Annotated in this window: 42 protein-coding genes and 3 pseudogenes (1 of these 45 only partly in view); 28 read left to right on the forward strand and 17 right to left on the reverse strand. The window is 63.7% G+C overall.

The annotated features are described in order from the left end of the window. From NCS67_RS23885 to NCS67_RS23930, 10 genes are all read left to right on the forward strand, one after another. Nucleotides 1–412: the 3' portion of a septal ring lytic transglycosylase RlpA family protein gene (locus tag NCS67_RS23885; protein ID WP_372492540.1), read on the forward strand. 113 nt of this gene lie to the left of the window's left edge; only the last 412 of its 525 coding nucleotides appear in the window; its start codon lies off the left edge, out of view; its stop codon occupies nucleotides 410–412. A 104-nt stretch (nucleotides 413–516) separates the two neighbouring features. Then, entirely contained in the window at nucleotides 517–741 is a 225-nt protein-coding gene (locus tag NCS67_RS23890; RefSeq protein ID WP_008349097.1) for a hypothetical protein, read from the forward strand. Nucleotides 742–1109: 368 nt separating this feature from the next. After that, complete coding sequence (cyoA, locus tag NCS67_RS23895) at nucleotides 1110–1994, forward strand: ubiquinol oxidase subunit II (RefSeq protein ID WP_008349099.1); 885 nt, start codon at nucleotides 1110–1112, stop codon at nucleotides 1992–1994. Nucleotides 1995–1997: 3 nt separating this feature from the next. Further along, on the forward strand, nucleotides 1998–4007 hold the full coding sequence (cyoB, locus tag NCS67_RS23900) for a cytochrome o ubiquinol oxidase subunit I (RefSeq protein ID WP_250436899.1): 2010 nt from the start codon (nucleotides 1998–2000) through the stop codon (nucleotides 4005–4007). Beyond that, nucleotides 4007–4615 (forward strand): cytochrome o ubiquinol oxidase subunit III, encoded by a 609-nt coding sequence (cyoC, locus tag NCS67_RS23905; RefSeq protein WP_008349103.1) that lies wholly within the window; start codon nucleotides 4007–4009, stop codon nucleotides 4613–4615. Before cyoB ends, cyoC begins: the two co-directional genes overlap by 1 nt. After that, a complete protein-coding gene (cyoD, locus tag NCS67_RS23910) occupies nucleotides 4615–4947 on the forward strand; it encodes a cytochrome o ubiquinol oxidase subunit IV (RefSeq protein ID WP_008349105.1) in 333 nt (110 codons plus the stop codon). The genes cyoC and cyoD overlap by 1 nt, the downstream gene beginning before the upstream one ends. A gap of 182 nt (nucleotides 4948–5129) precedes the next feature. Continuing rightward, nucleotides 5130–5657 carry a 2,4'-dihydroxyacetophenone dioxygenase family protein gene (locus NCS67_RS23915; protein WP_008349107.1) on the forward strand — a complete coding sequence of 176 codons (528 nt, stop codon included), beginning with the start codon at nucleotides 5130–5132 and terminating at the stop codon, nucleotides 5655–5657. Between the two features lie 56 nt (nucleotides 5658–5713). Beyond that, nucleotides 5714–7015 (forward strand): MFS transporter, encoded by a 1302-nt coding sequence (locus tag NCS67_RS23920; protein ID WP_008349109.1) that lies wholly within the window; start codon nucleotides 5714–5716, stop codon nucleotides 7013–7015. 11 nt (nucleotides 7016–7026) lie between these two features. Then, nucleotides 7027–7737, forward strand: a complete 711-nt coding sequence (locus NCS67_RS23925) for an SDR family NAD(P)-dependent oxidoreductase (RefSeq protein ID WP_033536512.1) — start codon at nucleotides 7027–7029, stop codon at nucleotides 7735–7737. Nucleotides 7738–7747: 10 nt separating this feature from the next. Beyond that, nucleotides 7748–8545: an IclR family transcriptional regulator gene (locus NCS67_RS23930; RefSeq protein ID WP_175982662.1), complete on the forward strand. Its 798-nt coding sequence runs from the start codon at nucleotides 7748–7750 to the stop codon at nucleotides 8543–8545. A gap of 39 nt (nucleotides 8546–8584) precedes the next feature. Here NCS67_RS23930 and NCS67_RS23935 read toward each other — a convergent pair whose 3' ends face one another. Further along, a complete protein-coding gene (locus tag NCS67_RS23935; protein WP_250436900.1) occupies nucleotides 8585–10021 on the reverse strand; it encodes an AarF/UbiB family protein in 1437 nt (478 codons plus the stop codon). A gap of 151 nt (nucleotides 10022–10172) precedes the next feature. On the opposite strand from NCS67_RS23935, the gene NCS67_RS23940 reads away from it, so the two are divergent. Further along, nucleotides 10173–11087 carry a serine hydrolase domain-containing protein gene (locus NCS67_RS23940; RefSeq protein ID WP_250436901.1) on the forward strand — a complete coding sequence of 305 codons (915 nt, stop codon included), beginning with the start codon at nucleotides 10173–10175 and terminating at the stop codon, nucleotides 11085–11087. A 156-nt stretch (nucleotides 11088–11243) separates the two neighbouring features. Continuing rightward, the gene (locus NCS67_RS23945) at nucleotides 11244–11654 is read left to right on the forward strand and encodes a hypothetical protein (RefSeq protein ID WP_008349118.1); all 411 of its coding nucleotides are present in this window, start codon (nucleotides 11244–11246) and stop codon (nucleotides 11652–11654) included. Here NCS67_RS23945 and NCS67_RS23950 read toward each other — a convergent pair. Then, entirely contained in the window at nucleotides 11630–12097 is a 468-nt protein-coding gene (locus NCS67_RS23950; RefSeq protein ID WP_175982666.1) for a response regulator, read from the reverse strand. The genes NCS67_RS23945 and NCS67_RS23950 overlap by 25 nt on opposite strands. Nucleotides 12098–12316: 219 nt before the next feature. Between NCS67_RS23950 and NCS67_RS23955 the strand changes: the two genes are divergently transcribed. Continuing rightward, a complete protein-coding gene (locus NCS67_RS23955) occupies nucleotides 12317–12556 on the forward strand; it encodes a hypothetical protein (RefSeq protein WP_175982667.1) in 240 nt (79 codons plus the stop codon). Here the strand turns inward: NCS67_RS23955 and NCS67_RS23960 are convergent. From NCS67_RS23960 to NCS67_RS23970, 3 genes are read right to left on the reverse strand one after another with little or no spacing between them, the layout of a single operon-like run. Next, on the reverse strand, nucleotides 12553–14100 hold the full coding sequence (locus NCS67_RS23960; RefSeq protein WP_250436903.1) for an efflux transporter outer membrane subunit: 1548 nt from the start codon (nucleotides 14098–14100) through the stop codon (nucleotides 12553–12555). The genes NCS67_RS23955 and NCS67_RS23960 overlap by 4 nt on opposite strands. A 1-nt stretch (nucleotide 14101) precedes the next feature. After that, complete coding sequence (locus tag NCS67_RS23965) at nucleotides 14102–15688, reverse strand: DHA2 family efflux MFS transporter permease subunit (RefSeq protein ID WP_008349125.1); 1587 nt, start codon at nucleotides 15686–15688, stop codon at nucleotides 14102–14104. Between the two features lie 4 nt (nucleotides 15689–15692). Next, the gene (locus NCS67_RS23970; RefSeq protein ID WP_250436904.1) at nucleotides 15693–16832 is read right to left on the reverse strand and encodes an HlyD family secretion protein; all 1140 of its coding nucleotides are present in this window, start codon (nucleotides 16830–16832) and stop codon (nucleotides 15693–15695) included. Between the two features lie 272 nt (nucleotides 16833–17104). Here NCS67_RS23970 and NCS67_RS23975 point away from each other — a divergent pair, with 272 nt between their 5' ends. Then, entirely contained in the window at nucleotides 17105–17647 is a 543-nt protein-coding gene (locus NCS67_RS23975; protein WP_250436905.1) for a universal stress protein, read from the forward strand. On the opposite strand, the gene NCS67_RS23980 is transcribed toward NCS67_RS23975, so the two are convergent. Next, nucleotides 17626–18372: an IclR family transcriptional regulator gene (locus NCS67_RS23980; RefSeq protein ID WP_008349131.1), complete on the reverse strand. Its 747-nt coding sequence runs from the start codon at nucleotides 18370–18372 to the stop codon at nucleotides 17626–17628. The two genes, NCS67_RS23975 and NCS67_RS23980, sit on opposite strands and share 22 nt — an antisense overlap. Nucleotides 18373–18473: 101 nt before the next feature. Between NCS67_RS23980 and NCS67_RS23985 the strand changes: the two genes are divergently transcribed. Further along, the gene (locus NCS67_RS23985; protein WP_008349133.1) at nucleotides 18474–19646 is read left to right on the forward strand and encodes a fumarylacetoacetate hydrolase family protein; all 1173 of its coding nucleotides are present in this window, start codon (nucleotides 18474–18476) and stop codon (nucleotides 19644–19646) included. 6 nt (nucleotides 19647–19652) lie between these two features. Here NCS67_RS23985 and NCS67_RS23990 read toward each other — a convergent pair whose 3' ends face one another. Both NCS67_RS23990 and msrC read right to left on the reverse strand, forming a co-directional pair. Continuing rightward, the gene (locus NCS67_RS23990; protein WP_033536490.1) at nucleotides 19653–20636 is read right to left on the reverse strand and encodes a substrate-binding domain-containing protein; all 984 of its coding nucleotides are present in this window, start codon (nucleotides 20634–20636) and stop codon (nucleotides 19653–19655) included. A gap of 126 nt (nucleotides 20637–20762) precedes the next feature. Next, on the reverse strand, nucleotides 20763–21257 hold the full coding sequence (gene msrC, locus NCS67_RS23995; RefSeq protein ID WP_250436906.1) for a free L-methionine (R)-S-oxide reductase MsrC: 495 nt from the start codon (nucleotides 21255–21257) through the stop codon (nucleotides 20763–20765). A gap of 311 nt (nucleotides 21258–21568) precedes the next feature. Between msrC and NCS67_RS24000 the strand changes: the two genes are divergently transcribed. From NCS67_RS24000 to NCS67_RS24015, 4 genes and pseudogenes are all read left to right on the forward strand, one after another. After that, nucleotides 21569–22810, forward strand: a complete 1242-nt coding sequence (locus NCS67_RS24000) for an ROK family transcriptional regulator (RefSeq protein WP_175982673.1) — start codon at nucleotides 21569–21571, stop codon at nucleotides 22808–22810. Next, on the forward strand, nucleotides 22800–24344 hold the full coding sequence (locus NCS67_RS24005; RefSeq protein WP_175982674.1) for a sugar ABC transporter ATP-binding protein: 1545 nt from the start codon (nucleotides 22800–22802) through the stop codon (nucleotides 24342–24344). The genes NCS67_RS24000 and NCS67_RS24005 overlap by 11 nt, the downstream gene beginning before the upstream one ends. A gap of 100 nt (nucleotides 24345–24444) precedes the next feature. Continuing rightward, nucleotides 24445–25395, forward strand: a pseudogene (locus NCS67_RS24010) (ABC transporter permease subunit); the annotation flags it as partial. Nucleotides 25396–25523: 128 nt separating this feature from the next. After that, entirely contained in the window at nucleotides 25524–26417 is an 894-nt protein-coding gene (locus tag NCS67_RS24015) for an ABC transporter substrate-binding protein (RefSeq protein WP_404989962.1), read from the forward strand. 12 nt (nucleotides 26418–26429) lie between these two features. On the opposite strand, the gene NCS67_RS24020 is transcribed toward NCS67_RS24015, so the two are convergent. The 3 genes from NCS67_RS24020 to NCS67_RS24030 all read right to left on the reverse strand — a co-directional run bounded on the left by NCS67_RS24020 (nucleotide 26430) and on the right by NCS67_RS24030 (nucleotide 29613). After that, nucleotides 26430–27344 (reverse strand): NHL repeat-containing protein, encoded by a 915-nt coding sequence (locus tag NCS67_RS24020; protein WP_250436907.1) that lies wholly within the window; start codon nucleotides 27342–27344, stop codon nucleotides 26430–26432. A 73-nt stretch (nucleotides 27345–27417) separates the two neighbouring features. Beyond that, on the reverse strand, nucleotides 27418–28656 hold the full coding sequence (locus NCS67_RS24025) for an MFS transporter (protein WP_033536488.1): 1239 nt from the start codon (nucleotides 28654–28656) through the stop codon (nucleotides 27418–27420). A 120-nt stretch (nucleotides 28657–28776) separates the two neighbouring features. Next, nucleotides 28777–29613, reverse strand: a complete 837-nt coding sequence (locus tag NCS67_RS24030; protein WP_250436908.1) for an alpha/beta fold hydrolase — start codon at nucleotides 29611–29613, stop codon at nucleotides 28777–28779. Between the two features lie 223 nt (nucleotides 29614–29836). Between NCS67_RS24030 and NCS67_RS24035 the strand changes: the two genes are divergently transcribed. The 3 genes and pseudogenes from NCS67_RS24035 to NCS67_RS24045 all read left to right on the forward strand — a co-directional run bounded on the left by NCS67_RS24035 (nucleotide 29837) and on the right by NCS67_RS24045 (nucleotide 33606). Further along, nucleotides 29837–30322 carry a molybdopterin-dependent oxidoreductase gene (locus NCS67_RS24035; RefSeq protein WP_250436909.1) on the forward strand — a complete coding sequence of 162 codons (486 nt, stop codon included), beginning with the start codon at nucleotides 29837–29839 and terminating at the stop codon, nucleotides 30320–30322. 363 nt (nucleotides 30323–30685) lie between these two features. Next, a pseudogene (locus NCS67_RS24040) lies at nucleotides 30686–33237 on the forward strand (two-partner secretion domain-containing protein); the annotation flags it as partial. Between the two features lie 27 nt (nucleotides 33238–33264). Further along, the gene (locus tag NCS67_RS24045; protein WP_250436931.1) at nucleotides 33265–33606 is read left to right on the forward strand and encodes a polymorphic toxin type 22 domain-containing protein; all 342 of its coding nucleotides are present in this window, start codon (nucleotides 33265–33267) and stop codon (nucleotides 33604–33606) included. A 189-nt stretch (nucleotides 33607–33795) separates the two neighbouring features. On the opposite strand, the gene NCS67_RS24050 is transcribed toward NCS67_RS24045, so the two are convergent. Together NCS67_RS24050 and NCS67_RS24055 are read right to left on the reverse strand one after the other, a co-directional pair. Continuing rightward, complete coding sequence (locus NCS67_RS24050; RefSeq protein WP_250436910.1) at nucleotides 33796–34032, reverse strand: SymE family type I addiction module toxin; 237 nt, start codon at nucleotides 34030–34032, stop codon at nucleotides 33796–33798. 95 nt (nucleotides 34033–34127) lie between these two features. Next, nucleotides 34128–34448, reverse strand: coding sequence for a helix-turn-helix domain-containing protein (locus NCS67_RS24055; RefSeq protein ID WP_250436911.1), 321 nt, complete (start codon nucleotides 34446–34448; stop codon nucleotides 34128–34130). 732 nt (nucleotides 34449–35180) lie between these two features. Here NCS67_RS24055 and NCS67_RS24060 point away from each other — a divergent pair. Further along, nucleotides 35181–35582: a winged helix-turn-helix domain-containing protein gene (locus tag NCS67_RS24060; protein WP_008349149.1), complete on the forward strand. Its 402-nt coding sequence runs from the start codon at nucleotides 35181–35183 to the stop codon at nucleotides 35580–35582. Here the strand turns inward: NCS67_RS24060 and NCS67_RS24065 are convergent. Next, entirely contained in the window at nucleotides 35579–36889 is a 1311-nt protein-coding gene (locus NCS67_RS24065) for a DUF2325 domain-containing protein (protein WP_250436913.1), read from the reverse strand. The two genes, NCS67_RS24060 and NCS67_RS24065, sit on opposite strands and share 4 nt — an antisense overlap. 221 nt (nucleotides 36890–37110) lie before the next feature. On the opposite strand from NCS67_RS24065, the gene lpdA reads away from it, so the two are divergent. After that, entirely contained in the window at nucleotides 37111–38871 is a 1761-nt protein-coding gene (lpdA, locus tag NCS67_RS24070) for a dihydrolipoyl dehydrogenase (RefSeq protein WP_250436915.1), read from the forward strand. Here the strand turns inward: lpdA and NCS67_RS24075 are convergent. After that, complete coding sequence (locus NCS67_RS24075; protein WP_250436917.1) at nucleotides 38868–42308, reverse strand: response regulator; 3441 nt, start codon at nucleotides 42306–42308, stop codon at nucleotides 38868–38870. The genes lpdA and NCS67_RS24075 overlap by 4 nt on opposite strands. A gap of 401 nt (nucleotides 42309–42709) precedes the next feature. Here NCS67_RS24075 and NCS67_RS24080 point away from each other — a divergent pair, with 401 nt between their 5' ends. Together NCS67_RS24080 and NCS67_RS24085 are read left to right on the forward strand one after the other, a co-directional pair. Continuing rightward, complete coding sequence (locus NCS67_RS24080; protein ID WP_008349153.1) at nucleotides 42710–44119, forward strand: aromatic acid/H+ symport family MFS transporter; 1410 nt, start codon at nucleotides 42710–42712, stop codon at nucleotides 44117–44119. Between the two features lie 62 nt (nucleotides 44120–44181). After that, nucleotides 44182–44409, forward strand: coding sequence for a hypothetical protein (locus NCS67_RS24085; RefSeq protein WP_033536506.1), 228 nt, complete (start codon nucleotides 44182–44184; stop codon nucleotides 44407–44409). Between the two features lie 9 nt (nucleotides 44410–44418). Here the strand turns inward: NCS67_RS24085 and NCS67_RS24090 are convergent, their stop codons facing one another. Further along, a complete protein-coding gene (locus NCS67_RS24090; protein ID WP_250436920.1) occupies nucleotides 44419–45177 on the reverse strand; it encodes a TetR/AcrR family transcriptional regulator in 759 nt (252 codons plus the stop codon). 140 nt (nucleotides 45178–45317) lie between these two features. Further along, the gene (locus NCS67_RS24095) at nucleotides 45318–46532 is read right to left on the reverse strand and encodes a trypsin-like serine peptidase (RefSeq protein ID WP_250436922.1); all 1215 of its coding nucleotides are present in this window, start codon (nucleotides 46530–46532) and stop codon (nucleotides 45318–45320) included. A gap of 1195 nt (nucleotides 46533–47727) precedes the next feature. Here NCS67_RS24095 and NCS67_RS24100 point away from each other — a divergent pair. Continuing rightward, nucleotides 47728–47973 (forward strand): hypothetical protein, encoded by a 246-nt coding sequence (locus NCS67_RS24100; protein ID WP_250436933.1) that lies wholly within the window; start codon nucleotides 47728–47730, stop codon nucleotides 47971–47973. Between the two features lie 3 nt (nucleotides 47974–47976). Further along, a pseudogene (locus tag NCS67_RS31945) lies at nucleotides 47977–48423 on the forward strand (hypothetical protein); the annotation flags it as partial.

Genomic DNA, 48423 nt, shown 5'->3' on the forward strand with positions numbered 1-48423 from the left:
GGCGAGCGCGTCGAGCCTTCCGGTTCAATCCGCAAACGACGATTGCGTTTCGACCGAAATCACTTCATCCGACCGGCCGGACGAGACACCGACCGCGCGCGCGTACCATCAAGCCGGGATTGCATCCTGGTACGGGCGAACGTTTCACGGTCGACGCACCGCCAGCGGCGAGCGCTTCGACATGTATGCCATGACAGCGGCACATCGCACGCTACCGCTCGGATCGTGGATCCGCGTCACGCTTCCGGGAGGGAGCCCGTCCGTCCTCGTCCGAATCAACGATCGCGGTCCGGTTTCACGCAACAGAATCATCGATCTGTCATACGGGGCAGCCGCTGCGCTGGGCATTGTCCGGCGTGGTTCGGCCCAAGTCGAACTATCGACCGATTCCGGTTTCCATACTCCGTCGTAGACTGCCGCTCCCATGTCTCGACTCTCACACAAGCGGGCACCGTCCCCCCGCCTCCCGCTCACCAAGGCAATGCTCCTGCCATTGCCGCCTGTGCACCGCAACTCATGACGCGCCGGTCCTGCATCTTCCTGTTCGTGCTGACCTACCTTCTGGGTTGCGTCCTGGCCGCGATGGACACCAAGGGGAGTCCGATCGACGTGATGCAGGCGACCATGTCCGCATGGAGCGCTTCGAACCGCGAAGCCGTTGCCGATGCGAGCCAGCGACGGCGCGATGAAATCGAGCGATCGAATGCCATTCGGGAATCCCGGCCTCTCGCCGGGCTTTAGCGAGAAGAACCGAAGAAGGCGCCTGGGCCGTGGCTTCACCCGGGCACGCGGCTCGGCTTCACCACGTGAGACGATCGAACCCGGCGAAGTTATCGCGGCGATCCATCGCGCGCGGCTCGAACACGCTTTGACGTCGCTTTATCACACTCGCAATTCCATCCCTTCGTTGTAGACTCGCCTGCTCCTTTCGGAGTAGGCAAAAAGTTCCGCCTTCGCGCGACACTCCGTCGCATCAACTTGATCTGAAACAAAATTTCAACCATTCGCGTCATCGCGAAAAATCGCGCGTGGCATGATCTTGACGCGGCGCAAAGCCGTGCAACGGCGTTCTTCCCGGGACGCTTCGATCATCGAAACCAGCGAATGCAATGAATGAAAATACCCAACGTTTAGCAGTGCCATTGTTATCGGGGTTGATAGCCAGTCTTTGTCTTTCGGGATGCAAGCTGGAGGTGTTGGACTCGAAAGGCGTGATTGGCGCAGCGGAATCGTCGCTGATCGCCACCGCGACTTACGCCATGCTTCTCGTCGTAGTCCCGGTGATCCTGCTCACCCTGTTCATCGCATGGCGCTATCGCGCGTCCAACACGAAGGCCACGTATGCGCCGAAATGGGCGCATTCCACGGCCATCGAAGTCGTGGTCTGGGCGATTCCCGCAGCCATCATCCTGTACCTCGGCATCCTCACGTGGAAAACCACGCACGAGCTCGATCCGTACAAGCCGCTGCAATCCGAAGTCAAGCCGATCAACGTCGAAGTCGTGGCGCTCGACTGGAAGTGGCTGTTCATCTATCCGGATCTTGGCGTCGCGTCGGTGAACCAGCTCGCGTTCCCGGTCGGCACGCCGGTGAACTTCCGCATCACGTCCGATTCGGTGATGAATTCGTTCTTCATCCCGCAACTCGGCAGCCAGATCTACGCGATGGCGGGCATGCAGACGAAGCTGCACCTGATGGCCGATCACGCAGGCGACTACGCAGGCATCTCGGCGAACTACAGCGGCAAGGGCTTCTCCGACATGAAGTTCCGTGCACTGGCCATGTCCAACGAAGACTTCGACGCGTGGCTGAAGCAGGTCAAGAACGCGCCCGAGAATCTGAGCATGGACGTCTACGCCGGCGTCGCGCGTCCGAGCGAAAAGGTCGCGGTGCGCTACTTCTCGACCGTCGATCCGAAGCTCTTCAACAACATCGTCGCGAAGTACAACTACGGCAACTCGGTCGTAGGCGCAAATTGTGTAACCAAGGGGTAAGCCATGTTCGGCAAACTAACGCTTGAGGCGATCCCGTACCACGAGCCAATCATCATGGGGGCGACCGTCTTCATGGCGGTCCTCGCGCTCGGTACGGTCGGCCTTATCACTAAACTCGGCAAATGGGGCTGGCTCTGGCGCGAGTATCTGACTTCGGTCGATCACAAGCGCATCGGCGTCATGTATCTGGTCGTCGCCGGGCTGATGCTCGTGCGCGGCTTCGCCGACGCCGTCATGATGCGCGTGCAACAGGCCATCGCGCTCGATGGGCCCGGCTATCTGCCGCCGCATCACTTCGACCAGATCTTCACGGCCCACGGCACGATCATGATCTTCTTCATGGCCATGGCGCTGCTGGTCGCGTTCTTCAACCTCGTCGTGCCCTTGCAGATCGGCGCGCGTGACGTGGCGTTCCCGTTCATCAACTCGCTGTCGTTCTGGATGACGGCCGTCGCCGCCATTCTGATCAACCTGTCGCTGTTCATCGGCGAGTTCTCGACGACGGGCTGGCTCGCGTATCCGCCGCTCTCCGAGACGCAGTTCAATCCGGGCGTCGGGGTCGACTACTACATCTGGGCGTTGCAGTTGTCCGGCGTCGGCACGCTGCTCACCGCGGTGAACTTCTTCGTGACGATCGTGAAGATGCGCGCGCCCGGCATGACGTGGATGAAGATGCCGGTCTTCACGTGGACGGCGTTCTGCTCGAACGTGCTGATCATGGCGACGTTCCCGATCCTGACCGTCGCGCTCGCGCTGCTTGCGCTGGACCGTTACCTCGGCATGCACTTCTTCACGAACGACGGCGGCGGCAACCCGATGGTCTACCTGAACCTGATCTGGGCCTGGGGTCATCCTGAGGTCTACATCCTGGTTCTGCCCGCCTTCGGCATTTACTCGGAAGTGGTCGCGACGTTCTCGAAAAAGCCGTTGTTCGGCTACAAGACGATGGTCTGGGCCACGTGCTGCATCATGGTGCTGTCGTTCCTCGTGTGGCTGCACCACTTCTTCACGATGGGCTCGGGCGCTAACGTCAATGCCTTCTTCGGCATTATGACGATGGTCATTTCCATCCCGACCGGCGTGAAGATCTTCAACTGGCTCTTCACGATGTACCGAGGCCGCGTGCAGATGACTTCGCAAATCCTCTGGACCATCGGCTTCGTCATCACCTTCACGCTGGGCGGCATGACGGGCGTGATGCTCGCGATTCCCGGCGCCGACTTCGTGCTTCACAACAGCCTGTTCCTGATCGCGCACTTCCATAACGCGATCATCGGCGGCGTGGTGTTCGGTTACTTCGCCGGCATTTCGTACTGGTGGCCGAAGGTGTTCGGCTTCAAGCTCGATGAAAGGCTCGGCAAGAGTGCGTTCGTGTGCTGGTTCGTCGGCTTCTTCGTCGCGTTCGTGCCGATCTACATCCTCGGCTTCATGGGTGCGACGCGCCGCCTGAATCACTACGACGACCCGTCGTGGCAGCCGTTCTTCATCGCCGCTGCCGTGGGCGTGGGCATCATCGCGCTGGGTGTCGTGTTCCAGGTCGCGCAGATCGTGGTCAGTATCATCCGCCGCAATCAGCCTGCGTATCGCGATGTCACCGGCGATCCGTGGGGTGCGCGCACGCTCGAGTGGTCCATCAGCTCGCCGCCGCCGGTCTATAACTTCGCGAATATTCCCGCTGTGCGCGAACTCGACGACTTCGCCGATGCCAAGGAACACGGCCGCATCGATACGCGTCCGTACCGCGACATCCACATGCCGTCGAATACGAGCGCGGGTCTGGTCATCGGCCTGTTCGCGCTGGCCTTCGGTTTCGCGGCTATCTGGCACATCTGGTGGCTCGCGGCTGCAAGCATGGTCGGCATCTTCGCGACGGCTATCGGTTACAGCTTCCGCGATAACGCCGGCTTCATCATCCCGGCCGCGACCGTGAAGTCGACCGAAGAGCGCAATCGTCCGCCGAAGACGCCTGCGAAGGCCGGATCGGCTCGCGAACTCGAACTGGAGGCAATGTAATGTCGCAATCGACGCTATCCGCGCAACACGCGCATGGCCATGAGCACGAGCACCAGTCGCATTCGGTGTTCGGCTTCTGGGCCTATCTGATGACCGACTGCGTGCTGTTCGCGTCGCTCTTTGCAACCTTCGCGATGTTCGCGATGCAGACCGCAGGCGGCCCGACGCCCAAGGATCTCTTCAACCTGAAGGACGTCGCGTACGAAACGGGCCTGCTTCTCACGAGCAGCCTGACCTTCGGTCTCGCGATGATCTCGGCGACGCGCCGCAAGTCGGGCGCTGTGCTCGCGTGGCTGTTCGTCACGTTCCTGCTGGGTGCGGGCTTCCTGTTTCTGGAAATGCAGGAGTTCGCGCATCTGATCGCTGAAGGCGCGGGTCCGCAACGCAGCGCGTTCTGGTCGGCGTTCTTCACGCTCGTCGGCACGCACGGTTTGCACGTGTCCATCGGCATGATCTGGCTGGTCGTGTTGGCCGTGCAGATCGCACGCAATCCGCAAATGAACGAACGGGAATTGCGCCGTCTCGCTTGCCTGAGCCTCTTCTGGCACTTCCTCGACATCGTCTGGATTTGCGTGTTTTCCTTCGTCTACCTTGGGAGCGTCGTCTGATGGCACATGCTCATACCGAAACAAGCGATTTCCCGCACGTCACCGTGCGCGGTTATCTCATCGGCTTCGTGCTGGCTGTCGTGCTAACTGTGGCGTCGTTCTGGGCCGCGACCTCGGGCGCGTTCAAGGGCGAAAGCGCGATCGTCGCGCTCGCCGTGCTGGCCGCGGTGCAGGTGATCGTGCATGTGGTGTTCTTCCTGCACGTCAACTCGTCGAAGGGACAGCGCTGGCATGCGATCTCGTTTGCCTACACCATTCTCATGTCGCTGATTCTTATCGTCGGCACGGTTTGGGTGATGCATAACGTGCACATGCTGATGATGGCGCGCTAATCGCTCGGCTTCATCGCGTAATCTAAGGCGGACCTGCCGGTCCGCCTTTTTTTTCGTCCGTCGAAAAGGCGGTATCTGCACGAATTCATCATCCGTTGAAGAATCTTGACAATTCGCGGAACGAGGAAGAATATCTGTCCATAATTTGATTCACGAATCCACAATATGGACAAGGAGACGCGATGACCGCGCCGAAACCCGCGGCGGATGCCATGACGCCGTATCAACTTCCCTTCCCTAAAGAAGCGCAAAAGGAAATCGTCGTGCCGAGCGCGATTCCCGCCGACGAGCGCGAATGGGTGCCGCAGGCCGAAAACGTCTGGTTCCGTCCACTGTGTCTGAACGTGTCGACCGGCTACTGGATGAACCTCCTGCGCGTGCGCAAATCCGGCGTGCTGTCGCGTCATCGTCATCCGCAGGCGGTCCACGGCATGGTGCTCAAAGGCCGCTGGCGCTATCTCGAACATGACTGGGAAGCGACCGAAGGCAGCTATGTCTTCGAGCCGCCCGGCGAAACGCACACGCTCTATGTTCCCGAAGACGTCGAGGAAATGATCACGTACTTCCAGGTGAACGGCGTGATGTTCTATTGCGACCCGTACGGCAACTACACCGGCTACGAAGACGTCTTCACCAAAGTCGACATGTGCCGCAAGCATTACGAATCGGTCGGACTCGGTGCCGACTTCGTCGATCAATTCATTCGCTAGCATCCACCCAAACTCAACCCTCTAACAGACTCGACAGAGCATTCGGAGGAGACAACATGCTGGAAAAATCACCGCGCCTGAAGCGCATTCAGTGGGTCGCGCTCACTTTTCTGACGCTCGCGGGCATCGTGAATTATCTCGATCGCAGCACGCTCTCGATCGCGAATCACTCCGTCACGCAGGAGCTCGGCCTCTCCGCCTCGCAGATGGGCCTGCTGCTCTCCGCGTTCTCGTTCGCGTACGCGTTCTCGCAGTTGCCCATCGGCGTGATGCTCGACCGCTTTGGCGCGCGCATCATGCTCGGCCTCGGCATGTTCGTGTGGTCGGTCGCGCAGTTGTTCGGCGGGCTCGTCACGAATCTGCATCAGTTTCTCGCGGCGCGCATCGCGCTCGGCATCGGCGAGGCGCCGCAATTTCCGGCGGGCGCAAAGGTCGTGTCCGAATGGTTCGCGCAACGCGAACGCGGCAAGCCGACGGGCATCTTCGTCACGTCATCGACCATCGGACCCGCGCTCGCGCCGCCCATCCTCACCGTGCTCCTGCTGTCCTTCGGCTGGCGCAACATGTTCATCATCATGGGCGCGCTCGGGATTGCGGTGTCGATCGGCTGGTACATCGTCTATCGCAACCGGAAGGACGTGAAGCTCGAATCGCAAGAACTCGCGCATCTGACCGAGGGCGAACCGGCGCAGCGCAAGGAACGCAACATGACGTTCGCGGAATGGCGCGGCCTTTTCGGCAAGGCGACGACGTGGGGCATGATCTTCGGCTTCATGGGCGTGATCTACATGGTGTGGCTGTATCTCACGTGGCTGCCCGCGTATCTCGAACACGAGCGTCATCTGACGATCGCGAAGACCGGCTGGGTCGTGACGATTCCGTATCTCGCGGGCACGCTCGGGATGCTGTCCTCGGGCTTCATCGCCGATGGTTTGATGGCGCGCGGCGTCGCCCCGATCCGCAGCCGCAAGTGGCCGATCTGCTCGGGACTCATCGGCGCGGCGCTGTTCACCGTGCCCGCCGCGTTCACGCCGAACCTGACGCTCGCGATCGCCTATCTGTCGGCCGCGATGTTCTTCGTCAACATGGCGAGCGGCGCCGCGTGGGCGCTCGTTTCCGTTGCCGCGCCGCGCCACATGGTCGCGTCGCTCGGCAGTATCCAGAACTTCGGCGGCTACTTCGGCGGCTCGTTTGCGCCGTTCATCACGGGCCTCGTCGTCGACAAGACGCATTCGTTCGTGAACGCGTTTCTGATCAGCGCGGGCGTCGCGTTCGCTGCTGCGCTCGTCTACATGTTCGTCGTGCGCGCGCCGATCGAGGACGCGGAGCGCCAGACCGAACCCGTTCCCGCCGTATGAATCGCACCGATATGACTTTTCAAGCTGATCTCTTCAAGGGCAAGACCGTCGTCGTGACCGGCGGCACGCAGGGCATCGGCGCGGGCATCGCGCAGCAATTCGCGGCGCTCGGCGCGCGCGTGATCGCCGCCGGCCTAGCGCCGACCGACGCGCCCGGCATCGAAGTCGTCGAACTCGATGTCGCCGATGCCGCCAGCGTCGCCGCGCTCTTTGCGCGTATCGATTCGCTCGACGTGCTCGTCAACTGCGCGGGCATGATCCGGCGCGGCGACGAGCACGACATCGAAACATTCGAGCGCGTGATCGCGGTGAATCTCAACGGCACGATGCGCATGTGCGCCGCCGCGCGTCCACTGCTCGCGCGCAGCAAGGGTTCGATCATCAACACGGCGTCGATGCTGACGTTCTTCGGCGGCGGACTCGTGCCCGCGTACAGCGCGAGCAAGGGCGGCGTCGCGCAACTGACGAAATCGCTGGCGATCGCCTATGCCGCCGAGGGCATCCGCGTGAACGCCGTTGCGCCCGGCTGGATCGCGACGCCGCTCACGCAAGCGCTGCAGAACGACGACGGCCGCTCGCAGGCGATCCTCGACCGCACGCCGATGAAGCGCTGGGGCTTGCCGGAAGACGTCGCGCGCGTGACGGCGTTTCTCGCGTCACCGGCGGCGTCGTTCATGACGGGCGCGATCGTACCCGTCGATGGCGGCTATCTCGTGGCATGATTCCCGCATCATGCCCTCAGACACCGCTTCCCTCGACGCCGCCAAGGCCACCGGCACCGCCGCCTTCTCGAAGTTCATGGCGGTGCTGCAACTCATTGCCGATGCCGGCGAACCGCCGACCATCGCGCGTCTCACCACGGCGAGCGGTTATCCGCGTCCGACGGTCTATCGCATCGTCGGCGCGCTAATCGCGGAAGGCCTGGTCGTCGAAAGCGTGCGCGGCGGATGTTACGCGCCCGGCCCGCGGCTGATGTCGCTCGCGAGCCGCAGTTGGGAGCGCTCCGATTTGCGCATCGCGGCCACCGACGCGTTGCAGGCGCTGCGCGACGCGACGCAGGAGACGGTGCATCTGGCAGTGCGCAGCGGCTCGGAGATGGTGTACATCGAGAAGCTCGAAAGCCCGCATGCGGTTCGCATGGCGTCGCGCATCGGCACGCGCGTGACGCTGTATTCGAGTTCCGTCGGCAAGGCGTATCTGTCGACGCAATCGCCCGCCGAACGCGATGCATTGCTGCATGGCCTGAAGTTCGAACGCTTCACACCGAACACGATCACCGATCGCGCCGCGCTCGACGCCGAACTCGATGCAACTCACGCGCGCGGCTATTCGGAAGACCGCGAGGAAAACGAGGCGCAGATTTTCTGCTACGGCAGCGCGATCGTCGGCGCGAATGGCGTGACGCTCGGCTGCGTGAGCATCAGCATTCCGCTGTTCAGAAAGAGCGCGACGCCGCTCGAAACCTACGTCGAGCCGCTGAAGGACGCGTCGCGCGCGATCGCGGAGCGTATGTCGCCGGGTACGCGTTGACGCGCTAATGCCCGCGCCTTGGCTCGGAACCAGCGCCCCTCAGTCCCGCCGAAACGCGCCCGTCGCATCCGCCCGCTGTGCGATGAGCCGCGGAAGACGCGGCAGTGTGTGCGGCCAGTGCGTCGCTTCGTGCGCAAAGCGCGCCGCCATGCTTCTGAAGCCGATCTGATCCGCCGCGAGCCGCACGATGACCCTGCGCGCGATCTTCCATACGTCGACGTCCGGCGCGATGTCCTCCGCGATGCGCTCGATGCGTTCCGCCGAACGCGCGAGCAGCACCGCGCGCGACGCGATGCGCCCGTGCGACGCGCTGAACATATGTTCGGCGGGCGCCTTGCCGATCGCGCCGAACAGATGCGCGACACCGACCTTGCTGCGTGCGTGCGGCGAAGCAAAGCGCTCGGCTTCGCGCCGATACGTCGCTTCGACGCGCACTTCGTGATGCGTCGCATGCGTCTCGGGCCGGCCGTGCTCGAGATGTGCGCGCGCGGCCGCCTTGTGATCGCCCTCCATCAGCGCATGCGATACGCCGACGATGAAGTCGCGCTCGTGCGCCGCGAAGAACATCATCGGATTGTCGGCTTCCAGCACGATCTGGCCGCGCGTCTCGCCTTCGATGCCCACGCGCGCGCCCGCCGCGTCCAGTCCCGCGTGATACAGCCCGACGCCCAGCGCCATTTCGAAGAACGCTTCGATGAGCGTCGCGAGGACATCGGCCTGATCGAGCCCGCATGACGCGAGCGCTTGCGCATCCGACAGTGCGGCCGTTTCGATCGCGCGTGTCGTCAGCACCGAGTCGTTGCAATAGTCCCAGAGCACTTCAGGCACGGCGAGACGCGCGTCGTCGCGCAGGCGAAAGCGCAAGTAGCTCTGATCGGCGGCGCGCTGGCGCAAGTCGATCATCGCATCGACGCTCTCGCGTGAACGGCGCACCCATTCCACCGGATGCATCTCGCGCGCCTTCGCCGAACGGCGTTCCGCGAAACGCGCAGCCGCGAGCGCGAGGTCGAGATCGTCAGCGAGTTCGGCATGCGCGTCGGCGCGCAATAGCGTGACGCGCACCGCCATATCGCGGAGGCGCGCACGATGCGTCTGCTCCGCGATGCCCGAGCGCAACGGCACCGCGCTCAGCTCGGTGAGCTCGAAGGAAAGCGCGGGCGGGAATGCGGCTCTGCAAGCGTCGCGAAAGCGCGTTGCGTCGTACGGCGTGAAGAGCCCGTCGAGTTCGGACAGCGCGACGCGCACCGCCGTTTCGGCAAGCGCCGGATGACTCGCGAGCGCGCCGGACGCGTTCTCCAGCACGCGCGAAAGTTGCGAGAGCGCGGGCACGCCGGCTGCCAGCGGCGCGGCGCGCGCGCCATGCGTGGCGAAGAAGCGCGCGACGCGCGTCATCGCTGCGCCGTCGCCGGTCAGATGGCTTTCGCGGACGAACGCCCGGCCAAGACGCCAGAACGTCGCGAGTCGTCGGACTGACAAATTCGGGCTCGCTGAAAGTGAGTTGAAACAGCTGAAAGGCTGCGATGCCGCCGTGCGTGGCATTTGGATTGCTGACTGTGTAACACGATTCGTTCCTGCATGCACGCGGACGAAACGAAGCCTTCCTCATTTACTTCGTGATCCTTTTTAAATGACGACTTCTTCCTTACGCGAAGCGCTGACGAACGAATCCGGCGTGCGAAGCTTCATCGTCGCGCACGACGATGCGATCGCGTTCGAACATTATCGTGAGGACGTGACGCCGGAATCGCTCGAAAACATCAACTCGGTCACGAAGACCATCGTCGCGCTTGCCGTCGGCGCGGCGCTTCGCGAAGGCGCGCTTCCGCCGCTCGATACCCCCGCCGCGCGCCTTGTGCCGCCCATGTGCGACACGGCGCTCGATCATCGCGTGCAGCGCATCACGCTCAGGCATCTGCTCACGATGACATCGGGATTCGAATGGGACCAGCGCACCATCGACGACTGCGTGCTCGGCAGTTGCGAGCGCTTCTCGGACGATGAAAGCCGGCTGCGCTTCATTCTCTCGCGGCCCTTCGCGAGCGAGCCGGGCACGCGCTTTCAATACGATTCGCACGCGGTCCAGTTGCTGTCGCTGGCGCTCGAATCCGCGACGGGGCGCACGCTCGCCGATTACGCGCGCGACACGCTGTTCGCGCCGCTCGGCATCGAAGCGAGCGAATGGATCAGCGACGAGGACGGTCACACGTTCGGCGGGCGCGGTCTCCTGCTGCGCGCACGCGACATGATTTCGCTCGGCGTTCTGATGATGCATCGCGGCGCATGGCGTGGCGCGCGCATCGTCGACGAAGCGTTCATCGACGATGCCATGTCGGTGCAAAGCGACGGCGGCCCGCCGATGGACGCGCAATACGGCTATCTCTGCTGGATCGATTCGCGTTATGTCTTCGCGGCGGGACACGGCGGCCAGTTCATCTTCATCGCGCAACGAGAGCGGATCGTCGCGGCCACGACGTGCGACAGCGGCGATGCACATCGCAACATGCGCGACCTGTTCGAGCGCCATGTGCTCGACATGGCGTGAAAGAGACGGCGCGACTGTATCTTTTTGTCGACGCACATTTCGGATTAATCTCAATACGGTATCTTATAAATGCGTCGCCTGGACGCATTCACATCAAGATCGAGAAAACTTCGAGCGCCGTGCACGAAGACTCATAACGATAAAAAGAGAGGCGCCATGCAACACCATTCCGAACCGCCGATGGCGAAAGCGATGTACATCCTTGGGCAGATCGGCGCGATCATCTGTCACGAACGCGGGCCGCGCCCGCAGACCGCGGTGCTGACGAAAATGGCATCGCGCCCCGCCGAGGGTTTCTCGATAGCTGTTGCGAGCATGAACGAAATGTGCCCGCCGCGGCGCGGAGAGCGCCGCGCGCTGCTGCAATGGAAGCACAAGGAGATCGGACGCCTGCGCCGCATGCTGCCCGATCCGCTGCCGACGGCTGCATCCGCGCATACGCAGATGCCGTTCTGGGCCGGCTATTGTCAGTACTGGGAAGACATGTTGAAAGCGGACGCAGAGCGCGATGTCGAACCATTCGCGCCGAAGCTCGAACTCGTTCAGCGCAAGCGCACCGATGCATGATCGCCCTCGCCTTGACGCGCCGAGAAATAATCGCGCAGCACCGCGATCATGCCGTCGAGTTCGGTCGGCTTGACAAAGTAGCCGTTGAAGCCGGTGCGCTGCGCGCGCGACAGATCCTGCGGATCCGTGCAACTCGTATGCGCGAGCAGCAACATCGACAGATCGATGGCGCGGATCGCTTCGGCCGCTTCCCAGCCATCGCCGAGCGGCATCATCAGATCGAGCAGTACGACGCCCGGCCGCCACTTGCGCGCGAGCGACACGGCGTCGAGGCCCGTGTGCACCGCGCGCACGGTGAAGTCGGCGTCTTCGAGCGCGAGACAGATCGCGCGCGTCGCGTCCATGTCGTCATCGGCGATGAGCACGCGCGGCTCGTCGCAGCACGTCGCGCGCGGCGGAATCTGCCACAGCGCTCGCGTGGAAACACGTTCGTGTCGTTGCATCGTTCGGGCCTCGGAATGAACGGAGATGAGAGCAACGATCATTCCCTCGCGGGCCCGCAAAAGCGTGGCGTCAGGCGGCATGCGGCGCGCCGACGTTACACTTCGGGATTACCCGGTGGCTGTCGCGGCGCGTCGATGCACGCGCGCCGTGCAGGATTTGCATCGTCGTCGCATGAGCGTCGACGATGGTGCATTCATCTCCAAACGAGAGGCTAATCGATGTTCGTCGTGTATTGGCTTGGCGACAACCCTGACGCCGAAGGCGCGGCACGCTACAAGCGCTTCGATGCGAACGCGCTCGCCGATGCGCTGCGCTTCGCTGAAGACCTGCGCCGCCGTCAAGCCGCTGGCGAGAACATCGGCTTCGTCACGCTATGCAGTGAAAACCCGCATTCGGTCGGCAAGCCCGGCGTCGCCGATCCGCCCGCCGACTACGACTGGAAAAAGCGCAGACGTTAGTTTTGCGCGGTCGCGGATGCGTCGTCCTGCCATCCGCCGCCGAGCGACTTGTACACGGCGATGAGATCGGTCGTTACGTTGACGGTCGATTGCGCGAGCTGCTCGCGCGTCTGCGCAAGCTGACGTTCGGCATCGAGCACGGTCACGAAAGGCGTGAGTCCTTTGCGATAACTGTCCGTCGCGAGTTGCAGGCTGACGCGATTCGCCTCGACCGTGCGCGTGAGCGCCGCGCGCCGGTCCTGTTCGGTCCGATACGAAACCAGCGCGTTATCTACTTCCTGCAACGCGTTGAGCACCGTCTGCCGATACTGCAACGCCGCTTGCCCCGCCTGCGCCTTCGCCACGCGCACGTTCGCGCGCAACGCGCCGCCTTCGAAAATCGGCAGCGAAATGCTCGGCCCGACCGACCAGAACAGGCTCGACCAATGCGCGAGATAGCGCGCCTTCGTTGCACGCGTGCCGACCTGCCCAGTTAGTGAGATATCCGGATACATCTGCGCCACCGCGACGCCGACTTCAGCGGTCGCGGAATGCAGTTGCGCCTCCGCGCGGCGAATGTCTGGACGACGGCGCGCGAGCGTCGACGGCAAGCCGATCGGCACGACCGGCGGCACCGGCGGCAACGCGCGCGCATCGGACAGTTCCGCGTCGAGCGTGCCCGGCGCGTTGCCGGTCAGCACGGCGAGACCGTTCATCGCCTGCGCGATCTGCGCATCGAGCGTCGGCAGTTGCGCCTGCAACGATCCGACTTGCGCGCTCGCGCTCTGCACGTCCTGCTGGCTCGTCAGGCCGACGCGTGCCTGTTCGCGCGTGAGATCGAGAATCTGCTCTTCGGCGTCGATCTCGGCGAGTGTGATCTGCTTGATCGCCTGCGCGCCGCGCAATTGCGCATACGTGCGTGCGACTTCCGATTCGAGCGAAACGAGCGCGTCGTTGCGATTTTCGATTTCAGCCTGCGTCTGCGCATTCGCCGATTCCACCGAACGCCGCACGCGGCCAAAAAGATCGAGTTCCCACGATGCGTCGAAGCCGTCCTGAAACAGCGTGACCGGACCGGTCGCGGAATCGAGTCCCTGACGGATCTGTGCGCCGTTCGCGCCGAGACCGTCGAGCTTGTCGTACACGCCTTGCGATTCGAGCAGGCCTTTCAAGCCGAGTTGCTGGCGCTTCACGCTCGCATTCGCGCTCAACTGCGGCAAGCCCTGCGCCGCCGCCGACACGCTCTCTTCCCGCGCCGCCGCGATGCGCAGCACCGCGCTCTGCAAATCGAGATTGCCCGCGATGGCGCGTTCGATCAGCGCATCGAGCGTCGCATCGTTGAACTGCTTCCACCAGCGCGGATCGGGATCGGCGGAAATCTGCGCCGTCGATGGCGCGTCGGCATGGGGCACGCGCGGATCGTCCGGCGCGTTCTGCGCGCGCTGCGTGTCGCTCCAGTTATCGGGAACATCGGCTTTCGGCGGCGTGAAATCCGGGCCGACCGCGCACGCGCTCAATGCGAGCGCGAACATCGGAATGAACGGAATGATTGGACGCAGCTTCATCTCAATGCCCTCCCGCCTGGCCCGAAGCCTTCACGGGCGAAAAGAAAAACGTGAGCGGTATGAACATGAACGCGAAGATCGCGCACGCGGCGAACACGTCGAGATACGCGAGGATGGTCGCCTGCGATACGAGCGTCTTGTACATCTGCCCGGTCGCGGCGGACATCGCTTGCGACATCGTCTGGCCACTGTCCATCAGCGTGCGCGCGATGCGTTGCACCGACTCGTTGTACGGCTGATTGAGCGGCGTCAGATGCTCGACCATATGCGCCATGTTCGCCTGCGTGCGCTCGCGGATCATCGCGGTCGCAAGCGAGATGCCGATCGATCCCGCGACGTTGCGAAACATCGTGAAGAGCGCGGAGGCATCGTTGTTGAGCGACTTCGGCAGTGACAGATACGCGAGCGTCGTGACCGGCACGAACAGAAAGCCGATGCCGATGGATTGCGCGCTGCGCATCTTCGTCAGCGTCACGTAATCGACGTTCGGCACGAGATGATGCGAATACAAGAGCGCGCATCCCATCAGAAAGAAGCCGAACGCGACGAGAAAGCGCGTCTGAATCACGTTCATCAGCTTGCTGACGACGGGAATCAGGAACACGATGCAGATCGCGCCCGGCGAGAGCACGAGGCCCGCGAGCGTCGCCGTGTAGCCGAGCTGCTGTTGCGCGAGCTGCGGTATCAGCACGGCGCTGCCGTACAGCACCGATGCGAATCCGACGATAGCCGCCGAACCGAGCGCGAAGTTGCGATCTTTCATCACGCGAAGATCGACGACGGGCCGCTTCGCGTACAGCAGCCAGAATGTCGCGCCGACGATGCCTACCGCCGCGAGCACCGCGAACGTCACGATGAAGTTCGACGCGAACCAGTCGTCGTCCTCGCCGCGATCGAGAAATACTTGCAGACAGCCGAGCCCGAGCGCGATGAGACTGATGCCGACCACATCGATGCCGATCTTCTTCGGATCTTGCCGTTTTTCCCACGGCGGATCTTCGACGAACTGCATCACCGCGATGGTCGTCAGCACGCCCACCGGCACGTTGATGAGAAAGACCCAGCGCCAGGTGAAGTTATCGGTGATCCAGCCGCCGAGCGTCGGTCCGAGCACCGGCGCGACGACGATCGCGACCGCCGAGATCGAGAACGCGCGGCCGCGCTGCTCGGGCGGAAAGGTATCGAGAATGATCGATTGCTGGCTCGGTTGCAGGCCGCCGCCGAAGAAGCCCTGCAGAATCCGGAAGACGATCAGTTCACCGAGATTCGACGCGATGCCGCACATGAACGAGCAGACCGTGAACGCCCCGATGCAGATGAGAAAGTAGCGCTTGCGCCCGAGTATCTTCGAGAAGTACGCCGAAAGCGGCAGCACGATGCCGTTCGCGACGAGATAGGACGTGAGTGTCCACGTCGCTTCGTCGTAGCTCGCGGACATCGTGCCGGAAATGTGCGGCAGCGCGACGTTCACGATGGTCGTGTCGAGCACTTCCATGAACGCCGCGAGCGTGACGACCACGGCGATGAGCCACGGATTCGCGCTCGGCTTCCAGCCGCTGTGGTCGTGTTCCGCGGTGCTGTCGCTCATGATGTCAATGGCGCAGCATGACGGTCGGCACGACCGAAAGCCCGAGCGGCAGCGATGTGCCCGGCTTCAATCCATCGTCGATGACGATCTTCACCGGCACGCGCTGCACGATCTTCACGAAGTTGCCCGTCGCGTTTTCGGCGGGGAACGCGGAGAAGCGCGAGCCGCTGCCGAGCTGCACGCTGTCGACGTGGCCGTGCAGCTTCATGTCGGGATACGCATCGACGTCGATATCGACCTTGTCGCCCGGCTGCATCCGATCCAGTTGCGACTCCTTGAAGTTCGCGCTGATCCAGACGCGCGTCGTGACGAGCGAAAGTATCGACGTGCCCGCCTGCAGGAACGTGCCGTATTGCACGTTGCGCTTCGTGATCCAGCCATCGGCGGGCGCGCGCAGTTCCGTGTACGAGAGATTCAGTTGCGCCGATTCGACTTGCGCCTGCGCCTGCCGCACTTGCTGACGCCGCTCCTCGACGGTCGCCACGACTTGCGCGATCTGCTGCGGCACGAGGCTCGCGGTGCGGACCTGCGCACGCGCCTGCGCGACGTTCGCCTGCGCGCTCTTTTGCTGCGCGTCCGCGGTGTCGATGTTTTGTTGCGACGTCGCGCGGATATCGACGGAATGCTGCCGCTCGTACGCCGCGCTCGCCTGCGCGAGATTGGCGCGCGCGTTGAGCTCCTGCGCCTGGGCCTCTGCGAGCTGCGCGGGATACTGCACGCGCGCCACTTCGAGCTGCGTTTGCGCCGCGTGCAGTTGCGCCTGCGCGAGACCGAGCTGCGCGTTGGCCTGATCGAGTTGCGCCTGATAATCGCGCGGATCGATCCTGATGAGCAGATCGCCCTTGTGCACGAAGCGGTTGTCGTCGATGTACATCGTCACGACATAGCCCGATACCTTCGGCGCGATCGTGACGGCATCGCCGTCGGTGTAGGCGTCGTCGGTGCTGACCTGATTGCGCGTCAGGAACCACCAGACGAACGCGCCGATCGCCAGCACCACGACGACGACGCCCAGAATGATCAGCGGCTTTTTGCCGGGCTTCTTGCGCGCTTTGTCTTTCGCTTTGTCGCCGTCGTCTTTCGCGTCCTTGCGCTCATTCTCGCGCGCTTCGTCTTGAGTATCGGAGTCGTCTCGGTCTGACATCGCCGCTCGCTATCGGGTAATCGGGTGAGACCCGGACGAACGCCGGGCGAAGTTGCGCGAATGCCGGAGCGCTCGGACGCTCGATGGAGGCATTCGGAAGGCACACGATCAGCAAACGGTATTCCCTTACGGTTTCGATACGCGCAGGCGCAGCGGCGCGGGCGCAATGGCCAGCGATCCAGCCGCTTTGTAAAAGATGCAATTGCGCGCTCATTTCCCGCTAACTTTGCGAGCCGATCATCCGCTCTGAACCAAACAGACGGAGACTCATCATGTACAAGCACATTCTCGTCGCGGTCGGCACGAGCCTCAGCGAAAGCGCCCTGACCACCGCCATCACGCGCGCCCGCGACTGCAACGCGCGGCTGACCGCGCTGCACATCGTCGATCAGGCGCCGTGGTGGGCCATCGTCACCGCCGACAGCAATCCGGGCGAAACGCTCGATGTCATCGAGGATCACGCGCGTGCCGTCACGCGCTATGCGGCGCGATTGATCGATAGCGCGGGCATCGACGGCATTGCGCGCAGCGTCACGCAGCCGCTCGACGGCACGAGCGTCGGCGAACTGATCGCGCGCGAGGCGAAAGCGGCGGGCGCGGATCTGATCGTGCTCGGCGGCGAGGCGGAAACCGGCTGGCGGCACGGCGAAGCGCGTCTGCGCGATGTGGTGTGCTCGCACGCAACATGCGACGTGCTGATCGCGGCGCACGCGAGCGCACCGCTTTCCGCAGGATTGGCTCACGCGCGCGTCGCCGCTTCGTCGGCCTGCGCTGGCACGCGCGTATCACATCGTCAGAGCGCGCCGCGCAAGTGAGCTGCAAGCTGCACGATGCCGATCGAAATCTGCTTCTCACGTTTCGGATCGAGCCGGCCGACCGGCACGCTCGTCGATACCGCGACGCGCTTGCCCGCCGGCGTCATCCCGACGTAAGCCGCGAAACACGCGAGGCCTTCCGCGACTTCCTCGCGCTCGACCGCGAGACCGCTCGCGCGAATCGACGCGAGTTCGCGCAGTAGCGCCGCGCGCCGCGTGATGGTGCGCGGCGTCACCGCTTCGAGACGGTCGGGCAGGCGCTCGATCACGGCTTCATCGGTCATTCCGGAAAGCAGCGCCTTGCCGAGCGCGCAGCAATGCGCGGGCAGACGCGAGCCGAGATCCGACACGAGCCGCACCGGACGATGCGCGTCCTCGCGCGCGATGTAGACAACCTGCACGCCGTCGAGCACGGCGAGCTGCACGACCTCGTTGTGCTTGTTGATGAACGCGCCGGCGCCTTCGCGAAACGCGGCTTGCAGCTTGTCGTGCCGCACATAGGCGTTGCCGAGCTCGAAGAGACCGACGCCGATCATGTAGCCGTCGTCGCGCTTTTCGATCCATTGCATGCGCGCGAGCGTTTCCAGCATCAGATAAAGCGTGCTGCGCGAGAGGCCGGTTTGTTCCGCGAGCGCGGCCGCACGCACCGGTTTCGCGGCGGCGGCGAGCGCTTCGAGAATGTCGCTGGCGCGGCGCAGCGCGGGAACGTCGTAAGTTTTTTCCATGACCGCATTATTCCAACGGGTTGGACATTTAATCAACCCAATGGACACGCTTCGACACGCGGGCTACGATCGGCATTCCTTTCCCGCCTGTCATCGCATTCATGCAAACCGTCAACGTCTCCTCCTGTCTGCCCGAAGATTTCGCCGACGCCGTGCTGATCGGCCGTGTCTGGCGCCCTGCGCCCGTGAACGGTCCCGCCGTCGTCGCGGTGCGCAAGGGCGAAGTGTTCGACATCACGCGCGCCGCGCCGACCACCGCCGACCTCTTCGATCACGCCGATGCGCTCGACATCGCCCGCAACGCCGAAGGCGAGCATCTCGGCAACGTTCAGGATCTGCTGCAAGCGACGCTCGATGCATCCGCCGGCGGCCTGCGCCTGCTCGCACCCTGCGACGTGCAGGCGGTGAAGGCGTGCGGCGTCACGTTCGCGGTGAGTTTGCTGGAGCGCGTCATCGAAGAGCAGGCGGGCGGCGACGCAAGCCGCGCGCAGGAAGTGCGCGACACGATCAACAAGCTGATCGGCGCGGATCTGTCGAAGATCGAGCCCGGCTCGGACGCCGCGATGAAGCTGAAGGCCGAACTGGAGCGTCGCGGCGCGTGGTCGCAATACATGGAAGTGGGAATCGGGCCGGACGCGGAAGTGTTTTCGAAGTCGCAGCCGATGTCGTCGGTCGGATTCGGCGCGGATGTCGGCCTGTATCCGACGTCGAAATGGAACAACCCGGAGCCGGAGATCGTGCTGGCGGTGAATGCGCGTGGCGAGATCGTCGGCGCGACGCTCGGCAACGACGTGAATCTGCGCGATATCGAAGGCCGCAGCGCGCTGTTGCTGGGCAAGGCGAAGGACAACAACGCGTCGTGCGCGATCGGCCCGTTCGTGCGTCTTTTCGACGAGCGCTTCACGCTGGATTCGGTGCGCGCGACGAGCGTGTCGCTGCGCATCGAAGGCGCGGACGATGGCTTCGTGCTCGAAGGCGTGAGCCACATGAGCGAGATCAGCCGCGATCCGGCGGATCTCGTCACGCAGACGCACGGCGCGCATCATCAGTATCCGGATGGATTCATGCTGTTCCTCGGCACGATGTTCTCGCCGATCAAGGACCGCGACACCGAAGGCGGCGGCTTCACGCATCATCTCGGCGATGTCGTGACGATCTCGACGCCCAGTCTCGGCGCGCTCGTCAATACGGTGAAGCTGTCGACGGAAATCGAGCCGTGGACGTTCGGGGTGCGGGCGCTGTATCGGAGTCTTGCGGCGCGGGGGCTGGTTTAACGCGCCCTAAGAAGCCCCGAACCGAAACCCCTTCGCTGCCCCTCTCGTCACCAGTTGCACCGGCGTTTCCATATACGGCGACAAGTCTCTCTGCCGCCGCTTCTCCACGAGCGCCTTCACCGCGACATCCAGACCGAACACCGCCTGCCGCGCGCCGAATTGCTCGACGGTCGCAAGCAGGCGGCCGTCGTCGAGCATCGGCTGCACGGTTTCGATGTTGTTGTAGCCCGTCACCAGCACGCGGCCCCTTTTTCCGGCGATGCGGATCGCGTCGATCGCGCCCATCGCGATGTTGTCGTTCGCGCAGAGCAAGCCGCGCAAGTCCGGATGCGCATAGAGCATCTCCAGCGCACTCGCCTTGCCGCTCACGAGGGTCCAGTCGCCGCTGTCGACGGCGGCGATACGCATGCCCGCCGCGTTCATCGCGTCCGTGAAGCCGACCGTGCGCTGCTGCGCGTTGCGATCGTTCGCCGGCCCGCCGATGATCCCGACTTCATCGCCCGCCTTCAGCTTCGAGCCGAGATACCCACCGACGAGCCTCGCCCCGCGCCGGCTGTCCGGTCCGACGAACGGAATCGTGACGCGCGCCGCGTCCTGAGCGGCTTCGTCGAAAGGATTGTCGATGGCGATCACGATGATGCCCGCCGCGATCGCCTTCGCCGCCACCGGCAGCAGCGCCTTCGAATCCGCCGGCGCGATGACGATCGCGTTGACCTTCGCTTCGATGAGCGACTCGACGATGTGAATCTGCCCGGCGACGTCGTTGTCGGTGAGCGTGCCGTTCGTCGTGAGATCGAGCTGCGATGCGTAATGGCGCTGATAGTTGCGCGCGCCTTCGATCATCGACACGACGAACGGATCGCCGAGCGACTTCATCACGAGCGCGACGGTCGCCTTGTCCGATGCCGCGCGCACGTCGCGCACGCGCGCGAACGCACACGCGCTCATGGCGCATGCGGCAAGCAGGCGGCGGCGGACGAGGCTCGTCATGAAATTTTGAGACGGATGAAAACGTCCCATTGTAGACGCACGCGGTCGGCCGTCCGATGGGGACAAATTCTCAGCGCGATGCCGCTTCCACGAGCGCGGCCGCGCCGTTATCCGCTGCTTCGACGTTCATTTTTTCCACGCGAGCGCGATGAACTCGGCGCACAGCGCTTCCATGCCGAGCGCGTCTTCATCGTCGAAGCGGTTCGGCACGGGGCTATCGACGTCCCACACGCCGATCAGCGCGCCGTCGCTTCCGACGAGCGGCACGACGATCTCCGAGCGCGACGCCGAATCGCAGGCGATGTGGCCCGGAAACGCGTGCACGTCCGGCACCACCTGCGTGCGCCGTTCGCGCGCCGCCGTGCCGCAGACGCCGCGTCCAAGCGCGATCCGCACGCACGCCGGCTTGCCCTGAAACGGCCCGACCACGAGTTCGGTGCCATCGAACAGATAGAAGCCGGCCCAGTTCAGATCCGGCAGCGTGTGATAGATGAGGGACGAAAAATTCGCCGCGTTGGCGATGAAGTCGGTTTCATCGGCGAGGAGCGCGCGGGCTTGCTGCAGCAGATCGTCGTATTGCGCGGCCTTGGTCGCGTGCGTGGCTTCGGAAATCGAGAACATGAAACGGCGGCCAATGTGTCGAAAAGTGTCGCCGACGATAGCACATCGATCCGCACGACGCTGCGCGCGCCGCGCGTCGAAAGCTGGCTGCAAAGCCGTGTCGCAAAGCTTGGAACTGACGATTGCATCGCCTAGTGTGAAAGCGCACCGGGTCCGCGGTTTGCAATGGTCGCGCAGCGCGTTTCGCATTCCGCTGAACAAAATGCTTCGGGATTTCCCTGCTTTACTTCGCCGCGCCGTCGGTCTTAAATAAATCAACTTGATTTATTTAATGGCCACGACTCGATGGCCGGCTACTTCGGAGACAGCGCGTGAAATCCCCAAGCGGCAGAGGCAGCAATTCCGCGAGCGTGCGCCGGTACAACGAACGTCTGCTGTTGCAGGCGCTGCGGCGCACCGAGCCGGCATCGAAGGCCGATCTCGCGCGTCACGCGAATCTCACGAGCACGGCGGTCGGCAGCATCGTCGAATCGTTGGAAAATGCGGGCCTGATCGAATACACCGGTCGTCGTCTCGAAGGCCAGCGCGGTCAGCCCGCGTCGCTGATCCGGCTCGATCCGCGCGGCGCGTTCGGTATCGGCGTGCGGCTGGATCGCACGGGCATCGAAACGGTGCTCGTGAATTTCGCCGGCGACGTGCTCGCCCGCAGCGCGCTGGACGCCATCCTGCCGCATCCGTCCGAAGTGCTCAAAATCGTGCAACGCGACGTCAAAAGCATGCTTCGCCTGCTTTCCGAGCCGGAGCGCGAGCGGCTGACGGGCATCGGCATCGCGCAGCCCTTCAATCTCGGCAGCTGGCTGCGCGAACTCGGCCTGCCCGCCGAACGCTTCCGCGCATGGGACGAAACCGATTTCGCCGATGAACTGGCGCGCACGCTCTCGCTGCCGGTTTTCAGCGAAAACGACGGCAACGCCGCCGCGACGGCCGAGCTTTTCTACGGCCACGGCCGCAGTTGCGACGACTTCGTCTATCTCTTTCTCGGCTCCGCGATTGGCGGCGGCATCGCGATCAACGGCGACTGCCTGCGCGGCGCGTCGGGCAATGCGGGCGACATCGGCGTGATTCCGGTGCCGCCGAGCCGCCTGCCGTCCGCGCCGCAACCGGCCGGCCAGTGGGACATCCTGCTGTCGCGCGCATCGCTGAACGCGCTCGTGCGGCATCTCAACTACTGTGGCGCCGCGGCCGATAACCGCGTCGATCTGCAGGCTTGCATCGAGCGCAGTCTTCCCGCCGTCGACGAATGGATCGACGACTGCATCGAAGCGCTCGCGCCCGCCCTGCGCGCGACGCTCTGCGTGCTCGACGTGCCGATGGTCGTGATCGATTCCGACATCGACGGCGGCCTCCTCGACAAGCTCGTCGCACGTCTGTCGACGACGCTCGCCGCCAACGCGCCCGAAGCGCGCGGCACCCCGACGCTCGTGCGCGGCTCCTTCGGCCCGGATGCGGGCGCGATCGGCGCGGCCACGTTGCCGATGTTCTTCAACTTCTCACCGCGCGCGGCGATCCGCCACGCGGGCATCAAACCGCAGGAGATGAACCATGCCGCATGATGCTTCCAGCCGACCGCCGCTGCTCGAAATGCGCGGCATCAGCAAAACCTTTCCCGGCGTGCGCGCGTTGAACGACGTGCGTCTGTCGGTCTATCCCGGCGAAGTGCATTCGCTGATGGGCGAAAACGGCGCGGGCAAATCCACGCTGATGAAAATCCTCTCGGGCGCGTATCAGGCCGATGCGGGCGGAGAAATCCTGATCGACGGCAAGACCGTCACCATCGACGGGCCGCTCGCCGCGCGCGCGCTCGGCGTCGCGGTGATCTATCAGGAACTGAGCCTCGCGCCGAATCTTTCCGTCGCGGAGAACATTTACGCGGGGCGCGAATTGCGGCGCGGCAGGCTCGTCGATCGCGCGGGCATGGAGCGCGGGTGCACCGACGTGCTCAAGCGTCTCGGTGCGAACTTCAAGCCGCATACGCTCGTCGGCGACCTGTCGATCGCGGAGCGGCAACTCGTCGAAATCGCGCGCGCCGTGCATGCTCACGCGCGCATCCTCGTGATGGACGAGCCGACCACGCCGCTCTCCTCGCGCGAAACCGATCGCCTGTTCGAGCTCGTGCGGCAACTGCGCGAGGAAGGCATCGCGATCATCTACATCAGTCATCGGATGGCGGAGATTTATGAACTGAGCGACCGCGTTTCGGTGCTGCGCGACGGCGCGTACGTCGGCACGCTGATGCGCGACGAACTCTCCGCCGACAGCCTCGTCAAGATGATGGTCGGCCGCGACATCTCCGGCTTCTACAAGAAGCAGCACGCGCCTTACGATCCGGGCAACGTCGTGCTGTCCGTGCGCGATATGGCGGACGGCAATCGCGTGAAAGGATGCAGCCTCGATCTGCACAAGGGCGAAGTGCTGGGCATCGCGGGACTCGTCGGCGCGGGACGCACGGAGTTCGCGCGTCTGATCTTCGGCGCGGAACCGGCGATACGCGGCGAAGTGTCGATGCACGGGAAGCCGCTCAAGCTGCGCACGCCGCGCGACGCGATCGATGCCGGTCTCGTCTATCTGACGGAAGACCGCAAGGGCCAGGGCCTCTTCCTCGACATGAGCGTGCGCGACAACATCAATATCACCGTCGCCGGACGCGATGCGAAAGCCGGCGTGATGGACCTGCCGCGCGGCAACGCGCGCGCGAAGGACGCCATCGCCGCGCTGACCATCCGCGTGCCGAACATGCGCGTGAACGTGGGCGCGCTGTCGGGCGGCAATCAGCAGAAGGTGCTGCTGTCGCGCCTGCTCGAAACCAAGCCCGAAGTGCTGATTCTCGACGAGCCGACACGTGGCGTCGATATCGGCGCGAAGTCGGAGATTTATCGAATCATCAACGATCTCGCGCGGTCGGGCGTCGGCGTGATCGTCATCTCGAGCGAGCTGCCGGAAGTGATCGGCGTGGCGGACCGCGTGCTCGTGATGCGCGAAGGCGAAATCGCGGGCGAACTCGGCGGCCATTCCGGCAAGCCGATTTCGCAGGAAGGGATCATCGAACTGGCGACGGGCTCGAAGGTCGCGCTCGATCAGGCGGCTTAAAGGATATCTGGAGAGAGACATGGCTAACACGACGAAACACCACGACAGCGCGCCGGTTGCGAAGGCGGAGAGCGTATCGCAGCGGCAGAACCGCATCGAGCATCGCGAACGCATGCAGGTGCTGATGCGAACCGCGGGCATGCTGCCCGTGCTGATCCTGCTGTGCATCGGCTTCGGCATCGTCACCGACGGCTTCTTCAGCTTCCAGAATCTGTCGATCGTCACGCAGCAGGCATCGATCAACATCGTGCTCGCGGCGGGCATGACCTTCGTGATTCTGACGGGCGGCATCGACTTGTCGGTCGGCTCGATTCTCTCGGCGGGCGCGGTCGCCGCACTGCTCGCATCGAACATTCCGGGATGGGGATGGCTCGGCATTCCCGCCGCGCTCGCCGTCGGTCTCGGCTTCGGCGTCATCAACGGATTGCTGATCGCGCTGCTCAAGCTGCCGCCGTTCATCGTGACGCTCGGTTCGCTGACCGCCGTGCGCGGTATCGCGCGGCTCATCGGTCACGATACGACGATCTTCAATCCGCAATTGCCGTTCGCGTTCATCGGCAACGACACGCTCTTCGGCGTGCCCTGGCTCGTCATCATCGCGCTGCTCGTCGTGCTGGTGTCGTGGTTCATCCTGCGACGCACGGTGCTCGGACTGCGCATCTATTCGGTCGGCGGCAATCCGGAAGCGGCGCGTCTTTCCGGCATCAAGGTGTGGGGCATCCAGCTTTTCGTCTACGCGATCTCGGGCCTGCTCGCCGGTCTCGGCGCCGTGATGTCGGCCGCGCGTCTCTACGCCGCGAACGGTTTGCAACTCGGCCAGTCGTATGAACTCGACGCCATCGCCGCGGTCATTCTCGGCGGCACGAGCTTCGTCGGCGGCGTGGGTTCGATCGTCGGCACGCTGGTCGGCGCACTCATCATCGCGGTGCTCTCCAACGGCCTCGTGCTGCTCGGCGTGTCGGATATCTGGCAGTACATCATCAAGGGCCTCGTGATCATCGGCGCGGTGGCGCTCGATCGTTACCGTCAGCGCGGCTCGGCTCGCACCTGATCTGGCTAAACCGGGCGCATTCGGGTCCGCTTGCGCCCGCCCTCAAAAATATGGACCACCCCGGAGACAACAACATGCGCAAACACAACAAGCTTTTCGCCAGCGTCGCACTCGCTCTCGGTTTCACGATGTCGCTATCCGCGCACGCCGCCGACAAGCAGTTGAAGTCCATCGGCATCACGGTCGGCTCCCTCGGCAATCCGTACTTCGTGACGATCTCGAAGGGCGCGGAAGCGAAGGCCAAAACGCTCAATCCGAACGTGAAGGTGACGGCTGTTTCGTCGGATTACGACATGAACAAGCAGTTCACGCAGATCGACAATTTCATTTCGGCGAAGGTCGACATGATCCTGCTGAACGCCGTCGATCCGAAGGCGATCGAGCCGGCGGTGAAGAAGGCGCAGAAGGCGGGCATCGTCGTGGTCGCGGTGGACGTCGCGGCGGCCGGCGCGGACGCGACCGTGCAGACCAACAATGTGCAGGCCGGCGAGATTGCCTGCGATTATCTGGCGAAGAAGCTCAACGGCAAGGGCAACGTGGTGATCGAGAACGGGCCGCAAGTGTCGGCGGTGATCGATCGCGTGAACGGTTGCAAGAGCGTGCTCGCGAAGAACCCGGGCATCAAGGTACTTTCCGACGATCAGGACGCGAAAGGCTCGCGCGAAGGCGGCATGAACGCGATGCAGGGTTATCTGACGCGTTTCCCGAAGCTCGACGGCGTGTTCGCGATCAACGATCCGCAAGCGATCGGCACGGACCTCGCGGCGAAGCAACTGCATCGGAACAACATCGTGATTACGTCGGTGGATGGCGCGCCCGATATCGAAACCGCGCTCAAGACCGACACGATGGTTCAGGCGTCGGCGAGCCAGGATCCGTGGGCGATGGCGCAGCAGGCGGTGAGCGTCGGCTACGATCTGATGAACGGCAAGAAGCCCGCCAACTCGACGATCCTGCTGCCGTCGACGCTCGTCACGCGCGACAACGTCGGCAGCTATAAGGGATGGTCGTCGCCGCGATGAGCGACACCGTCGCTATTTGATCGGCACCACGCGCAGCGCGCTCGGCTTGTCCGGGGCGCTCGACCGATCCACGACGACGAGCCGTTTGCGCGCGACGTCCACCGCCACGCCGCGCGGCGATTGCAGATCGTCGGCGATGACCGTCGCGCGGCCGTGCTTCGAGATGCTGCATACGGCGTGCGCGCCGCATTTCGTGAAGAGCCGGCCGTCGGGCGTCGCGGCCATCAGGTCGGGCGCTTCGACCGTCGCGAAGACATCGCTCGCCGGCACGGGCGCGCTCGCCGCCCGCGCCGACTGCAAGTCCACCTGATAGATGCGGTTCGCGGCCTGATCGCTGATGTAGAGCGTGTCGCCGACCGTAGCCAAGCCGACCGGCTTGCCCAATCCGGTGACGATGTCGCGCTCGATCACCTGCCGCGGCGCCGTGCCACGCGTAATCACGCTGACGCCGCCTTCTGCCGGCGCGCCACCCTCCTCCATGAACCAGCTCGACAGAAACGTGCCGCCATCGAGCACGAGCAGGCCGACACGCCGCCGCGCGGAATTCGTGTCCGATGCGAGCGCGACCTGACCGCTCGGCGCGACATCGTAGATCGCGGCCGACGTGCCGAAGCCGAATTGCTCGACGAGCAGATGACCGTTCGGCGCGAACGCGATCTGGCTCAGGCTCGTGCGTTCGCCCTCGGCTGCCGGAATGCGCGCGTAGAGCGAAAACGCGGGCGCGTCCTCTTCGCCGATATGCGACGTCATCACGACGCCGTTGGTCCGGTCGTCGGTGACGAACACGGCGCCGTCCGAATCGCGCACTGCGACGCCGTTTGGCGTGCCCGCGAGCGGGACGGTTTGCACGGCCGCGTCCGGCGCGACGGAGCCGCACGCCGCGAGGAACATCGTCATTGCGATTGCCGCCATCAGCCGACGCTTCATGCGCTTCTCCCGTCGATGAGCCCGGCGCAAGGGCGTCGGACCGAACGACCAATATAGCGCGGCTTGCGACAGGTCAATCCGGCGAAGCGTCGTATCCGCGCTTGAATGCGGACGCCCGGGCCGGCCGTTCCCATGCCGCCAGCCGTTGCAGCGCGACGAGTCCGAGCAGCGCGAGCGCGAGTCCCAACGTGAAATCAGCGTGTACGCCCGCCCGGTCGACGATCGTGCCGCCGACCGCCGATCCCACCGCAATCGCCACCTGGATGATGCTCACGAACATCGCGGAACCCGCTTCGGGCAAGTCCGCCGTGCCGCGCTGAATCCACACGCTGAAGCACAGCGGCAAGGCGCCGAACGCAATGCCCCACAGCAGCATCCCCGCCGTTTCGCCGATGATCGAGTGCTCCAGCAGCAGCATCGACGAAATCGCGCCGAGCAGCAGCAACACCATCGCGGCGACCGACTTCTTGAGATGACCGGAGACGACCATCGACATCAGCGCATTCGAGAAGAAGCCGACGAGGCCGAAGCCGAAGAGCAGCAGCGTGATCGTGCTCAACGAGAAGTCCTGTTCGAGCAGCGGCGCGATGTACGTGTAGGTCGAGAAATGCGCGCCGAAAACGAGCGCGACCATCAGCATGCTCAATCGCGTGTGAGGACGCGCGAGCAGCTTTCTGAAATCGGCGATGCGCAACGCCGATGCCGACGGCAACGAAGGCACGAGCAGCGCCTGTGCAATCAGCGCCACGGCGACGAGTCCCGCCGTCGCCGCGAACGAGAAACGCCACGACGCGAACGACGCGATGAACGTGCCGAGCGGCACGCCGACGACCGTCGCGAGCGTCACGCCGGTCAGAATGGTCGCGGTGGCCTTCGCTGCATCTTTCGGCTGCACGAGTCGCGGCGCGGCGGCGGTCGCAAGGGTCCAGAAGCCGCCCAACGCGGCGCCGAGCATGGCGCGGCCCGCGAGCATGACCGGCAGATTGTTCGCGACGGCGCTGACGAGGTTCGCGATCAGAAGGACGGCGGTGAGGAGCAGGAAGACATATCGCCGATCCATTCGGCCCGCGCTGACGATGAGCGTCGGGGCGAATATCGCGGCCATGACGCCGGGCGTCGTCACCATGAGACCCGCGACGCCGGGCGACACGCCGAGATCGTGCGCGATCTGCGGCAGCAAGCCGACGGGCAGGAATTCGGCCGTCACGAACGCGAACGCGCTCACGGCCACGGCGATGACGGCGAGCCATTGGCGCATCGACGTCGAACGTCCTTCCGGCGATGCTGCAATTGCTGGTGTATCGATTTGCATGATGGCACTGAGGCTAGATTGGAGTTGGCCACTTTAAGCGCGCTTCCAATCGGGAAAAAGCCGTGTGCCTTGAACAGAGATGCCGGCGCGGACGAACAATGTCCGCGCCGGCTGCGTGAATCAGCCCTGCACGAATGCGAGCAGGTCTGCGTTGAGGACGTCCGCGTTGACGGTCAGCATGCCGTGCGAGAAGCCCGGATACGTCTTCAGCGTGCCGTTCTTCAGCAGCTTGATGGACTTCAGCGCGGCATCGGCGATCGGCACGATCTGGTCATCCTCGCCATGCAGAACGAGCGTGGGGACGGAGATCGACTTGAGATCTTCGGTCTGATCCGTTTCCGAGAACGCCTTGATGCCCTCGTAGTGCGCCTTGGCGCTGCCGATCATGCCCTGACGCCACCAGTTCTGGATGACGCCCTGATGCACCGTCGCGCCCGGGCGGTTGAAGCCGTAGAACGGACCTGCGGGCACATCGACGAAGAACTGCGCGCGGTTGTCCGCGAGCCCTTTGCGCAAACCGTCGAAGACGTCGATAGGCAGGCCTTCCGGGTTGGCTTCCGTCTTCAGCATGAGCGGCGGCACAGCGCTGACGAGGACCGCCTTCGCGACGCGTCCGGCCGGTTCGCCGTGCTTCGCGACATAGCGGGCGACTTCACCGCCGCCCGTCGAATGTCCGATATGGATTGCGTTGCGCAGATCGAGCGCCTCGACGACCGCGAAGGCGTCGGCGGCGTAGTGATCCATGTCGTGACCGTCCGAGACTTGCGACGAGCGGCCGTGTCCGCGCCGGTCGTGCGCGATCACGCGATATCCCTTCTGGACGAAAAACAGCAATTGCGCGTCCCAATCGTCGGAAGAAAGCGGCCAGCCGTGATGGAAAACGATGGGCTGCGCGTCCTTCGGGCCCCAATCCTTGTAGAAAATTTCGACGTTATCTTTGGTCGTGACGAACGGCATGACAATCCTCTCTCGTTGATGGGATGGAGCGGGATGCCGGCTGGGCGGATCGCTCAGCCGGCTGCGACGTTCTCGCGGGTAGAACAGTACAAGTTTGCCCATTTTGTTGCCCAATCGTGCGCCGGGCATGCCGATTATGTGCGGACAGAAATGTCATCGGTGCGACATCGTAATATATTCCCGGATATAACCCATTTCGCGCGACCCCATGTTTCGAGGAATCATGTCGTCATCGAGCCAGAGCAATTCGAGTAGCCCATATATCGAGATCGGCGGCGCGGTGCAAAGGCCGCTGACGCTCGATGTCGCCGCAATGCGCGAATTCGGGCGCGTGAGCATCGAACCGTTCGATCTCGTGTGCTTTTCGACGGGCCGCTACATTCGACCGATGGGAAGCTATCGCGGCGTGCCATTGCGCGTGCTGCTCGACGCCGCGGGCGTGCGCCGGCCGGACAACACTGATTTCAAGCGCACCGTGTTCCTCGCGCACGCGCACGATGGCTATGCGGTGACGTTCTCCTGGCACGAGCTTTTCAATACGCCGATCGGCGCGCAGGTGATTGTCGCGTATGAGTGCGAGGATCGCGAACTTGGCATCGAGGACGGATTGCCGGTGCTCGTTTCCGGCGCGGACACGGTGCGCGCGCCGCGCCATCTGAAGCGCCTCGTGCGCGTCGATGCCCACGTTCTGGGTGCGTCGCATCGATGAACGGATCGGCCGATCGCATGCTGTTCGCGCGGGAAATCGGCGCGACGATCACTTCGGCGAAGGAAGTCGCGCTTGCGCGAGGCGTTGAGACGACGTGTGCGCCGGGTTGTCCGCGATGTGAGGTTTTGTGATCCGGTATCCGGACACGCCCTAGATCGCCGCGCACAGACCGGGACTCGCGCTCGTTCGTTCCAAACTCAGAATTTCCCACTCGAATAAACGCCTCGCATCTCGCGAGGCGTTTCTTCTTTCAGAGTTATCCGTATGAATTTTCAGTTAAGGATGGCTGAAAATTCGGAGTTCTCTGCCGCTAAGCAGTGGCGCGCAGACGCTGACCCCGCCGACTCAATCCCGAAAAGAATCATGAATAAGGGTTTTTACAAACTCGTCTATAGCCGCGTGCGGCATATGCTCGTCGCCGTCGCGGACTTCGCCAGCGCTCATCGCACCGCGCCCGGCGCGCGTCGTCCCGCGACGCGCTCTCATCACGCCGGGCCCGTGCCCGCATTGCGCGCGCTCGTTCTCGCCGCGATGGTCCTTATCGGCAATGTCATCCTGAGCGCGCCGTCAATTGCACAGATAGTCGCGGTGCCCGGCTCGGGCGCTCAAGTCATACAGACGCAAAACGGGTTGCCGCAAGTCAATATCTCGCGACCCAGTTCGGCGGGCGTGTCGGTCAACAATTATTCACAATTCGACGTCCAGCGCCAGGGCGCGATCCTGAATAACGCTGCAACCATCACGCAGACGCAACAGGCCGGATACGTGAATGGCAATCCGAATCTGACGCCCGGTCGTGAGGCGCGGATCATCGTCAATCAGGTGCAGAGTAATTCGCCGTCGCAATTGCGCGGGTATCTCGAAGTGGCGGGATCGCGCGCAGAGGTGGTCGTCGCGAATCCGCAAGGGATTCTGGTCGACGGCGCGGGTTTCATTAATACGTCCCGAGCCGTGTTGACGACCGGAACGCCGAATTTCGGGCCATCGGGGAATCTGACGGGCTTCAACGTCACAGGCGGGACGATCACGGTACAAGGCGCCGGTCTCAATGTGACGAACGTCGATCAGGTCGATCTGCTGAGTCGCGCTATTCAAGCCAACGCGGCGATTTATGCGAACAACCTGAACGTGGTCGCGGGCGCGAATCAGATCGATCACGACACGCTCAACGCTACGCCGATCGCGGGCACTGGTCCGGCGCCGTCGGTGGCGATCGACGTCGGCGCGCTCGGTGGCATGTATTCGAATCGCATCTATCTGACATCCAACGAATACGGTGTGGGCGTCAGCAATCGCGGGATTCTGGCGGCGCAGGCCGGCGATGCGTCGTCGGTGGGGCTGTTTCAGAACTACTGGAGCGCAGTGGCGGCGGCGGGCGATCTCTCGATGCCAGTCTCGCTCGACCAGAACAGCTGGCGGGGCCAGAGTGCGCCGCAAGTGCAGGTAACGTACTCGGGCTACTACCACTACAACAACTACGACAACTCGGAGCACAACTGGACATTGCCGTTCGGCGATGCGCCGTTCGCGGGCGGCGGACCGGGCGGCTACACGCAGGCCGCGCCCGCTGACATTCGCACTTATGCGCTGCCGAGCTACGAATCGAGCTTCGTCGGGGGCGGCACGCTCTCGGGTACGGGCGTCAGCATCGACAATACGGCGGCCAATGCCGGGATTCCGTCGCTCGGACTTGCGCCCGGCCAGGCGCTCTCCGGCGTGACGATCGGCGGGCTGAGCGGCAATGCGGGCGGCACGAAGGCGGGCGCGGCGACCTGATCCTCAATACGGCGGTCAATACGGTCGATCAGGTGAGCGCGACGGGCGCGACGCGCACCACGACGACGCTCGGACCAATTGCGAACCTGAACGTGGCGGGCAACGCGCTCATCGTGACCGGTGGGAACGTCGAGCAGAACGCGGGCAATCTGAACGTGGGCGGCGGCCTCGACATGACCGTGGGTGGAGACTGGAACCTCGGCGCGGCGCAGACGGGCGAACATAAGGTCGTCGAGCGCGCCAACGGCGTGTCGAACACCGACATCAATCAGATGACGGGCAGCTCGGTGGTCGTCGGTGGTGTGTCGGAGATCGGTGTCGGAGGCGATCTGACCGCGACCGGTGCGAACATCGACCTGGGCGGTGGCGGTGTCGTCGCGGTCAAGGGCGACGTGACGCTGCAGGCGGCCAAGGCGACATCGACCATCGACAGCAACAGTTCGGGCAGCGACAGCCACGGCAGTTACGCGGAGTCGATGCATCGGTCGGATGACAGGCTGACGGCGACTACCCTCAACGCGGGCGATTCGCTTACCGTTGCGTCAGGCAAGGATATCAATCTGACGGGCAGCGCGATCAGCCTCGATAAAGGCAAGGCGACGCTGGCGGCTGCGGGCAACGTCAATATCGGCGCGGCGACTGAAACGCACGTCGACAATTCGCAGGAAACGCATAGCCATAGCAATGTCGTGAGCGGCAAGGAGGTGGCGAGTTCGAGCTCCACGACGACCACCTTGAATCGGGGCAGCCTGATTTCCGCCGATGGGGTGACGATCGCAAGCGATAGGGACATCAATGTGGCGGGCAGTACGATCGTGGTCACCAATGATGTCAGCTTGAACGCTGCGCATGATGTGAATATCACCACGACGCAGGACACGAGCCAGTCGAGCGCGTCCCACCAGGAAAGGAAGTCGGGTTTTGGCACGGCGGGCATCGGCATTTCGTATGGCACGCAAGACCAGAAAGACACGGTCAACGATTCGTCGGCGACGAACAACGCGAGTCTGATCGGCAGTACGGGCGGCAACGTGACGGTGCAGGCGGGCAACACGCTGCACATCACGGGTTCGGACGTGCTCGCAGCAGGCAACGTGACGGGGACGGGCGCGGAAGTGATCATCGACGCGTCGCAGGACGATCGACATCACGATGAAACGCATGAGATGAAGAGTTCGGGCTTTAACCTTTACGATGGGACAAGATACGTATCTGCTGGGGTTACCCAGACGTTCCCACCGGGTTCTTGGTCTCCCGGCTTTACAAGCAGCCTTGGCTGGATATTCGGTGCGCGCGATGCAAGCTCAACGAATGCATTTATGAACGGAGACGGAAATCAGGCATTTGTTTCCATTCCGACTCCATGGAAAGTCAATGCGTTCGGTGCGGTAACGCATGCCTACGGAGGAGCGACGGCGGTCGAAATAGGGGTAACGACGCCGTCAGGATTTACGTTTGGCGTTACTCCGTGGAGCCACTCCGTTCCGATAGGAGGTTCCAAGCAATGAAGGGGGTTTTATGAGAGGACCCACTGACGAAGAGTGGAAGCGTATGAGTCCAGGAGAGCGGCGCGCCTACTACGTATTTGGAGCGATCGTTCTGGTCATCTTGGGAGGTTTGTTGATTGAAAAGCTTCTAAGTTAGAAACATGAAACGACAAACCCGGCCGCAGCCGGGTTTGTCGTTTGTAGCGTCGTTCAAGCTGGGGTAATGATGAGCCGTCCGTCTTCCACCTGAACGCACACGCGGCTGCGCGGTTTGAAGCCGGCCTGAGCAAGCCACTTGCCCATGAGCCGGATGTACGGCACGGGAATGGGCCGTTCGTACTTGCCACGATTGTGAGCGGTCTTGATGTCGCACTCACGCACAGCGGCGTCGCAGATCATGAAGCGTTGGGAAACGCTCAAGTTTGATTTAAGATCGGTATCAGCCATGATTAGCTCCCTAATTGAGCTGGTTGTGGTCAGCGGGTCGTATCGGTTGCAGCCGTTACGGCCCGCGCTTCGTTTACGGATTGAAACTCTCCTCTTTAGCGGCCTTTGCGCGGCTTGCGTTCGGCGGTTTCGGCTGCCGTGACGCGCGCAATCGCGCCGGTCACTTGGCTCTTGACGATCAGCGCATCGAGTAGTTCGCGAGCGAGCTGCTGCTCGTGCTCGGACATGCGCGAAATCGTTTCGAACTGATAGCGCAGCGCCTCATCGGGGCCGCGTTCGCCTTCATCAAACACCAGTGCATCGGCGCTCACGCCTAGCGCAACAGCCAGTCTTCGAATCGTATCAAGAGTGGGTTGTGAAGCGCCGCCTTCGTAGCGGTGAACCTGAAGCACGGACAGTCCGACGGCATCGGCCAAGCGATACGTTCCGGCTCGGGTACGCGAACAAGAGCCTGACGTATCGCTTGCCGCCGAGTTACTCGCGCGAAGGAAAGGAAGTGCGCGCGAAGTTGCAGCGTGTGGGCGTGTATCGGGAATCGGGCCATGAACACTTGAACGGGTGTCTGGTGGTGCCGGTGGCGGATCTCGATTCGGGCGCGGGGTTTGGCACAGTCCGACAGATGTACGGGCGTCGGATCGCAGCGGGTCACAAGATTCCGGCGAGCCAGCCGCGGCATATGTACCCGGCGTCGCGCTCATAGCAAGCCAAGCGGCGCGACCTACTGTTATCGCATGGCGGTGCTCGCCCCTACCCTCTCGTTGCTGGTTCCCGGTGGCAAGCCATCCGTTCCGCTACGTAGCGACATCCCACCGCCAATATTTACCGGGCACACTCTTCCGCGTCGATGACATCGCGATCGGCAACGCTGGAACGCGCGCGGCTTCGACGGCAAGCAGATGCTAACGGGCGAGCGCGACTTCCACTGGCGTAACGAAATGCAAGCGCCGCTCGGGCAGTCGCACCCATCTCTCTACCCGATCATCGACCGTCCGCGATGACCACCTCGCGCCTCCCGTCAGCCCAAGCTACATGCATGTCGCAAACACGGCCTTGCATATTCCCCGCTGCCGTCCTATCCGGACAACCGATAACGCCCGCAAGCCCCTCGTCAAACGCCCCTCCGATTTCCTTCGTGTATCCTCTCGGGCATGGCGACGACCCTGAAAACACCGGAAAACGCATCAGACACCGACGCGGCGAACCAGCCGATCGAAGTGCGCTTTCGCATGCGCATCACGAAAGGCGAGACCATCGCCATCGGTCCGGGCAAGGTGTCGCTGCTCGAAGCGGTGCGCAAGCACGGCTCGATATCGGCGGCGGCGCGCAGCCTCGACATGTCGTACCGGCGCGCGTGGCTGCTCATCGACGAGCTCAATCGCTCGCTCAAATCGCCCGCGACCATCTCCGAACAAGGCGGGCAAAGCGGCGGCGGCTGCGTGCTGACGCCCGTCGGCGAAAGCATCGTGCGGCTTTATCGCGATGTCGAAACACAGGCGCAAGCCGCGTGCGCCGAGCAGATCGAATCGCTCACGCAGTTGCTCAAGCCCTAACCGTGTCGTAAGCAGAACGCCGACGGCGGCGGCGCGCTCGCCTGACCGCCACGCGCGCCAATCGTGAGCCGTCCGACGAACTCCACGAAACTCGCGACGCTCGCGGTGCGCAACGGCGAATACTCGACGCCATGCCGGTCGCAGACGCGCTTGAGCATGCTCATCGAATCGTGATCGATGCAATCGACGGGAAACAGCACGACATCCGCGTTCGGCAGCGCGGCCGCGAGCAAGCCCTTGCGATCTTCGATTCCGCCGTCATGGACGATCAGCTCGCCGCCCGCGGCCTCCACCAGCGCCTTCAGCACCGCATTCGAATTCGGCCTTCCGCCGACATAGACGATGCGCCTGCCGCTCACCCATTCCATCGCGCGTCGGCGCACGTCGGGGCGATCGCAGGCACCGAGCGTCGCGCGTTCCAGCGCCGCGCACTCGGCCTGTACGACCTTCAGCAGCGCCTGAACTTCGCCCAGCTTGTTGCGCAATGCGCGTGTCTCGTCCTCGTCCCGGAGCGCGCGCTGCTCGGCGGCTTCGCGGCGGCTCGTGTGCAGCGCGAGCCTGCGTTCACCGTCCTCGATTTTTTCGCGCAGGCGCTCGACTTCGGCTTCGAGCTGCGCCGTCGGCAAATCCGCCTTGCGTTGCCCGAACGCTGCGAGTTGCAGCGCGTGCTCGCTCGCCTGTCTGACGGACGCATCGCGTTCCGCGCTCAGTTCGAAAAGACGCGCCTGCTGCCGATCGATCTTTTCCCTAAGCTCCTGATTCTCCGCTTCGAGCGCGACGAGCCGCCGGATATCCGCGCGATTCGCCGCGCCGACGAGATGCGACAGCATATGAAGTTCGCCGAACGCGGACTGGCGCACTGCAATCGTCGCGTGCGGATGCGACATCACCGCCCAATACGCGGGCGGAATATCGCCGGACTTCAGCGCCTCGTTCCACAGATCGAGCAGCGCCTGCGTATCGCGCGCGGCGTCAAAACGGCGGATCGCGCCTGAATAGCGTTCGTCGAGCGCCTTGTTCAGCGCCTTCGCGCCCGCGCCGCCCGCAATCGCGAGTTCGACAGCGGCGTGATGAATCTCCAGATCGCTCGCGCGATGGCGGTCGAGATCGGTGAATTTGGGCACGAGCTTGCGTAGCTCGCCCGTCGAAAGACAAGTGCCGATTACCGAGCAATGCAGATGCGAATCCAGTTCGGCAAGACGCGCGCGACGACGCGAGGCGCGAAGATCGGATTCGGTCGGCTGACAGCACGCATCGCGTAGGCCGGGCGTGCTCGAGCGTGCAAGTTGAAACGGAGGGGTCCGCATGATCACCTCGTGCTTTCGTGTTCCGCAATATACCATCGAATATAACGATGACTCAGAGCCGAGGCGATGCGCGAGTCGAGGGCCGTATCCCGCGCGCGCGGTCCGGACACGGCGTATCCTTGTGTCCTTCGGCGCGTCAGGCCGGCCGGACAAGGCCGCGTCCGCAAGGCACGCAGCCGGACATTTCCCATCGCGACGAATTGCTCAACAGGAGAATCTGAATGGCCAGGGTTGAAGTCAAGGTTCCGCAGCTTTCCGAATCCGTCACCGAAGCGACGATGTTGCCGTGGAAGAAAAATGCGGGCGACACCGTGGCGCAGGACGAAATCCTCATCGAGCTGGAAACGGACAAGGTCGTGCTCGAAGTGCCCGCGCCATCGGCCGGCGCGATCGTGGAAGTGCTGAAGAAAGCAGGCGACATCGTTCACGCGGACGAAGTCATCGCGGTCATCGATACGGACGCGAAGGCATCGGCATCGGCATCGGCGCCCGCGTCTGCACCCGCTCCCGCTCCCGCGTCTGCCCCGGCGCCTGCGCCTGAAAAGCCCGCCGCCGCGTCAGGTCAGAAGGCCGATTTCGACGTGATCGTCATCGGCTCCGGGCCCGGCGGCTATATCGCCGCGATCCGCGCCGCGCAGCTCGGCCGCAAGGTGGCGTGCGTCGAGGAATGGATCAACCACGCCGGCAAGCCGAAACTCGGCGGCACCTGTCTGAACGTCGGCTGCATTCCGTCGAAGGCGCTGCTCGCGTCATCGGAGCAATTCGAGAAGGCGCAACTCCATTTCGACGAGCTCGGCATCAACCTGGACAACCTTTCCGTCGATGTCGGCAAGATGGTCGGCCGCAAGGAAGCGATCGTCGAGAAGATCACGGGCGGCGTCGAGTTCCTCTTCCGCAAGAACAAGATCACTTGGATCAAAGGTCACGGCAAGCTCGCGGGCAAGGACGGCGCGAACTTCAGGATCGACGTCGGCGGTGAAACGCATACCGCGCAGCATGTGATCATCGCGACGGGCTCGAAGGCGCGGCATCTGCCGAACGTGCCGGTCGACAACAAGATCGTCTCCGACAACGAAGGCGCGCTCGCCTTCACGTCCGTGCCGAAGAAGCTCGCCGTGATCGGCGCGGGCGTGATCGGGCTGGAGCTCGGCTCCGTGTGGCGCAGGCTGGGCGCGGAAGTGACGATTCTCGAAGCGCTGCCCGAATTCCTCGGCACGACCGACTCCGCGCTGCAAAAGGAGGCCGCGAAGCTCTTCAAGAAGCAAGGTCTCACGATTCATCTCGGCGTGAAAATCGACGGCGTGAAGACGACGGATTCGAGCGTCTCGATCTCCTACAAGGACAAGGACGGCAACGCGCAGACGCTCGACGCGGATCGTCTGATCGTGTCGATCGGCCGCGTGCCGAACACGGACGATCTCGGTCTCGATTCCATCGGCTTGTCGGTCGATGAACGCGGCTTCATTCCCGTCGACGGCCATTGCGCGACGAAAGTCCCGAACGTCTACGCGATCGGCGATGTCGTGCGTGGCCCGATGCTCGCGCACAAGGCGGAGGACGAAGGCGTGCTGGTCGCGGAGATCATCGACGGGCAGAAGCCGCACATCGACTACAACTGCATTCCGTGGGTGATCTACACGCATCCGGAAATCGCGTGGGTCGGGCAGACGGAGCAGGCGCTGAAGGCGGAAGGCCGCGCATTCAAGGCCGGCCAGTTTCCGATGCTCGCCAACGGCCGCGCGATGGGCATCGGCGAAACGGACGGCTTCATCAAGATCCTCGCCGATGCGAAAACCGACGAGATTCTCGGCGTGCACATCATCTCGGCAAACGCGTCGGATCTGATCGCGGAAGCCGTCGTCGCGATGGAGTTCAAGGCGGCGAGCGAGGATATCGGGCGCATTTGCCACCCGCATCCGTCGCTGTCGGAAGTGATGCGCGAAGCGGCGCTCGCCGTCGACAAGCGCGCGCTGAATATCTAAACGCGCCGCGCCATCCACACGCGCAACAGCGAGTAAAGCCGGTCGATGTCGATCGGCTTCGCCAGATAATCGCTCGCGCCCGCCGCGAGACATTGCTCCTGATCGTCCTTCATCGCCTTCGCGGTGATCGCGATCACCGGCAGCTTCTTGAAGCGCGCGTCCTCGCGGATACGCCGCGTCGCTTCGAGTCCGTCCATGCCGGGCATCATCACGTCCATCAACACGACGTCGATGTCCGGATTCTTGTCGAGCGCCTCGATTGCCTCGAAACCGTTGCGGCCGATATCCACCTTCAATCCCTGATGCTCCAGCGCGCTCGATAGCGAGAAGATGTTGCGAATGTCGTCGTCGACGAGCAAAACGCGGCGGCCATCCAGCACGCGGTCGCGCGAGCGCGAAACATGCAGCATCGCCTGACGATCCGCGGAAAGATCCGTCTCGACCTTGTGCAGGAACAGCGTGACTTCATCGAGCAGACGCTCGGGCGAACGCGCGCCCTTGATGATGATCGACTGCGAGTAGCGCATCAGTTCCGCTTCCTCGTCGTGCGTCAGATTGCGGCCCGTGTAGACGATCACCGGCGGGAACGAATACGCGTCGATCGCGGCCATCTGGCGCAAGAGGTCGCCGCCCTGCATATCGGGCAGCTTCAGGTCGATGATCATGCAATCGAAGATCGTCGTCTTCAGCAGTTCGAGCGCGTCGCGGCCGAACTCGACCGGCGTGATCTCCACGTCCGTATCGCTGATGAGTTCGACGATGCTCTGACGCTGACGCGCATCGTCCTCGACGAGCAGCACGCGCTTGATCTTCTGGCTGCTCTTCTCTTCGAGGCGCTGGAAAATCGCCGTCAGTTGCTCGCGCGTCGTCGGCTTCACCGCGTAACCGATCGCGCCGAGATGCAGCGCGGCCTCACTTCTGTCCGACGCCGACACGACATGCACCGGAACGTGCCGCGTCTTCGGATTCGCCTTCAGTTCCTGCAGCAGCACGAGCCCCGAGCGGTCGGGCAAGGCGATGTCGAGCAGGATCGCGTTGGGCGCGCTGTCCTGCGCGAGCTTGAGCGCCTCGCGCGCCGTGCCGCTCACGATGCATCGATAACCCAGTTCGTGCGCCAGATCGAGCAGCACTTGCGCGAAGCCCGGCTCGTCTTCGACCACGAGCACGAGACGTCGGCCGGGCGTGACATCGAAGCGATCGTCGTCGATGACGTGGAGCGCTTCGATCGGCGCCTCTTCTTCGACGACCACGGGCGCGGGCGCTTCCGCTACGGCGCTCGGCAACGCGTCGGACGCGCCGTAGACGAGCGGCATCGTCAGCGTGAACGTGCTGCCGGCGCCCTGCGCGCTGCGCACCGCGATATCGCCGCCGAGCAGATGCGCGAGACTGCGCGAAATCGACAAGCCGAGACCCGTGCCGCCGTAGTGACGGCTCGTGGTGCCGTCGGCTTGCTGGAACGCTTCGAAGATCGCTTCGAGCTGATCCGGCGCAATGCCGATGCCGGTATCCGTCACGACGAACTGCACCGCGCCCTCGCCTGCGCGCTTGAGCGTGAGCGAGACCGCGCCCGCATCCGTGAACTTGACCGCGTTCGACAGCAGGTTCTTCAGAATCTGTTCGAGACGGCGGAAATCGGTCGTGAGCGTCGGATAGTCGTCGATATCGTTGCGCAGTTCGAGCCGGAGCTTCTTCTGCCGCGCGAGCGGATCGAAGGTGCGCGCAAGCGAATCCATGATGCGCTGCAAGGGCACGTCCTCGATATGCAAATCGAGCTTGCCCGCCTCGACCTTCGAGAGATCGAGAATGTCGTTGATGAGATTGAGCAGATCGTTGCCCGCGGAGTAAATCGTCTGCGCGTACTTGACCTGGTCTTTCGTCAGATTGCCGGGCTTGTTCTCCGACAGCAGCTTCGCGAGAATCAGCGAACTGTTCAGCGGCGTGCGCAGTTCGTGCGACATGTTCGCGAGAAACTCCGACTTGTAGCGGCTCGCGCGCTGCAGCGCTTCGGCGCGCGTTTCGAGTTCGCCCTGCGCGGCATTGAGCGCGACGTTGCGTTCGTCGAGCACGCGCGCCTGTTCCGCGAGCCGATCGTTGGTCTGTTCGAGTTCGGCCTTCTGATTCGCCAGATAAACGTGCGCCTGCGAAAGCGCGGTCGTCTGCTGTTCGAGTTCCTCGTTGGTCGTGCGCAGTTCTTCCTGCTGCATCTGCAGCTCTTCGTTCAACTGCTGCGTTTCTTCGAGCACGCGTTGCAGGCGCTCGCGATACTGCGCCGCCTCGACGAAATCGCCGATATTCCCCGCAATCGACTTCAGGAACTGCTCGTCGCGTTCGGTCAGCTTGTGCATCGCGCCCAGTTCGATGGCGCCGTTCGCCTGGCCTTCGTTCTCTATCGGCACGATCGCGAGACTCGCGGGCGCGCTCGCGCCGAGCGCCGATGTCACCTTCCAGTAACCGGCGGGCACGTCGTTCATGCTCGTCAGCTTGCGCGCGTGCACCGCCTGCCCGACGAGGCTTTTCACGCCCGCGAGCGATTCGGGAACCGGCGCGCTGTCGGGATCGAAGCCGAAGCTCGCGGTGCGCTTCAACGCGCCGTCGGCTTCGAGCACATAGAACGCGCCCATCGAAATCTTCAGGTAATCCGCGAGAAAATCGAGGATCGTCTGACAAAGCTGATCGAGCGATTGCCGGCCGATGACCCTCTCTGCAAGCAGCGTCTGCCCTTCGCGCAGCCAGGCCTGTTCTTGAAGCGCGCGCGTCTGCCGTTCCTGCTCGCCGATCGCCGCGCCGAACGCGCTGGAAAGCTGCATCAATTCGCGTCTGCCGAAGATCGCGAGAATCACGGACAGCGCGAGACTCAGGATCAGGAAGACGACGACGGTGATCGTCGTGAGCTGTTTCGCCGATTCCACGCGCTGCAGCCGCAAGGCCTGCTCGATGTTGAGAAACGCGAAAAGCTCGCGCTCGGTCTCCGCGCGTTCGGCCGATCCGCGCCCCGCGCGCACCAGCGGAACGGAATCCTGCGCGCGGCGGCGGGCATCGATGAGCTCGTCGGCGACCTTGTCCCACTGCGTCTGCAAGGCGCGAATGCGAATCAGGCGATCGACTTGCGGCGCGTTGTCGGAGACGAGATCGGCGAGCGTGTCGATATCGGCGCTGAGCTTCGGCTTCGCGGTGTCATACGGCGCGAGAAAGCTCTCGTCGCCGGTAATCAGATAGCCGCGAATCGCGCTTTCCTTCTCGCTGACGAGCCGGCCGATTTCCTGCGCATTGCCGATCACGCGTTCCGAATGCTCGACCCAGTTGATGCCCGACAGCAGATACAGCACGAGCGCGACGAACGCGACGGCCGTCACGACGCCCGTTCCGAGCGGCAGCGCGATGTTGCGAAAGAGGATGCGACGAAAGCTGGCCTCGTCGACGCCGGACCGCAATGGCATAAACAGCTCCGATGTGGCGTGAAGGTCGCGTGCCGGGCAGATGTCTGGAAGCGGCCCGCACGACGGCGACGATCGCGAAAGTTGTAGTTCTTGTTTCAGCCGCTGCGCATGATACCCGGTTCGCCCGCGCCGCGTAGCGGGCCTCCGGCGCGCTCGCGAAGCGTCGCATCGCTTCCTTTCAGCACATTCGTTCGAATGCTTTCATCGCGCTGAACGCCTGTGCGGAGCGCCCGCTCATCGCGCGTCGAGAACTATTTTTTTCCGCATTGCGTTTATTAATTATAGGTACATATAATAAACCAGCGTCGAAACCGGTGGGCCCCCGCTTCGCGTGAACACCGGCATGTCGCCGGCCTGGTGACAATGGACGGCGAAGCGCCGTCGACAACGAGGAGTTGGTCATGTCGCAAGCAGAGCTTCACACCGGCCCGGCATTCCCGCCGCGCGCCGGGCATTCGACGGCGTCCGATCGGGGCGATGCGTGGAGCGGGAGCGTGCCTGTCGAGGAGTTCATCGACGCGCACCGCTTCTCGCGCTTTCAATGGACACTGATGGGCGTGTGCTTTCTGATCGTGCTGATCGACGGCATGGACACGGCGGCCATCGGCTATATCGCGCCGGCGCTCGTCAAGGGCTGGGGCATCACGAAGGGCGCGCTCGCGCCCGTTCTAAGCGCCGCGCTCTTCGGGCTCGCGGCGGGCGCGGTCGTTTCCGGGCCGGCGGCGGATCGCTTCGGTCGGCGCGCGGTGCTCATCGCCGCGACCGCCTTCTTCGGCGCGATGAGTCTCGCGACCGCGTTCTGCGGCTCGGTCGAATCGCTCGTCACGCTGCGCTTTCTGACCGGCATCGGTCTGGGCGCGGCGATTCCGAACGCGATCACGCTCGTCTCCGAATACGCGCCGGCAAAGAGCCGCTCGATCATCGTCAATACGACGTATTGCGGCTTCACGGTCGGCGCGGCGCTCGGCGGCTTCATTTCATCGTGGCTGATTCCCGCATTCGGATGGCATAGCCTTTTCGTCGTCGGCGGCGTGGTGCCGCTCGTGCTCGCGCTGTTCGTCGCGATGCTCGTTCCGGAATCGGTGCGCTATCTCGTCAAGCGCGGCGCGTCCAAAGAGAAAATCTGGGCGCCGCTTTCGAGGATCGCGCCGCTCGATCTCGCGCGCATCGATTCGTTTCGTCTGTCCGAGCGCACGCAAACGCACGCGAAATCGTCGGTCGGCGCGATTCTCTCGCGCAATTTCGTCGTCGGCACGCTGATGCTGTGGCTCGTGTACTTCATGGGCCTCGTCATCTTCTATCTGCTGATGAGCTGGATGCCGCTGCTCATGAACGAAGCCGGCTTCACGCCCGAGCGCGCCGCGCTGCTCACCGCGCTCTTTCCGCTCGGCGGCGGCATCGGCACGATCGCATCGGGGTGGCTGATGGATCGCTGGAACGCGAACGTCGTCGTGATGCTCGGTTATCTGCTGACCGCCGTGCTGATCTTCGTGGTCGGGCAGGCGATCGGCAGCATCGGGCTCGTGAGCGCGCTGATCTTTCTCGCCGGCACGACGATGAACGGCGCGCAATCGTCGATGCCCTCGCTCGCCGCGATGTTCTACCCGACGCAAAGCCGCGCAACCGGCGTTTCGTGGATGTACGGCGTCGGGCGCTTCGGCGGCATCGCGGGCGTCGCGCTCGGCGGATTGTTCGCGCAGTGGAAGCTCGGCCTGCCGGCGGTGTTCGCGCTGCTCGCCGTGCCTTCGGTGATCGCGGGCATCGCGCTGTTCGTCAAGCTGAAGGCGCACCCGGAGACGGAACGCGCGTGATTCTCGCGGGCCGCGCACGACGCGCGGTCCGCATCATCTCTTTGAAACGACAGGAAGCAAAGATGAGTCAGGAACTGGAAGTGTTGACCGGCAAGCTGCATGGCCTCACCGCCGCGCTCAGCGTGATCGCGGCGGCGTTGCCGCAACAGGCATCGGCGGATGTGCAGGAAACATTGCGCGACATGATCGGCGAAACGGCATCGTCGGACTTGCCCGGCGCGACGCTCGCATCGATGCATTCGACCATCGCGCAAGTGATCGAGTCGATGGAAATCGGTTTGCGGCGCTGAACCTTGCTTTTATGCGGCGCGTGCGGAGCGCGTCGTCTTCGGCTTCGCGACCTTCTTCGCGCTGGCCGGAGATGACGCGCTCGCCTGCGCCTCCAGACCGCCGACGATGAAGTTCGTCAACTGCTCCAGCGTTTCGTTCGCGTCCCACGGATCGCACGCGCCCTTGGCGAGCACGTCGAGACGATGCGTGTCGGAGAACGCGTAGAGATACGCGCCGATCATCATGGTCACACGCCAGTAGAGATCTTTCGCGGGCAGGCCGGGCAGCGCGGCGCGCAGCGCTTCGACGTAGGCATCGGTCGAATCGCCGTAAGCGGTGCTGCGCAAGCTGTACGAGATTTCGGGCGGCTCCGTGTGCAGGCGCGCCTGCAGACGAATGAACGCGCGGCCGCCGTCCGTCTTGCGCAGCGCGACGAGCGGCAGCAGAAACGCGCGCACGATATCGCGCACGTTCGCCTCTTTTCCATCGATCAGTTCATTGAGCAGCGTCACGCGCTCTTCGGAGATCAGCATCGCGCGGCGCAGGAACACCTGCTCGAAAAGCTGCTGCTTGGTGCCGAAGTAATACGTGATGAGCGCCTGCGTGACGCCGCACGACGCGGCCACTTCCTTGAGCGATGTGCCCGCGTAACCGCGCTGCGAGAAATCGACCTCGGCTGCGTCGAGGATGTTCTCACGTTGATTGATACTGCCCGCCGGGCGGCCGAGCCGCTTGCGCTTGCTCGATGCGCCGTGTGCGCGGACGTGAGTGGTGTCGTCTTTCGTCATGCCTGAGCGATGCTGCCGATGAAGTGAGAAGCCGGTTCGCTTCGTATTCTACGGGCGTTTGAGGCATGCTCCAGCGAATTCGTCGGAAAAGGCGAAGTGGCCCGCGCGCCGTTCGAAGCGAACGGGCCACCGCGACCGGCCTAGTTGCAATATCCCTGCGATGCGTACGTGCCGCCGCCCGGCGCGGCGGTCGAACACAGCGTGTTCAGCAGCGACGCGATGTTGCCTGCTCCGTAATTGCCATAAGTCGCGTTCGGATACTGCGTGTTCTGACGGAACTGCGACGCATAGTTGTCCTTTATCGCGTTCGGATCGGACGAGCCCCAAGACGTCACGCCGATGATCGACAGATTCGACGCATTGCCGATGACCGCGCCCCCGGAAAGCACGGCATCGCGCGGCCTGAAGTTGACGATCCACGGTCCGCCGCTTGCGCCGCTCGTGAGATTGCTGCCCTGCCAGAGTTGCGATGCGCCGCTCACGGTCGTCGTATAGGCCGGGCCATCGGTGCGCTGCATGATCGCGCCGCCGTCGAGCAAGGTCGGATAGCCGAAGGTCGTGACGGCGGCTGTCTGAAGATTCCCGGTCTTCGGCGACGATATGAAGGAATAGTTGTTCCAGCCATAGCTCAAATAGCCGGTGATATCGCCGATAAACTGATTCGACGCGTTCTTCGCGATCGCGATGACGGCGATGTCGTTGTTGCGCGCCGAGCCCGAGCCGGTATCGGTGCCGTTCGCCCACGCCGATGGCCGCACGAGCGCCGCCCAGTTCCACGTTCCATAAGGCGCGATCTGAGCAGACGTGGCGCCGGACGCGCCGTAGTGTCCGGGGCGGAATTGCCAGTTCGAGAACAGCGAACTTCCGCTGCCGAAGCTCTGGATGCAGTGCGCCGCCGTGACGATCACACTTCTGCGAATCAGGCTCGCGGTGCAGTAGCCGGCGCTGAAGGTGAGCTTGCCGATCGCCCGATACGGATACGTCGTGCTGAGATAGTTCGCGCTCGTGGTGCCCGCCGCGCTCTGGTTGCCGTCCTGCACGCGGCCGGTCGAATAGGGTATGCCGAAGGTGCCATACGCTCTCGTCTGCGCATTGCTCACGATGCCGGCCGGCGTATTGACGCCCGGCGTATAAGGCCCGGCGCTGGTTTCCGGCATGATCGCGGATGTGTCCGGCGGCGCGAGCACATTGACGACCGGCTTAAGATTCGACAGATCCGCCGGCGCCTCGCGCGATGCCGCCGGATTCGGATTCACCACGGCTTCGTCGTCTGCATGAGCGACGCCTGCGCTCGCCATCGACAGAGCGACAAGCGCCGTCGCCTCCACGCACGCGACTCGTTTCGATCTCTTCATGACACCCTCCGGTTGAAAGATACGATGTGTCGGCTGACGCATCGATCCGCCGTTCTTTGGTATTCCTAAGTCTTATGAACAACACTGGGCCGGCTTGTCGATCTTGCGTTCGTGTTCTGATTCGTCGGATGCTTGGCTGCGCGCTTTGCTTCGACGAATGCGCGCGCGTCTATGCAATAGATCAGGAAAGCGAACGATAAATAACTCTAGTTCAAATTTGCGCCAATCTCGATCCCGGTCTTTGATCAGCGGATAGAGACGATATCCCCGTCCGATTGACCGGTCGTGCGCTTGGAGTGCGGTCTACGGCACAGAGCGCGTTTGACGCTTCGCATCCATACAGATAGCCTACATTCACCTTTCTACGGAAGCCAGCAACGGGTGCGCGATACGCGTGACATTCGGCATCGCGAAGATTCATCGACATGCGATGCATCTGCTGGCTGGCCGCCGCGCCTGCGCGCGATTCTGACGTGCAAGACCGGGACGAGCGTATGAACTTACGACGCTTCCGGCCGTCCGCAAACGTTCTCTGAGCGCTCGCGCACTGCGCGAAATGACGACGCCCTCGCGCCCGGTTAATTACCGCACAGAACGCACCGTACAGCCTGTCATTCTTGCCCCACATCGCGTTCGACTCTGCATCCGACGCGTGGCGAAGAAACACTACAAGGGGCACAAATGAGCAATCCTAAAAAATTCAAATTGAATACTGCGATCAAACTCAGCGTCATCGTGATCGCGGCGGCCATGTCGAATTTCGCGTCCGCGCAAACGACGGGGAATCCTTGCAACCAGACTTCCGAGGGATGCGTGCCGCTCGGCACGAGCGCCGTGATGATGGTTGCGGCGGCGGACTCGCAGACGCGCGTATCGCCGACGACGGATCCGACCGTCGAAACGGTGTCGGCGGTCGTGCCGTTGCTCGAGGGCGGTCGCGGTGGCGAGGGATCGCCTGGAGCGGCTTCGGGCGGCGGAAATTCGAGCGGCTCGGGATCGGGTGCGGGTGCGGGTGCGGGCGGCGGTCAAGGCTCGTCCAGCAGCGGTCCGGGCGCGACGGCGGGGGCTGGCGGAAGCACGAGCGGCGGAGGCACCGGAACCGGCACAGGATCGGGTGGAACAGGTAACGGCAGTCAGGGCGCTGGAGATTCCGGTGGCGACTCCGGCGGGGACTCGGGCGGCGATTCGAGTGGACATGGGCACCATGGTCACGGGCACGGGCATGGCGATGGTGACGGCGACGGCGATGGGCATGGCCACGGTCATGGACATGGCCACGGCGATGGTGACGGTGATGGCCACGGTCATGGTCATGGCGATGGCCACGGCGATGGTCATGGTGACGGACACGGTGATGGCCACGGCGATGGTCATGGTGATGGCCACGGCGACGGACACGGTGATGGCCACGGGGATGGACACGGCGATGGACACGGCGTAGGGCATGGCGACGGTCACGGCGATGGCCATGGCGACGGCCACGGCGATGGTCATGGCGACGGCGGTCATGGCGGAGTTGGTCACGGAGACGGCGGTCATGGCGACGGCGGCCATGGCAACGGTTCGCCTGGCGGCCACGGTAGCGGTAACGGCAATGGCGGCGCAGCCGGTGGTCACGGTGGCGGCGGTCAAGGCGGTGGCAACGGCGGTGGCGGCGGCGGCGGTCACGGCGGTGGTGGAAGCGGCGGCGGTAGCGGTGGCGGCGGCGGTCACGGTGGTGGTGGCAATGGCGGTGGCGGCAACGGCGGCGGCAATGGTGGCGGCGGTCACGGCGGTGGTGGAAACGGCGGTGGTGGCAGCGGCGGTGGCGGCAACGGCGGTGGCGGCAACGGCGGTGGCGGCAACGGCGGTGGCGGCAACGGCGGTGGCGGCAACGGCGGTGGCGGCAACG

Origin of the sequence: Caballeronia sp. ATUFL_F2_KS9A, from assembly GCF_023630765.1 — a bacterium.
GTDB lineage: Bacteria > Pseudomonadota > Gammaproteobacteria > Burkholderiales > Burkholderiaceae > Caballeronia > Caballeronia zhejiangensis.

Excerpts from the sequence above, each read along its gene's own strand:
- NCS67_RS23890 (WP_008349097.1), top strand. The coding sequence starts at position 517 with ATGACGCGCCGGTCCTGCATCTTCCTGTTCGTGCTGACCTACCTTCTG.
- cyoA (WP_008349099.1), top strand. The coding sequence starts at position 1,110 with ATGAATGAAAATACCCAACGTTTAGCAGTGCCATTGTTATCGGGGTTG.
- cyoB (WP_250436899.1), top strand. The coding sequence starts at position 1,998 with ATGTTCGGCAAACTAACGCTTGAGGCGATCCCGTACCACGAGCCAATC.
- cyoC (WP_008349103.1), top strand. The coding sequence starts at position 4,007 with ATGTCGCAATCGACGCTATCCGCGCAACACGCGCATGGCCATGAGCAC.
- cyoD (WP_008349105.1), top strand. The coding sequence starts at position 4,615 with ATGGCACATGCTCATACCGAAACAAGCGATTTCCCGCACGTCACCGTG.
- NCS67_RS23915 (WP_008349107.1), top strand. The coding sequence starts at position 5,130 with ATGACCGCGCCGAAACCCGCGGCGGATGCCATGACGCCGTATCAACTT.
- NCS67_RS23920 (WP_008349109.1), top strand. The coding sequence starts at position 5,714 with ATGCTGGAAAAATCACCGCGCCTGAAGCGCATTCAGTGGGTCGCGCTC.
- NCS67_RS23925 (WP_033536512.1), top strand. The coding sequence starts at position 7,027 with ATGACTTTTCAAGCTGATCTCTTCAAGGGCAAGACCGTCGTCGTGACC.
- NCS67_RS23930 (WP_175982662.1), top strand. The coding sequence starts at position 7,748 with ATGCCCTCAGACACCGCTTCCCTCGACGCCGCCAAGGCCACCGGCACC.
- NCS67_RS23940 (WP_250436901.1), top strand. The coding sequence starts at position 10,173 with ATGACGACTTCTTCCTTACGCGAAGCGCTGACGAACGAATCCGGCGTG.
- NCS67_RS23945 (WP_008349118.1), top strand. The coding sequence starts at position 11,244 with ATGCAACACCATTCCGAACCGCCGATGGCGAAAGCGATGTACATCCTT.
- NCS67_RS23950 (WP_175982666.1), bottom strand. The coding sequence starts at position 12,097 with ATGCAACGACACGAACGTGTTTCCACGCGAGCGCTGTGGCAGATTCCG.
- NCS67_RS23955 (WP_175982667.1), top strand. The coding sequence starts at position 12,317 with ATGTTCGTCGTGTATTGGCTTGGCGACAACCCTGACGCCGAAGGCGCG.
- NCS67_RS23960 (WP_250436903.1), bottom strand. The coding sequence starts at position 14,100 with ATGAAGCTGCGTCCAATCATTCCGTTCATTCCGATGTTCGCGCTCGCA.
- NCS67_RS23965 (WP_008349125.1), bottom strand. The coding sequence starts at position 15,688 with ATGAGCGACAGCACCGCGGAACACGACCACAGCGGCTGGAAGCCGAGC.
- NCS67_RS23970 (WP_250436904.1), bottom strand. The coding sequence starts at position 16,832 with ATGTCAGACCGAGACGACTCCGATACTCAAGACGAAGCGCGCGAGAAT.
- NCS67_RS23975 (WP_250436905.1), top strand. The coding sequence starts at position 17,105 with ATGTACAAGCACATTCTCGTCGCGGTCGGCACGAGCCTCAGCGAAAGC.
- NCS67_RS23980 (WP_008349131.1), bottom strand. The coding sequence starts at position 18,372 with ATGGAAAAAACTTACGACGTTCCCGCGCTGCGCCGCGCCAGCGACATT.
- NCS67_RS23985 (WP_008349133.1), top strand. The coding sequence starts at position 18,474 with ATGCAAACCGTCAACGTCTCCTCCTGTCTGCCCGAAGATTTCGCCGAC.
- NCS67_RS23990 (WP_033536490.1), bottom strand. The coding sequence starts at position 20,636 with ATGACGAGCCTCGTCCGCCGCCGCCTGCTTGCCGCATGCGCCATGAGC.
- msrC (WP_250436906.1), bottom strand. The coding sequence starts at position 21,257 with ATGTTCTCGATTTCCGAAGCCACGCACGCGACCAAGGCCGCGCAATAC.
- NCS67_RS24005 (WP_175982674.1), top strand. The coding sequence starts at position 22,800 with ATGCCGCATGATGCTTCCAGCCGACCGCCGCTGCTCGAAATGCGCGGC.
- NCS67_RS24015 (WP_404989962.1), top strand. The coding sequence starts at position 25,524 with ATGTCGCTATCCGCGCACGCCGCCGACAAGCAGTTGAAGTCCATCGGC.
- NCS67_RS24020 (WP_250436907.1), bottom strand. The coding sequence starts at position 27,344 with ATGAAGCGTCGGCTGATGGCGGCAATCGCAATGACGATGTTCCTCGCG.
- NCS67_RS24025 (WP_033536488.1), bottom strand. The coding sequence starts at position 28,656 with ATGCAAATCGATACACCAGCAATTGCAGCATCGCCGGAAGGACGTTCG.
- NCS67_RS24030 (WP_250436908.1), bottom strand. The coding sequence starts at position 29,613 with ATGCCGTTCGTCACGACCAAAGATAACGTCGAAATTTTCTACAAGGAT.
- NCS67_RS24035 (WP_250436909.1), top strand. The coding sequence starts at position 29,837 with ATGTCGTCATCGAGCCAGAGCAATTCGAGTAGCCCATATATCGAGATC.
- NCS67_RS24045 (WP_250436931.1), top strand. The coding sequence starts at position 33,265 with ATGAAGAGTTCGGGCTTTAACCTTTACGATGGGACAAGATACGTATCT.
- NCS67_RS24050 (WP_250436910.1), bottom strand. The coding sequence starts at position 34,032 with ATGGCTGATACCGATCTTAAATCAAACTTGAGCGTTTCCCAACGCTTC.
- NCS67_RS24060 (WP_008349149.1), top strand. The coding sequence starts at position 35,181 with ATGGCGACGACCCTGAAAACACCGGAAAACGCATCAGACACCGACGCG.
- NCS67_RS24065 (WP_250436913.1), bottom strand. The coding sequence starts at position 36,889 with ATGCGGACCCCTCCGTTTCAACTTGCACGCTCGAGCACGCCCGGCCTA.
- lpdA (WP_250436915.1), top strand. The coding sequence starts at position 37,111 with ATGGCCAGGGTTGAAGTCAAGGTTCCGCAGCTTTCCGAATCCGTCACC.
- NCS67_RS24075 (WP_250436917.1), bottom strand. The coding sequence starts at position 42,308 with ATGCCATTGCGGTCCGGCGTCGACGAGGCCAGCTTTCGTCGCATCCTC.
- NCS67_RS24080 (WP_008349153.1), top strand. The coding sequence starts at position 42,710 with ATGTCGCAAGCAGAGCTTCACACCGGCCCGGCATTCCCGCCGCGCGCC.
- NCS67_RS24085 (WP_033536506.1), top strand. The coding sequence starts at position 44,182 with ATGAGTCAGGAACTGGAAGTGTTGACCGGCAAGCTGCATGGCCTCACC.
- NCS67_RS24090 (WP_250436920.1), bottom strand. The coding sequence starts at position 45,177 with ATGACGAAAGACGACACCACTCACGTCCGCGCACACGGCGCATCGAGC.
- NCS67_RS24095 (WP_250436922.1), bottom strand. The coding sequence starts at position 46,532 with ATGAAGAGATCGAAACGAGTCGCGTGCGTGGAGGCGACGGCGCTTGTC.
- NCS67_RS24100 (WP_250436933.1), top strand. The coding sequence starts at position 47,728 with ATGGGCACCATGGTCACGGGCACGGGCATGGCGATGGTGACGGCGACG.